The organism is Bradyrhizobium sp. BR 10289, from assembly GCF_019455385.1.
Lineage (GTDB): Bacteria > Pseudomonadota > Alphaproteobacteria > Rhizobiales > Xanthobacteraceae > Bradyrhizobium.
This window is the reverse complement of the sequence record NZ_JACOFR010000001.1, coordinates 114,213-169,889: the sequence shown is the minus strand read 5'-3', so window position 1 is coordinate 169,889 and position 55,677 is coordinate 114,213. Positions and strand designations below refer to the sequence as shown.

The 55,677-nt window shown below is 64.3% G+C and carries 55 protein-coding genes (2 of these 55 running past the window's edge); 16 read left to right on the top strand and 39 right to left on the bottom strand.

The window, feature by feature from the left end:
* Both HYH08_RS00795 and HYH08_RS00790 read right to left on the bottom strand, forming a co-directional pair.
* Positions 1-461: the beginning of a multidrug effflux MFS transporter gene (locus HYH08_RS00795; protein ID WP_220007839.1), read on the bottom strand. The gene continues 757 nt to the left of window position 1, outside the view; the window shows 461 of its 1,218 coding nt (coding positions 1-461); the start codon lies at positions 459-461; the stop codon falls past the left edge of the window.
* Positions 462-711: 250 nt separating this feature from the next.
* Positions 712-1,485 carry an alpha/beta fold hydrolase gene (locus tag HYH08_RS00790; RefSeq protein ID WP_220007838.1) on the bottom strand — a complete coding sequence of 258 codons (774 nt, stop codon included), beginning with the start codon at positions 1,483-1,485 and terminating at the stop codon, positions 712-714.
* 149 nt (positions 1,486-1,634) lie between these two features.
* Here HYH08_RS00790 and HYH08_RS00785 point away from each other — a divergent pair, with 149 nt between their 5' ends.
* From HYH08_RS00785 to HYH08_RS00765, 5 genes are all read left to right on the top strand, one after another.
* Positions 1,635-2,285 (top strand): GntR family transcriptional regulator, encoded by a 651-nt coding sequence (locus HYH08_RS00785; RefSeq protein ID WP_220007837.1) that lies wholly within the window; start codon positions 1,635-1,637, stop codon positions 2,283-2,285.
* Positions 2,282-3,811, top strand: a complete 1,530-nt coding sequence (locus tag HYH08_RS00780; protein WP_220007836.1) for an aldehyde dehydrogenase — start codon at positions 2,282-2,284, stop codon at positions 3,809-3,811. The genes HYH08_RS00785 and HYH08_RS00780 overlap by 4 nt, the downstream gene beginning before the upstream one ends.
* A gap of 177 nt (positions 3,812-3,988) precedes the next feature.
* Complete coding sequence (locus HYH08_RS00775; RefSeq protein WP_220007835.1) at positions 3,989-5,356, top strand: MFS transporter; 1,368 nt, start codon at positions 3,989-3,991, stop codon at positions 5,354-5,356.
* Between the two features lie 131 nt (positions 5,357-5,487).
* Positions 5,488-6,984, top strand: a complete 1,497-nt coding sequence (locus tag HYH08_RS00770; RefSeq protein WP_220007834.1) for an amidase — start codon at positions 5,488-5,490, stop codon at positions 6,982-6,984.
* Positions 6,985-7,179: 195 nt separating this feature from the next.
* Positions 7,180-8,031: a hypothetical protein gene (locus HYH08_RS00765; protein ID WP_220007833.1), complete on the top strand. Its 852-nt coding sequence runs from the start codon at positions 7,180-7,182 to the stop codon at positions 8,029-8,031.
* A gap of 45 nt (positions 8,032-8,076) precedes the next feature.
* Here HYH08_RS00765 and HYH08_RS00760 read toward each other — a convergent pair whose 3' ends face one another.
* A complete protein-coding gene (locus HYH08_RS00760; RefSeq protein WP_220007832.1) occupies positions 8,077-8,679 on the bottom strand; it encodes a TetR/AcrR family transcriptional regulator in 603 nt (200 codons plus the stop codon).
* A gap of 200 nt (positions 8,680-8,879) precedes the next feature.
* Between HYH08_RS00760 and HYH08_RS00755 the strand changes: the two genes are divergently transcribed.
* A complete protein-coding gene (locus HYH08_RS00755; RefSeq protein WP_220007831.1) occupies positions 8,880-10,124 on the top strand; it encodes an efflux RND transporter periplasmic adaptor subunit in 1,245 nt (414 codons plus the stop codon).
* Between the two features lie 153 nt (positions 10,125-10,277).
* Positions 10,278-13,478, top strand: a complete 3,201-nt coding sequence (locus HYH08_RS00750) for an efflux RND transporter permease subunit (RefSeq protein WP_220007830.1) — start codon at positions 10,278-10,280, stop codon at positions 13,476-13,478.
* Here the strand turns inward: HYH08_RS00750 and HYH08_RS00745 are convergent.
* The 15 genes from HYH08_RS00745 to HYH08_RS00675 all read right to left on the bottom strand — a co-directional run bounded on the left by HYH08_RS00745 (position 13,475) and on the right by HYH08_RS00675 (position 28,515).
* On the bottom strand, positions 13,475-14,203 hold the full coding sequence (locus HYH08_RS00745) for a sulfite exporter TauE/SafE family protein (protein ID WP_220007829.1): 729 nt from the start codon (positions 14,201-14,203) through the stop codon (positions 13,475-13,477). The genes HYH08_RS00750 and HYH08_RS00745 overlap by 4 nt on opposite strands.
* A 15-nt stretch (positions 14,204-14,218) precedes the next feature.
* The gene (locus HYH08_RS00740; RefSeq protein ID WP_349631388.1) at positions 14,219-14,404 is read right to left on the bottom strand and encodes a hypothetical protein; all 186 of its coding nucleotides are present in this window, start codon (positions 14,402-14,404) and stop codon (positions 14,219-14,221) included.
* Positions 14,397-14,654, bottom strand: a complete 258-nt coding sequence (locus tag HYH08_RS00735) for a hypothetical protein (protein ID WP_220007827.1) — start codon at positions 14,652-14,654, stop codon at positions 14,397-14,399. Before HYH08_RS00735 ends, HYH08_RS00740 begins: the two co-directional genes overlap by 8 nt.
* A gap of 230 nt (positions 14,655-14,884) precedes the next feature.
* Positions 14,885-16,003 carry a helix-turn-helix transcriptional regulator gene (locus HYH08_RS00730; protein WP_220007826.1) on the bottom strand — a complete coding sequence of 373 codons (1,119 nt, stop codon included), beginning with the start codon at positions 16,001-16,003 and terminating at the stop codon, positions 14,885-14,887.
* A gap of 111 nt (positions 16,004-16,114) precedes the next feature.
* Entirely contained in the window at positions 16,115-17,233 is a 1,119-nt protein-coding gene (locus HYH08_RS00725) for a helix-turn-helix transcriptional regulator (RefSeq protein WP_220007825.1), read from the bottom strand.
* Between the two features lie 146 nt (positions 17,234-17,379).
* Positions 17,380-20,259 (bottom strand): autotransporter outer membrane beta-barrel domain-containing protein, encoded by a 2,880-nt coding sequence (locus HYH08_RS00720; protein WP_220007824.1) that lies wholly within the window; start codon positions 20,257-20,259, stop codon positions 17,380-17,382.
* A gap of 201 nt (positions 20,260-20,460) precedes the next feature.
* Positions 20,461-20,709 carry a DUF6894 family protein gene (locus HYH08_RS00715; protein WP_220007823.1) on the bottom strand — a complete coding sequence of 83 codons (249 nt, stop codon included), beginning with the start codon at positions 20,707-20,709 and terminating at the stop codon, positions 20,461-20,463.
* 89 nt (positions 20,710-20,798) lie between these two features.
* Complete coding sequence (locus tag HYH08_RS00710) at positions 20,799-21,773, bottom strand: helix-turn-helix transcriptional regulator (protein ID WP_220007822.1); 975 nt, start codon at positions 21,771-21,773, stop codon at positions 20,799-20,801.
* Positions 21,774-21,995: 222 nt separating this feature from the next.
* Entirely contained in the window at positions 21,996-23,156 is a 1,161-nt protein-coding gene (locus HYH08_RS00705) for a helix-turn-helix transcriptional regulator (RefSeq protein WP_220007821.1), read from the bottom strand.
* A 418-nt stretch (positions 23,157-23,574) separates the two neighbouring features.
* A complete protein-coding gene (locus HYH08_RS00700) occupies positions 23,575-24,072 on the bottom strand; it encodes a DUF2147 domain-containing protein (RefSeq protein WP_220007820.1) in 498 nt (165 codons plus the stop codon).
* 105 nt (positions 24,073-24,177) lie between these two features.
* A complete protein-coding gene (locus HYH08_RS00695) occupies positions 24,178-24,624 on the bottom strand; it encodes a MaoC family dehydratase (RefSeq protein WP_220007819.1) in 447 nt (148 codons plus the stop codon).
* A 393-nt stretch (positions 24,625-25,017) separates the two neighbouring features.
* A complete protein-coding gene (locus HYH08_RS00690; protein ID WP_220007818.1) occupies positions 25,018-25,440 on the bottom strand; it encodes a hypothetical protein in 423 nt (140 codons plus the stop codon).
* A gap of 12 nt (positions 25,441-25,452) precedes the next feature.
* A complete protein-coding gene (locus HYH08_RS00685) occupies positions 25,453-25,674 on the bottom strand; it encodes a hypothetical protein (protein WP_220007817.1) in 222 nt (73 codons plus the stop codon).
* A gap of 130 nt (positions 25,675-25,804) precedes the next feature.
* Positions 25,805-26,620 (bottom strand): lytic murein transglycosylase, encoded by an 816-nt coding sequence (locus HYH08_RS00680; RefSeq protein WP_220007816.1) that lies wholly within the window; start codon positions 26,618-26,620, stop codon positions 25,805-25,807.
* A 41-nt stretch (positions 26,621-26,661) separates the two neighbouring features.
* Positions 26,662-28,515 carry a flavin-containing monooxygenase gene (locus HYH08_RS00675; protein ID WP_220007815.1) on the bottom strand — a complete coding sequence of 618 codons (1,854 nt, stop codon included), beginning with the start codon at positions 28,513-28,515 and terminating at the stop codon, positions 26,662-26,664.
* A 177-nt stretch (positions 28,516-28,692) separates the two neighbouring features.
* Between HYH08_RS00675 and HYH08_RS00670 the strand changes: the two genes are divergently transcribed.
* The 3 genes from HYH08_RS00670 to HYH08_RS00660 all read left to right on the top strand — a co-directional run bounded on the left by HYH08_RS00670 (position 28,693) and on the right by HYH08_RS00660 (position 32,767).
* Positions 28,693-30,318, top strand: a complete 1,626-nt coding sequence (locus HYH08_RS00670; RefSeq protein ID WP_220007814.1) for a long-chain fatty acid--CoA ligase — start codon at positions 28,693-28,695, stop codon at positions 30,316-30,318.
* Between the two features lie 99 nt (positions 30,319-30,417).
* On the top strand, positions 30,418-31,527 hold the full coding sequence (locus HYH08_RS00665; RefSeq protein ID WP_220007813.1) for a glycoside hydrolase family 172 protein: 1,110 nt from the start codon (positions 30,418-30,420) through the stop codon (positions 31,525-31,527).
* A 28-nt stretch (positions 31,528-31,555) separates the two neighbouring features.
* Positions 31,556-32,767 carry an acyl-CoA dehydrogenase family protein gene (locus HYH08_RS00660; protein ID WP_220007812.1) on the top strand — a complete coding sequence of 404 codons (1,212 nt, stop codon included), beginning with the start codon at positions 31,556-31,558 and terminating at the stop codon, positions 32,765-32,767.
* A 142-nt stretch (positions 32,768-32,909) separates the two neighbouring features.
* Here the strand turns inward: HYH08_RS00660 and HYH08_RS00655 are convergent, their stop codons facing one another.
* The 8 genes from HYH08_RS00655 to HYH08_RS00620 form a co-directional block, all read right to left on the bottom strand.
* Positions 32,910-33,776, bottom strand: coding sequence for an efflux RND transporter periplasmic adaptor subunit (locus HYH08_RS00655; protein ID WP_220007811.1), 867 nt, complete (start codon positions 33,774-33,776; stop codon positions 32,910-32,912).
* On the bottom strand, positions 33,773-33,979 hold the full coding sequence (locus HYH08_RS00650) for a DUF1656 domain-containing protein (protein ID WP_220007810.1): 207 nt from the start codon (positions 33,977-33,979) through the stop codon (positions 33,773-33,775). Before HYH08_RS00650 ends, HYH08_RS00655 begins: the two co-directional genes overlap by 4 nt.
* Positions 33,976-36,024, bottom strand: a complete 2,049-nt coding sequence (locus HYH08_RS00645) for an FUSC family protein (protein WP_220007809.1) — start codon at positions 36,022-36,024, stop codon at positions 33,976-33,978. Before HYH08_RS00645 ends, HYH08_RS00650 begins: the two co-directional genes overlap by 4 nt.
* Before the next feature lie 2 nt (positions 36,025-36,026).
* Entirely contained in the window at positions 36,027-36,500 is a 474-nt protein-coding gene (locus HYH08_RS00640; protein ID WP_220007807.1) for a MarR family winged helix-turn-helix transcriptional regulator, read from the bottom strand.
* Between the two features lie 140 nt (positions 36,501-36,640).
* On the bottom strand, positions 36,641-38,074 hold the full coding sequence (locus tag HYH08_RS00635; RefSeq protein WP_220007806.1) for an amidohydrolase family protein: 1,434 nt from the start codon (positions 38,072-38,074) through the stop codon (positions 36,641-36,643).
* A gap of 16 nt (positions 38,075-38,090) precedes the next feature.
* Entirely contained in the window at positions 38,091-39,119 is a 1,029-nt protein-coding gene (locus tag HYH08_RS00630; protein WP_220007805.1) for an ABC transporter substrate-binding protein, read from the bottom strand.
* Positions 39,120-39,160: 41 nt separating this feature from the next.
* Complete coding sequence (locus HYH08_RS00625; RefSeq protein WP_220007804.1) at positions 39,161-39,937, bottom strand: ABC transporter permease; 777 nt, start codon at positions 39,935-39,937, stop codon at positions 39,161-39,163.
* A complete protein-coding gene (locus tag HYH08_RS00620) occupies positions 39,937-40,800 on the bottom strand; it encodes an ABC transporter ATP-binding protein (protein WP_220007803.1) in 864 nt (287 codons plus the stop codon). The genes HYH08_RS00625 and HYH08_RS00620 overlap by 1 nt, the downstream gene beginning before the upstream one ends.
* A 192-nt stretch (positions 40,801-40,992) precedes the next feature.
* On the opposite strand from HYH08_RS00620, the gene HYH08_RS00615 reads away from it, so the two are divergent.
* Positions 40,993-41,751, top strand: coding sequence for a GntR family transcriptional regulator (locus HYH08_RS00615; RefSeq protein WP_220007802.1), 759 nt, complete (start codon positions 40,993-40,995; stop codon positions 41,749-41,751).
* Here HYH08_RS00615 and HYH08_RS00610 read toward each other — a convergent pair.
* Complete coding sequence (locus HYH08_RS00610) at positions 41,748-42,164, bottom strand: nuclear transport factor 2-like protein (protein ID WP_220007801.1); 417 nt, start codon at positions 42,162-42,164, stop codon at positions 41,748-41,750. The two genes, HYH08_RS00615 and HYH08_RS00610, sit on opposite strands and share 4 nt — an antisense overlap.
* Positions 42,165-42,337: 173 nt before the next feature.
* Between HYH08_RS00610 and HYH08_RS00605 the strand changes: the two genes are divergently transcribed.
* Positions 42,338-43,579 carry an amidohydrolase family protein gene (locus tag HYH08_RS00605; RefSeq protein WP_220007800.1) on the top strand — a complete coding sequence of 414 codons (1,242 nt, stop codon included), beginning with the start codon at positions 42,338-42,340 and terminating at the stop codon, positions 43,577-43,579.
* Positions 43,580-43,786: 207 nt separating this feature from the next.
* A complete protein-coding gene (locus HYH08_RS00600; protein WP_220007799.1) occupies positions 43,787-44,110 on the top strand; it encodes a hypothetical protein in 324 nt (107 codons plus the stop codon).
* 15 nt (positions 44,111-44,125) lie between these two features.
* On the opposite strand, the gene HYH08_RS00595 is transcribed toward HYH08_RS00600, so the two are convergent.
* The 7 genes from HYH08_RS00595 to HYH08_RS00565 all read right to left on the bottom strand — a co-directional run bounded on the left by HYH08_RS00595 (position 44,126) and on the right by HYH08_RS00565 (position 50,317).
* Complete coding sequence (locus HYH08_RS00595) at positions 44,126-45,043, bottom strand: DUF1932 domain-containing protein (RefSeq protein WP_220007798.1); 918 nt, start codon at positions 45,041-45,043, stop codon at positions 44,126-44,128.
* Complete coding sequence (locus HYH08_RS00590; protein ID WP_220007797.1) at positions 45,043-45,912, bottom strand: substrate-binding domain-containing protein; 870 nt, start codon at positions 45,910-45,912, stop codon at positions 45,043-45,045. The genes HYH08_RS00595 and HYH08_RS00590 overlap by 1 nt, the downstream gene beginning before the upstream one ends.
* 22 nt (positions 45,913-45,934) lie before the next feature.
* Positions 45,935-46,618 carry a 4-carboxy-4-hydroxy-2-oxoadipate aldolase/oxaloacetate decarboxylase gene (locus HYH08_RS00585; RefSeq protein ID WP_220007796.1) on the bottom strand — a complete coding sequence of 228 codons (684 nt, stop codon included), beginning with the start codon at positions 46,616-46,618 and terminating at the stop codon, positions 45,935-45,937.
* Positions 46,615-47,328, bottom strand: coding sequence for a PIG-L deacetylase family protein (locus HYH08_RS00580; protein WP_220007795.1), 714 nt, complete (start codon positions 47,326-47,328; stop codon positions 46,615-46,617). Before HYH08_RS00580 ends, HYH08_RS00585 begins: the two co-directional genes overlap by 4 nt.
* 66 nt (positions 47,329-47,394) lie before the next feature.
* Complete coding sequence (gene dctA, locus HYH08_RS00575; protein WP_220007794.1) at positions 47,395-48,696, bottom strand: C4-dicarboxylate transporter DctA; 1,302 nt, start codon at positions 48,694-48,696, stop codon at positions 47,395-47,397.
* Positions 48,693-49,577 (bottom strand): amidohydrolase family protein, encoded by an 885-nt coding sequence (locus tag HYH08_RS00570; RefSeq protein ID WP_220007793.1) that lies wholly within the window; start codon positions 49,575-49,577, stop codon positions 48,693-48,695. The genes dctA and HYH08_RS00570 overlap by 4 nt, the downstream gene beginning before the upstream one ends.
* 29 nt (positions 49,578-49,606) lie before the next feature.
* A complete protein-coding gene (locus tag HYH08_RS00565) occupies positions 49,607-50,317 on the bottom strand; it encodes a TetR/AcrR family transcriptional regulator (RefSeq protein ID WP_220007792.1) in 711 nt (236 codons plus the stop codon).
* Between the two features lie 113 nt (positions 50,318-50,430).
* On the opposite strand from HYH08_RS00565, the gene HYH08_RS00560 reads away from it, so the two are divergent.
* Both HYH08_RS00560 and HYH08_RS00555 read left to right on the top strand, forming a co-directional pair.
* The gene (locus HYH08_RS00560) at positions 50,431-51,411 is read left to right on the top strand and encodes a tripartite tricarboxylate transporter substrate binding protein (protein WP_220007791.1); all 981 of its coding nucleotides are present in this window, start codon (positions 50,431-50,433) and stop codon (positions 51,409-51,411) included.
* Between the two features lie 10 nt (positions 51,412-51,421).
* Complete coding sequence (locus HYH08_RS00555) at positions 51,422-52,207, top strand: ABC transporter substrate-binding protein (protein ID WP_220007790.1); 786 nt, start codon at positions 51,422-51,424, stop codon at positions 52,205-52,207.
* 14 nt (positions 52,208-52,221) lie between these two features.
* Here the strand turns inward: HYH08_RS00555 and HYH08_RS00550 are convergent, their stop codons facing one another.
* Positions 52,222-53,367: a mechanosensitive ion channel family protein gene (locus HYH08_RS00550; protein ID WP_220007789.1), complete on the bottom strand. Its 1,146-nt coding sequence runs from the start codon at positions 53,365-53,367 to the stop codon at positions 52,222-52,224.
* Positions 53,368-53,491: 124 nt separating this feature from the next.
* Here HYH08_RS00550 and HYH08_RS00545 point away from each other — a divergent pair, with 124 nt between their 5' ends.
* On the top strand, positions 53,492-54,742 hold the full coding sequence (locus HYH08_RS00545; RefSeq protein ID WP_220007788.1) for a DUF763 domain-containing protein: 1,251 nt from the start codon (positions 53,492-53,494) through the stop codon (positions 54,740-54,742).
* Between the two features lie 97 nt (positions 54,743-54,839).
* Here HYH08_RS00545 and HYH08_RS00540 read toward each other — a convergent pair whose 3' ends face one another.
* The 4 genes in view from HYH08_RS00540 to HYH08_RS00525 are tightly spaced (at most 32 nt apart) and all read right to left on the bottom strand, a layout consistent with a single transcriptional unit that may run on beyond the window.
* A complete protein-coding gene (locus HYH08_RS00540; protein ID WP_502787382.1) occupies positions 54,840-55,022 on the bottom strand; it encodes a hypothetical protein in 183 nt (60 codons plus the stop codon).
* A 32-nt stretch (positions 55,023-55,054) separates the two neighbouring features.
* On the bottom strand, positions 55,055-55,318 hold the full coding sequence (locus HYH08_RS00535) for a hypothetical protein (RefSeq protein ID WP_220007787.1): 264 nt from the start codon (positions 55,316-55,318) through the stop codon (positions 55,055-55,057).
* A 15-nt stretch (positions 55,319-55,333) separates the two neighbouring features.
* Positions 55,334-55,561 carry a hypothetical protein gene (locus HYH08_RS00530; protein ID WP_220007786.1) on the bottom strand — a complete coding sequence of 76 codons (228 nt, stop codon included), beginning with the start codon at positions 55,559-55,561 and terminating at the stop codon, positions 55,334-55,336.
* On the bottom strand, positions 55,558-55,677 hold the 3' portion of the coding sequence (locus HYH08_RS00525; protein ID WP_220007785.1) for a hypothetical protein. Its footprint extends 81 nt past the window's final position; only the last 120 of its 201 coding nucleotides appear in the window; its start codon lies beyond the right edge, outside the window — the gene reads right to left on this strand; it ends in the stop codon at positions 55,558-55,560. The genes HYH08_RS00530 and HYH08_RS00525 overlap by 4 nt, the downstream gene beginning before the upstream one ends.

The following is a 55,677-nucleotide window of genomic DNA, read 5'->3' as shown; positions in this document are numbered from 1 at the left end:
GCAAGCACGGGTGCCAATCCCCAGGCCGCTCCCAGCAGGCCGGAGATCGCAGTGAGCTCACGGCCGCGAAAGCAATCGGCCGCGACCGCATAGGCCACGACGAGACAGGTGCAGCCGCCGATCCCTTGCAGGAAGCGCAAGCCCAGCAGCAGCGAGGCGCTGGTGGCGAGCGCGCAGGCGATGCTCATGGCGATCAGCACCGACAGGCCCGCGAGCAGGACGTTGCGGCGGCCGAGCGTGTCGGAGGCGATCCCGACCGGGACCAGCGCGAGACTCATGCCGAGCATGTAGGCGGTGACGGTGTTCTGCATCGAGGCGGAATCGGTTGCGAGGTCCACCACCATCTGCGGCAGGCCCGGCGTATAGGCATCGAGCGGAATCTGGCTGAATGGCACGACGCACAGCAGGATCGGCACGATCCCACTCCTGGCGCGACCGGCGTCCGAAGCTAGTGCAGTCATGGCTTACGCCCCCTCGAAGTCCGCCCCGTCTTTTCGTGCGCGCAATGAGACACGCCGATGCAGGTTGCGGTTATTGACGCGCGGAACGTGCCAGAACTGTGTGTAGAAACTCTTAGGAGGTCCCGCTCAATCCCGGCGGCTCATGCCCCGAAACCAAGTGGCGTGGTGACGCTTGGGTAAAAATTCGAAAACAACCCCATGCACAGTAGGAATCGGATCGGAATTATTGACCTTTTTTCCAAATTGCCGATCAAAGCAAGAAGCCCTCGAGCGCTCCGAGGAACTGCCGCGGCGACTGAAGCTGCGGCACGTGCGCGCAGCCCTTGATGATCTTGAGCTCGGCGTGTGGCAGGCCCGCGGCGAGCTCATGCGACATTGGCGGCGGCGTCGCCTCGTCGTGCTCACCGACCAGCACGAGGACCGGGACTTTCACCGCGGCAAGGTCTGCGCGGAGGTCGAGGGTTGCCAAGGCGTCGCATGCGGCACGAAACACGTCGGGATCGGTCCGCAGAAATGCGGCACGACGATCCTGCATCAGTCCCGGATGCTGCGCCTGAAATTCGGGCGCGAACAGGCGCCGCATGGCGATGTCGGTGATCGCCTCCAGGCCCTTTTCACGGGACACCCTCGCCATGTTGCGAAACGCCTCGCGGCCGGGCTCCGAGAACGCCGCGCCGCTGTCGGCAAGAACAAGTTTGCTGGCGAGACCGGGATGGCGGATCGCCATCTGCAAGGCGACGAAGCCGCCATAGCCATTGCCGAGCACGATCGCTGGCGCCCCGCCTGCGGCATCCTTCACCGCTTCGGCCATGCGATCCGAGATCGCTGCAAGCCCGCCCTCGACCGCGCTTGAGTGGCCGAACCCGGGCAACTCCGGCACGATGGTGCGAAACGATCTCGCGAGTTCAGGCACGATCGCATCGAAACTCGCCCGATCCGACAGCAGCGAGTGAAACAGGAACAGCGGCGGTCCTTCGCCCGCTTGCGCGGCGTTGACGGTCCCGTTGGCAAGAAGCCTGTCCATGTCCTGTCTTTCCTCATCGCGCTGGGATCACGCGCTCGCGTGCCCTGGAAGCCCTGACTGATAAATCAACTGTCAGAGAATTCAAGCATTTGGCTCTTGACGTGAAATATCACGACTGAGATATTAGGCACCAGGGAGATCGAAGTCGTATGCTTTTGCGCGAAAATATCTATGATTTGCTGCGGTCTGATATTTTAACTTGTCGCTTGGCGCCTGGCGATGAAATGCGCGAGCAGGATCTGGCCGAGCGCTATGACGTGAGCCGGCAACCGGTCCGGGATGCCCTTCTGCGGCTCCAGCGCGAGCACCTCGTGACGGTGCAGCCGCGCCAGGGCTACCGCGTCACGCCGATCTCGCTGTCCGATGCCCGCGACCTGCTCCGCTTCCGCCTTGCCCTGGAGCCGGCCTGCGTTGCCGAGGCGATCGAGAGCGCGCCCGACAGCGTGCTGAAATCGCTCGACGAATTCCGCCGCTTCTCCGGCAACCACGAGGACTTCATCGCCTACAATCGCGGCTTCCACACCGCGCTGGCGCATGCCTCCGGCAATCGCCGCATGGCGAGCGCGCTGTGCGACCTGATCGGCCAGGCCGACCGCCTCGTCCGGGTCAGCATCTCCAACCTGAAAGGCCACGATCCGGCGAAGCTCGTTGGCGAGCACGTCGCGCTCATCGACGCCATGCAGCGACGCGAGACGCGAACCGCTGCGCGCATCATCAAGGCCCATATCGGGGCCACCGAGAAACGCGTTTTGCCGGCGCTGAAGCGCAACGCCGTCATCGTGGAAGAGAGGTCGTCATGAATATCCCGTCAAAACCCGCCTCGATCGACGTAGAAATCCACGGCAATTTCATCGATGGGCGTGAAGTCGAAGCCGGCAATGGCACGATGCTCGACGTCCGCAATCCCGCAACCGGCGACGTCATTGCCCGCATTCCCAATTCGACCGCCGAAGACATCGACCGAGCCATGAAAAGCGCGCGCGCCGCGTTTGAAGGCAAGGCCTGGGGCGGCATGGACACCCGCGCCCGGTCCCGGCTGGTCAACAAGCTCGCCGATGCGTTTGAGGCCAATCTCGAGAGCCTGTACCGGCTGGAAACTCTCAATAACGGGCGCCCGATCAACGAGACCCGCGCCCAGCTCTCCCGCCTGCCCGACTTCTTCCGTTACTTTGCCGGCGTGGCGCTGGCGCGCCGCGACTCCGTGATCCCCGTCGAGGGCGCGTATCTCAACTACACGCTGCGCACCCCGATCGGCATCGTCGCCAATTGCACGCCGTTCAATCATCCCCTGATGATCTTGTGCAAATCGCTCGCCGTGGTGCTGGCGACAGGCTGCGTCACCGTGGTCAAGCCGTCGGAATATACGCCGCTGACGACCTTGAAGCTCGCGCAGATCTTCACCGAGGCGGGCCTGCCGCCCGGCGTCTTCAACATCGTGCTTGGCCTCGGCCAGAGCGCCGGCAAGATGCTGGCCGAACATGGAGACATCAACAAGCTGGTGCTGACCGGCGGCACCGAGGCCGGCCGCATCGCCGGCAGCGCGGCTGCAAAAGTGTTCGCGCATCAGACCATGGAGCTCGGCGGCAAGACCCCGGTGATGGTGTTCGACGATTTCGACGTCGACCGCGCCGTCAACTACGCCGCCTTCGGTGCCTTCATCGGCGCCGGCCAGACCTGCGTCTGCGCCTCGCGCCATATCGTGCAGGCCTCGATCTATGACGAGTTCGTCGAGAAGCTGAAAGCCAAGACCCGCAGCATCCGCATCGGCGATCCCTTCGATGCGAGCACTCAGCTCGGCCCCGTGATCTCCGCCCGGCAGCGCGACCGTGTTCTCACCTACACCGGCTACGGCCACGATGACGGCGCGCGTCTCGTCACCGGCGGTGTCGCCGCGAAAGTGCCGGGCCATGACAACGGCTATTTCGTGGAGCCGACCGTGTTTGCCGACGTCACATCTGACATGCGTATCTTCCAGGAGGAAGTGTTCGGGCCCTTCACCTCGGTGACGCCGTTCAAGGACGAGGCCGACGCGCTCAGGCTCGCCAACGACTCGCCGTTCGGCCTTGCCGCCGCGATCCGCACCCGCGACGTCGCGCGCGCGCATCGTGTCGCCGCCTCCGTCAAGGCCGGCATCGTCTGGATCAACGATCACCACCGGCTCGACCCGGCCTCGCCCTGGGGCGGCGTCGATGATTCCGGCATCGGCCGCGAATGCGGCACCGAGAGCTTTGACGACCATTTCAACACCAAGAGCGTGATGGTCGCGACCCACGAGCAGCCGTTCGACTGGTACCGCGACACGGCCAACCAGCGGCGATTGAACTAGAGCATGATCCGGAAAAGTGTGAAGCGGTTTTCCGAAAAGATCATGCTCAAACCAAAGAGCTAAAGCGCGATGACGATTCAACCAAATCTCATCGCGCTTTAGCAGAGACCAGCAGCGGCCGACCGCCCGGAGAAGGCGGGCCACTTCAACGGGAATAACAGTCAAGGGAGAGCGTCAATGTCGACATCGGTGAACGCGGGCAGTCGTCTGGATCGGCTGCCGATCGGGCCATTCCATCGCCGCATCATGCTGCTGATCGGCATCGGCATGTTCTTCGACGGTTTCGACATCTATATCGCCGGCACCGTGCTCAGCGTGACGCTGAAGACGGGATTTTCGACGCTGGCCCAGAACGCCGCCTTCATCTCCGCAACTTTCGTCGGCATGATGCTGGGATCGTTCGGCACCGGCTTCCTCGGCGACCGCTATGGCCGCCGCTTCACCTATCAGTTCAATCTGCTGCTGTTCGGCATCGCTTCGCTCGCCGCGGCGTTCTCGCCGAACATGGCCTTCCTCATTGCCTGCCGGTTCGTCATGGGCGTCGGGCTCGGTGCCGAAAACGTCGTCGGTTATTCCACGATGACGGAATTCGTGCCCGCCCGCACCCGCGGCAAATGGCTCGGCTTCACCGCCGTGTGCGTCGTGACGGGCCTGCCCGTCGCGCTGCTGGTGGCATCCGTGCTGGTGCCGCAATTCGGCTGGCGCTCGATGTTCGTGCTCGGCGGCGTCGGCGCGCTGGTCGTCTGGTACATGCGCAAGTCGCTGCCGGAATCGCCGCGCTGGCTGGAAGCTGTGGGGCGCACCGCGGAAGCAGAAACCCTGATGCAGGCGATCGAGAAGGAAGCGGCGCAAGGCCAGTCCTTGCCGCCTCCTGCGCCCACAATGCCGGCTCCGGTCGCGCCCGATCTCGGCACGCTGTTCACCGCGCCCTTGCTGTCGCGGATGATCGTCGGCGCGGTTTGCCTGATCACGATCAACACCCTCCTCTACGGCTTCGTGACCTGGCTGCCCGTGTTCTTCGTCAAACAGGGCCTCTCGATCGCGACGTCATTCGGCTATTCGCTGCTCATGGCGCTCGGCGCGCCCATCGGCTCGGCCATCGGTGCGCTGACTGCGGACCGCTGGGGCCGCAAGCCGACCATCATCGGCGCGTCGCTGATCGCGGTGGCGCTCGGCATCGTCTATCCCCTGATCTCGGATCCGATCCTGCTGCCGGCGGTCGGCTTTGCGCTGACCGTGCCGATCTACGTGCTGGTGGCGCTGCTGTTCGGCATCTACATCCCCGAGCTGTTTCCGACCGAGGTGCGCCTGCGCGCCTCCGGCATCGTCAACACGCTGGGGCGCGGTGCCACGATCGTCACGCCGTTCCTGGTGGTCTCGCTGTTCGAGTCGCGCGGCGTCGCCGGCGTGATGGCCCTGATGATCGGCCTCCTGGTGGTGCAGATCATCACGGTCTGGGCGCTCGGGATCGAGCCGCGGCATCGCAGCCTGGAGGAGCTGAAGGCCGAGGAAACGGCAGCGCCGGTGCTGAAGGAAGCGTCCTGACTCAATCCAGCGGCGAAAGCTCCGTAGCCCGGATGGAGCGATAGCTTCATCCGGGCCGTACATCCGCGTCGGGACCTGTCCCGGATTGCGCTGCGCTTCATCCGGGCTACAAGGTGTCGGCCGGAATACAAATGGAGCTCGTGATGACCGCGGATGGTGTTGACCTTGACTACGGCTCAATCGGTGCACTCCTTGACGCCCTCTACGCCCGTAAGATCTCCGCCTCGGAATTGCTTGGCCATACCATCGCGCGCATCGAGGCGCTGGACGGGCCGATCAACGCCATCGTCGTCCGCGATTTCGATCGCGCGCGAGACGCCGCGCGCGCCGCCGATGCCGCGCTCGGCCGCGGCGAGCGGCGGCCGCTGCTCGGCATTCCAGTCACCTTGAAAGAGCCCTTCAACGTCGCGGGCCTGCCGACGACATGGGGCTTTCCGCACTTCAAAGACTTCCATCCCACGGAGGACGCCCTCCTCGTCTCGCGGTTGAAGGCGGCGGGCGCCATCATCATCGGCAAGACCAACATCCCGATCGGCTTACGCGATTTCCAGAGCTACAACGAGATCCACGGCACCACGAACAACCCGTGGGACCTCAGCCGTTCCCCCGGCGGCTCCTCCGGCGGATGCGGCGCGGCGCTGGCCGCCGGCTTCGGTCCGCTTTCGATCGGCTCGGATATCGGCGGCTCGATCCGGGTCCCTTCGCATTTCTGCGGCGTGTTCGGACACAAGCCGAGCCTCGGCCTGGTGCCGCTGCGCGGCTACAGCCTGCCGCCGGCGCCGCCCGTGCCCGGCCAGGGCGATCTCGCCGTCGTCGGACCGATGGCACGCACGGCTTCGGACCTCGCCCTGTCGCTCGACGTGATCGCCGGCCCCGACGAGATGCGCGATGGCGTCGGCTATCGCCTGGCACTGCCCGCCTCGCGCCATGACCAGCTCAAGAATTTCAGGATCCTCGTGATCGACACGCATCCGCTGATGCCGACGGGCGATGCGGTGCGTTCGGCCATCGGACGATTGGCCGCGCGTCTCGAACGAACGGGTGCGCACGTCGCGCGTTCGAGCGCTGCGTTACCTGATCTCGCGGACTCCGCGCGGCTCTACATGAAGCTGTTGAACGGCGCGCGTAGCCCGCGCCTGACCCCGGCCGCGCTCGCAGAAGCGCAAGACGTCGCCGCAGCCCTCGCACCCGACGACCGCACCCTCCAAGCCGAGCGCGCCCGCGGCTGGGTCGCGCTTCATCGTGAATGGCTCGCGTCCGATGCAGCCCGGCTGCAGCTGCAACACAAATGGTATCAGCTCTTCCGCGCGTTCGATGCCGTGATCTACCCGGTCGCCGCCGTGCCGGCCTTTCCGCAGGACCAGTCTGAGCCGTTCGACGCGCGGCAGCTCGACATCGACGGCAAGCTCTATAATTACTCCGATGCCTGCTTCATCTGGGCCGACCCCGCCTCGACCTGTGGACTGCCGGCCACCGCCGTTCCGATCGAGCGCACGCCCGAGGGCCTGCCGGTCGGCGTCCAGATCATCGGGCCGTATCTGGAGGACCGCACGACAATTGCGCTGGCCGGGCTGATCGAACGCGAGTTCGGCGGCTTCGTGCCGCCGCCGGCCCTCACCGCGATCTAGTCCGCAAGATGACGAAGGCGGACCGCGCGGTTTGCAATCAAATTGGGTTGGCAGAGTGCCCCTCGACCAAGCAGCCCGGCGAACTCGACTACCAGCTGCAATTTCAGCAGGAACCCTCTAGCCAAAAGAGAAAAACCGAGGCATGCTCATCAACCTTTGATAGTATTTTATTTCAGCATACCGGGGGGTTGTTCGATGCAAATGCCACCCTTCTCTAAGGAAGTGATTAGCTCACGTACAGTCTCGCTGGCAGCTGTAGCGTTTGGCTTCGCTCTCGCCATAGCCGCCGTCGGCTACTTCCTTTTTTCCGTTGGGAGCACTGAGGTCGACGGAAAAGACGTCACCATACATCTTGGTCCATTTCCAATCTCTTTGAGAGTGATTGTATTCGGCCTTTTCCTTCTTTCATTTGTTGTAATTTGGTTTCTTCTCTACTCGCAATATTCGAGCGAGGCCGACGATCTCTATTCGCGCGTTCGCAAAAAACTCATCGGAAACTGGAAGGTGGTGTATGAGGTCGAACCGGGCCAACAAGTCGCCGGTGGCTTCGAACGTCTCGGTGAGATAGTATGTAGAATTTCTCTGAATCCAGCGCAGAAATTGGAGATCAACTACGACGTCTCAAACAATCCTCTTTTCCCGGAGGGGACTCAAACGATTCGAGCAATTGGCCTAACTCACGACGCAGGAAGCAAGTATTGGCTCACGTACTATTTCAAAAGAAACCAAACCGTCAGTCAAAGACTCTCGGACGTGCTCTTAGATAACGACGGTCACAGACTGACTGAATTGGAAGTTGAAATATTCGCTAACTTGGAGTTCGAAGATACCCTCACGAAGAATCCAATTATGAAATTCGGGGGGCAATGGTTTGATTTGAACGGAAATATGATACGTCTTTTTGCACTCACCGGAGAATTTTCGAAAGATGATTCACAGCAGAAAAAGTATCGGCTCGCCGACGCACATATCGACCGCGACAATTTCGCCGCGCTCATGGGTAACATCACGTTTGAGCGAATAGCCGACGCCGAGCCGGCAGCCTAAGCAACGGGAAAGCCACGTACAGTCCTCTTGCGCGCTCGTCGGGAATCATTCTCTCGCCGACTGCGCCTGAACCGCCTGCACGGCGACATCAGCCACCTGCCGCAGCGCCTCGCGGTCCGCGCCAGAGGACGCCATCACGCCCATGCCGACGGACACCGCCATGACATAGCGCGCGAGGGCGGCGGGATCGGAGGTCGGCTTGAGATCGCCTTCGGCCTTGGCGCGGACAAAACGGTCGCGGAGCTGGTCTTCATTCTCGGCGCGGCGGGCGGCGAGCTCGAAGGGGACGTTTTCGGAGCCGGTGCCACAGGCAATGCCGCCCTGCACCAGCAGGCAGCCGGGCGGATTGGCGGGATCGGTCTGCTTTTCGGCGATGCCCATCAGCATCCGCTCGGCGACGTCGCGCGCGGTGGGCGCGGCGACGATCCCGTCCATCCACGCACCGCGCAGCTTGGTGTAGCGATCGAGCGCGGCCTTCAGCAGGCCTTCCTTGTTGCCGAAGCAGGCGTAGAGGCTCGGGGGATTGATCCCCATGGCCTCGGTGAGCTGGGCGATGGTGGCGCCCTCATAGCCATGGCGCCAAAACACTTCCATTGCCTGATCCAACGCCACATCTGCGTCGAATTCGCGGGGGCGACCCATGCCCATGTGCCTGTTCTCCTTGGAATTGGCGCGGTCCCTCAGCCTAACGCCAGATCCTATCTATTTGTTCTGCTTTATTTTTTCTTCCGCTTGCCAGGTCTTGCGGTAAGCGGCTACAATTTTCTTAGTGAATGGTACATAAGTATCTTGCATTGCGATATCCAGCTCCACATCTGTAGTGAACACTACATATCTGGAGCGCGCAAATGCATCCCTCGCAAACCTCCCCCCGCGCCGGCCGTTTCCGCCGCCTTCTTGGCGGCGTCGCGGTCGTCGGCGCCCTCGCCGTGGCCGGCTCGATCGCGACCGGCCATTATTTTCGTGCCGCCCAAGCGACGGCAACGGCCGCCGCGGCTGAACAGGCCGTTCCCGTCACTGTCGCGCTGATCGAGCCGAAGCAGACCGTGCTGTGGGACGATTTCTCCGGCCGGCTGGAGGCCATCAACCGCGTCGAGCTGCGCCCGCGCGTCGCCGGCGCGATCCTGTCGACCAACTTCACCGAAGGCGCGCTGGTGAAGGCCGGCGACGTGCTGTTCAAGATCGATCCGGCGCCTTACGCGGCCGAGGTCGACAAGGCCGCGGCGCAGCTTGAAGCCGCGAAAGCGCGCGTCGTGTTCACCCAGAGCGAGCTCGAGCGAGGCGCGCAGCTGGTCGGCAACGCCGTGGTCACGCGGCGCGACTACGACCAGCGCGACAATGCCAATCGCGAAGCGATCGCCAATGTGAAGGCCGCTGAAGCGACGCTGCAGACCGCCAAGCTCAATCTCGACTACACCGAGGTGCGCGCGCCCGTGGACGGCCGCGTCGGCAAGTTCGAGATCACCGTCGGCAATCTCGTCGCCGCCGGCACCGCCTCCCCCGTCCTGACCACGCTGGTCTCGGTCAATCCGATCTACGCCTCGTTCGACGCGGATGAAGAGGTGGTGCTGCGGGCGCTGAACTCGATTGCGGATGCCTCCGGCCAGCGCGGCAGGCTCGACCAGATCCCGGTGGAGATGACCACCTCGGGCGGCCTCTCCGCGAAGGGCCACATCCAGCTGATCGACAACCAGGTCAACGGCCAGAGCGGCACCATCCGCGTCCGCGCGGTGTTCCGGAATGACGACGGGCGTCTCATTCCCGGCCAGTTCGCCCGCGTGCGGATGGGCCAGCCGAAGCAGCAGACGCTGGTCATGATCGACGAGCGCGCGATCGGCACCGACCAGGACAAGAAGTTCGTGATGGCGGTCGGCGAAGACAGCCGCGCGGTGTATCGCCCGATCACGCTCGGCGGTTCGGTCGATGGGCTCCGCATCGTCACCGCGGGGCTGAAGCCGGGCGACCGCATCGTCGTCAACGGCCTGCAGCGCGTGCGGCCCGGTGCCCTCCTCAAGACGGAGGTGGCGCAGATGGGCGCGCGTGGGCCGCAGCAGGCATCGAACCACAGCAACCAGGACGTGGTGCAACGCTAAGGATGTCATCCCGGGCGACGCATGACGCGCGCCCGGGATGATCAAAAAACGACCAAGACAACGACCAAGACATCGCATCCCGATTCCGGACATCGCGGACAAAGCCCGCGTCCCGGATGACGGGAGAGCTGTCTCTCTTGCAGGGGCAAGGCCATGAATCTCTCAAAATTCTTCATCGATCGTCCGATTTTCGCCGGCGTGCTGTCGGTCCTGATCTTCCTTGCCGGCCTGATCTCGCTGTTCGCGATGCCGATCTCTGAATATCCCGATGTCGTGCCGCCCTCGGTCGTCGTGCGCGCGACCTATCCCGGCGCCAACCCCAAGGTGATCGCGGAGACGGTGGCAACGCCCATCGAGGAGCAGATCAACGGCGTCGAGAACATGCTGTACATGTCGAGCCAGGCCACCACCGACGGCGCGATGACGCTGACGGTGACGTTCCGCCTCGGCACCGACCCCGACAAGGCGACGCAGCTGGTGCAGAACCGCGTGCAGCAGGCCGAACCGCGCCTGCCGGCCGTGGTGCGCCAGCTCGGCATCATCACCAAGAAGTCCTCGCCCGACCTCACCATGGTCGTGCATCTCTTGTCGCCGAACGGCCGCTATGACATGACGTATTTGCGCAACTACGCGGTGCTCAACGTCAAGGACCGGCTGGCGCGGATCGACGGCGTCGGTGACGTCCAGCTCTATGGCGCCGGCGATTATTCGATGCGGGTCTGGGTCGATCCGCAGAAGGCGGCCGAGCACGGCCTGACCGCGAGCGACATCGTCAAGGCGATCCAGGCGCAGAACGTCGAGGCCGCCGCCGGCGTGGTCGGCTCCTCCCCCAACGTCAAGGGCATCGACCTCCAGCTCTCGGTCAATGCCGAGGGACGCCTCGCCAACGAGGAGCAGTTCGGCGACATCGTGGTCAAGACCGGCACGCGCGGCGAGGTGGTTCGTCTTCGCGACGTCGCGCGCATCGAGCTTGGCGCCTCCGAATACGGCCTGCGCTCGCTGCTCGACAACAAGCAGGCGGTGGCGATCCCGATCTTCCAGGCGCCGGGCTCTAACGCGCTGGAGATTTCCGACCACGTCCGCGCCACCATGGCCGAGATCAAGAAGAACATGCCGGAGGGCGTGTCCTACCAGATCGTCTACGATCCCACCCAGTTCGTGCGCTCCTCGATCGAAGCCGTGATCCACACGCTGCTCGAGGCGATCGCGCTGGTGGTGCTGGTGGTGATCCTGTTCCTGCAGACCTGGCGCGCCTCGATCATCCCGCTGCTGGCGGTGCCGGTGTCGATCGTCGGCACGTTCGCGGTGATGCACGTGTTCGGCTTCTCGATCAACGCGCTCAGCCTGTTCGGCCTCGTGCTCGCGATCGGCATCGTCGTCGACGATGCCATCGTCGTGGTCGAGAACGTCGAACGCAACATCGAGGGCGGGTTATCCCCGCGCGACGCCACCTATCAGGCGATGCGCGAAGTGTCGGGCCCGATCATCGCGATCGCGATGGTGCTGATCGCGGTGTTCGTGCCGCTCGCCTTCATCTCCGGCCTCACCGGCCAGTTCTACAAGCAGTTCGCGTTGACGATCGCAATCTCGACCGTGATCTCCGCGGTCAACTCGCTGACGCTGTCGCCGGCCCTGTCGGCGCTATTGCTGAAGGGCCACAACGAGCCGAAGGACAAGCTGACCATCGTCATGGAGAAGAGTCTCGGCTGGTTCTTCCGCCGCTTCAACCGGGCCTTCACCTACTCCTCGAACAGCTACAGCGGCACCGTCGGCAAGGTGATCTCCGGCAAGGCCGCGGTGATGGGCCTCTATGTCGTGCTGGTTGGCGTTACCGCCCTCCTGTTCCAGCAGGTGCCCAGTGGATTCGTGCCGGGCCAGGACAAGCAATATCTGGTCGGCTTCTCGCGGCTGCCGGACGGTGCAGCGCTCGATCGCACCGAAGAGGTGATCCGCAAGATGAGCGACATCGCGCTGACCCAGCCCGGTGTCGAGAGCTCGGTCGCCTTCCCCGGCCTGTCGATCGCCGGCTTCACCAACTCCTCCAACGCCGGCATCGTGTTCTCGACACTGAAACCGTTCGACGAACGCAAGGATCCCTCGCTCAGCGGCCCCGCAATCGCGGCGGAGCTGAACAAGAAGTACGCGGGCATCCAGGAAGCCTTCATCGCCATGTTCCCGCCGCCGCCGGTCAACGGCCTCGGCACCATCGGCGGCTTCAAGCTGCAGATCGAGGACCGCGCGGGCCTCGGCTATGAGGCGCTGAACGAGGCTACGAAAGCGTTCATGGCGGCGATGCAGAAGGCGCCGGAGATCGCCGGCGTGTTCTCGAGCTTCCAGGTCAACGTGCCGCAGCTGTTCGCCGACATCGACCGCACCAAGGCGCTGCAGCTGGGCGTGCCGGTGACGGAGGTGTTCAATACGCTGCAGATTTACCTCGGCTCCTACTACGTCAACGACTTCAACAAGTTTGGCCGCACCTACTCGGTCTATGTCCAGGCCGACGCGCCGTTCCGCGCCCGCGCCGACGACATCAGGCAGTTGAAAGTGCGCTCATCCTCCGGCGACATGGTGCCGCTCTCGGCACTGCTGAAGATCCGCCAGAGCGCAGGCCCCGAGCGTGCGATCCGCTACAACGGCTTCCTGTCGTCCGACATCAACGCGGCAGCCGCACCCGGCTTCTCCTCGGGCCAGGCACAGGAGGTCGCGACGCGGATCGCGGCCGAGACGCTGCCGCCGGGCTTTGCGTTCGAATGGACCGACCTGACCTATCAGGAGTTCATCGCCGGCAATTCCGGCCTCTGGGTGTTCCCGCTGGCAATCCTGCTGGTGTTCCTGGTGCTGGCCGCGCTGTATGAGAGCCTGACCCTGCCGCTCTCGATCATCATGATCGTGCCGATGGGGCTGCTCGCCGCGATGTTCGGCGTCTGGATCTCCAAGGGCGACAACAACGTCTTCACCCAGATCGGCTTGATCGTGCTCGTCGGCCTCTCCGCCAAGAACGCGATCCTGATCGTCGAATTCGCGCGCGAGCTCGAATTCGCCGGGCGCACGCCGATCCGGGCCGCGATCGAGGCGAGCCGGCTGCGGCTTCGTCCGATCCTGATGACCTCGATGGCCTTCATCATGGGCGTGTTGCCGCTGGTGCTCTCGACCGGCGCCGGCTCGGAGATGCGGCGCGCGATGGGCGTTGCGGTGTTCTCCGGCATGATCGGCGTCACATTGTTCGGCCTGTTCCTGACGCCGGTGTTCTATGTGCTGCTGCGAACCATCACCGGCAACAAGCCGCTGGTGCATCATGGCAGCGGCTCCAGCGTAGTGCCGGTGCAAGGCACAGTCACCAGTCCGGGGCACTAGATCAAAGAAATTCCCGAGATCAGCAGCAGAACGAGCACGGTCTTGCGAAAGACCGTCTCGTTGACCCGGTGAAAGGCGATCACGCCAAGTGCCGAGCCGGCGAACAGCGCCGGCAGGCTGATGGCGAGATCGACGAAGACCTTCGACGACAGGTCCTGGTGGCCGATCAGCAGGCCAATCGCAAAGACCTGCATCGCGGCGATGAAAGGCTGCACCAGGCCGCGCTGCTCGCTCTTGGGCATGCCGCGCATGTCGCACCAGATCGTCGGGATCGCGCCGGGCATCGCCGTGAGGCCGCCGACCAGCCCGCCTCCAAATCCGATCAGCGCAACCCAGTGACGGCCGACGGCCTCGCCGGCCGTCACCAGTGTCGGTCGCAGCAGCATGTAGGCGGCGTAGAGCGCGACGATGATGCCGAAGCCGCGCCGGAGCAGATGCGTATCGGTGCTCTGGAGCAGCGACACCGCGATGGGCACGCCGATCAGGCCGCCGACGATCAGCAGCAGGCTGCCCTCCCAACGAATGCTGCGCCGGAGCGCCCACAAATTGGTCGCCTGCACGCCGATGCTGCACGCCATCATCAGCGGCACCGCCTCCAGCGGCTGAAACACCCGGAGCAGGATGGCGCCCGCAACCGCCGAGAACGCAAAGCCCGAGAGCCCCGAGACGAAGGCGCCGGCGAACACGGCAACGCTGAGCAGAAGGCCGGTTTCGATGTCAGGCACGATGACGGCTCCGGATCAATCGTAATGCGACTGTGGCACCGGGACCTCGGTGCCGCCGGTGCAGAGCACCGGCTGGCTGCCGCTCACCTGCGCCGGCGCGGCCGGCTGCGCGTGAGAGCGCTCCAGCATCGCGAGCCCGGCCAGCTGAAGCGTGACCAGGGCTGCGGTCAGCGCGGCCGCGACGATGTTGGCGTTACGCACGCTCGAACGCGGGCTCGCCGGGGGCGCGCTCGCGCGCATCAAGTCCGTGGGCATGGGCGGAAATGTCCTCTTTGTTGCTGACCGGAATGATTTCATTCAAAGGCAATGCGTCGTGCGGCTGCTCCAGCAAATGGCGATAGCGCTGCAAGGCGCGCTGCGCCTCCATTTTGCGCTGCGCGTGGAATGCGGCGCCGAGCCGCGCGACGATGCTGCGGAACCTGCCTGCCAAATCCGGTGACGGCGTTCGCATGACAATCTCCTTTGAACATGTCGGCGAGATTGACGGGATCGGGTTTCGCTTGCAGTGAGTTGCTTCACACAACGATCGAACGCGTCAAACAACAGATCGTGTGACGTCTCGTAAGAGAGAACGACGAAAGTCGCGTCATTCAATCGAATGACACGCAATAACTTAATAATGATGCTGCTGATTGAACCTGATGGCGTGTCAAGCGACTCGCCGCGCGAGCTGCGAGCGCCTCAGTGCACGAGCGGGTTGGAAAATCCTGCCGCGAGCTTGACGAGATCGGCCTGGCGCGAAACGCCGGTCTTGGCGAAGACGCGATGCAGATGTGTCTTGACCGTCGTCTCGGCGATGCCCAGCGCAATCGCCGTCTCCGGCACGCCACCGACCTCGACGATCGATTGCAGAACCCTGAGCTCCGCAGGCGTGAGCTCGAACGTGCGGTCGATGACGCCGGCACAGGACCGACCGTCGAGTTCCGCCTTCCAGATGAACAGGGCACCCACCGCCGAGGTGCGCTCCACTGCGCCTTCACGCAGCAGCGACGGCAGCGCGATGACGTGCGCGACGTAGTAGGACCCATCCTGCGCTGTCAGCGGGATCTTCCGTCCCGAAGCCGCTGCCAGGGCCACAGCACCTGCGTCCTGGAAGATCTCCCGCAGCGCGACACCCGCAGCGGAGGATCGCGCCATCAGCCGTCCCGCGACCGACCGCAGGACATCGTCGGCGGCCAGGATCGCGTCCGCGGCCGGATTGCTGTGAACGATATGGCAGGCCTTGTCGAGCAGGATGACGCCGGCACTCAGCCGGTCGACGACATCAGCGAGCGCGATCGCGCGCTGCTGCTTGCGCGCGATCGCCTTGTTGATCAGCAGCGCCCGGCTCGCATGCGGAACCAGCGACTGCATCCGCGCGCGCTGTTCCGCATCGAGCATGTTCCTGCCGGGGATTACGGTCAGCAGCATCGGACATGGCGACTTCGACTGCTCCAGCACCACATTGGCGACATCCACGCAGCCCTGCGGGCGCAGCCATTCCTGGTAGAAGCGCCCGCGGCGATATGCGTCGTAGTCGACGAGATCCGGGATGTTGCGCACCTCGCCATAGCGCGGCAGCCGCGCCAGCGGATCGTATTGCGCGTAGGTCTCGGCATAGAGCTGGATGTAGTGCGGATCGACGCCGCAATAGTAATGCGTCGCGCCTGATTTGCTGACCGGGTCCTTCGAGATCAGGCCGCAGGCCTGGCTGCCAATGAAGGCATTGAGCATGACGACGACATCGCTCCACAATTCAGGGCGGAGCCCGGCGTCGTAGATGCTCTCGATCAACTCGGACGGATTTGGAGGACGGGGCATCGGAAGAACCCAGGGATCAAGCGCGGAGGTTGCGAAACGGTCTGCACGCCTTGCGGCACCTGTGAGTCGATCGAAGACCCAAAAGGTTCAACCCCGACGCAAATCGGCCGATCAATTGATCAGCGGATTGGCGAAGCCGGCCGCGAGCTTGACGAGGTCGGCCTGCCGCGAGACGCCGGTCTTGGCGAAGACGCGATGCAGATGCGTCTTCGCGGTCGTCTCGGCGATACCGAGCGCCGCCGCCGTCTCCGGCACGCCGCCGACCTCGACGATCGCCAGGAACACGCGCAGCTCGGCCGGCGTGAGATCGAAGGTCCGCGCGATCAACTCGCCATAGGATGGTCCGCCGAGCGAGACCTTGCGCAGCAGCAGCGCGCCGGCGGCATCAGTCACGCGCTCGCCGCCGTTCCGCAGCACCGACGACAGCGGCAGAAGATGCGCGACATAGTGCTCGCCCGTTGGCGAGAGCAGCGGAAGCGCGCGGTCCCTGGCGGCAAACAGGGCCATTTCACTGCCGGTTGCGAACGCTTCGCGCAGCGTCTGATTGGCTTCTGGGCTGCATGTCACGAGCTGCCCCGCCACGGAGCGAACCACATCGTCAGCCGCCAGCAAGGCGTAGCCTGCGGAATTGGCATGCACCAGGCGGCAGGACGCATCCAGCAGGAAGATGCCGGACGCCAGATTGTCGAGGACATCGGCCAATGCCGTCGCCAGGGTCAATTGCGAATCGATCGCGCGGTTGATCAGCAGCGCGCGGCTGGCGTGCGGCACGATCAGCGAAAGGCGCTGCTTCATCGCGGGATCGACCATGCGACGGCCCGACAGCACCGTCATCATCACCGGACAGCTCGCATTCGACGTGTCGAGCACGACATTGGCCGCATCGCTGCACCCCTGCGGCTTCATCCATTCCTGGTAGAAGCGCCCGCGCCGGTACTCATAGAAATTGACCAGTTCTGGAATGCTCACGATCCGGCCCTGCGGCGGCAGCACGGTCAGCGGGTCGAACCTCGAGTGCGTGTCGGAATAGAGCTGGATATAGTGCGGGTCGGCCCCGCAATAGTAATGCGTGACGCCGAACTTGCTGATGGAATCCTTGGAAAACAGCCCGCAGGCCTGACCGCCGACGAAATCGCGGATGCCGGTGACGGCGTCGTTCCACAGCGAGGGATCGAGGCCGGCGTCATAGATGGACTCGACCAGCTCTGGCAGTTTCCGCGGTCCGGGCATGGCTCAAAATGACACTCGGTGATCAATGCCTGTGACCCTATCACGGAGCGGGCGTGTCCTCATCCTCCGATCGGAGGAGGCGCCGGCCGGGCGAATGGAGCCCGGCCGGCGGGCGTCGCGCTCCAGCCGCCAGGGCTGGTGCCGGCTCAGAACGCGACGCGAACACCGCCTTTCGCCGTGCCGGTGCGGCTCTGGTCGGACATCATCATGCCCTCGACCGCGCCGAACACGGACACGTTGCGGCTCGTGCGGTAGTCGAAGCCGAAACCGGCGACGGCGCCGACCGTGCTGCGGCTGCCGGGCGTCACGAAGGACAGGTTCTGGCCGATCAGCACCGCATTGATATTGGTGTCGCCGATGCGCTGGAGGGCGATCACGCCGCCATGGATGTTGCCCTTGAGATCGCCGCCGCCGAGGCTGGTCACCCGCGAGAGATCGACTTCGCCGCGCTCCTCGACATCCTGCAGCGTGCGTGAGCCGATCGACAATCCCTGCGCCGAACCCGTCTCGCTGTAGCCGTCGAACCGGCCCGCGACGTAGCGCAGCCGCGCCGTCGGCGTCAGCAAGTATCCGTTGCCGACTTCAAGCTTGTATCCGTAGGCCACCTCGGGGCTGACGTACCAGCCGCTGTAGTTCGAGGTCGCCGTCTCCATGCCGCCGACCGCGCCATTGTTCAGCACCAGGCGGCGCGACCTGTTGTCGGCGTTGCCGCCCTGGATGGTGAAGTCGAAGAACTGCGCGGCCCATTCGAAGCGGCTATAAACGCCCGCGAAGGCGTAATTCGTATCCACCGACTGCGAGTTGAGCGCGACCGAGAGACCGCCCTGCCCGCCGCCAAGGAACGCCCCGACTAGCCAGTTCGGCTGCACCTTGCGGTCGATACCGATCGCTCCGCCCCACGCGGTCGAGGTCGCACGAAGCGTCGCCGCCGTCTCGTCCTGGATACGCTGCCCGCCGAAGCTGTTGGCCCACACCGTGATCGGCGCCGGATTAGTCCAGAGACTCCGCGGCGCCTTGGTGAAGGGACCGGCTTGCGCCGTCTCCGGTGCGTAGGCCATCGCCATCATGTTGCTGCCGGCCGGCCCGCTGCCACCGTTCAGGCGCCCCTGCACCAACGAGGAGACGCCGCCGGTGAAATCCATCATCGTGCGATCGGTCTGCGCCAGCGCGGTCGGATCGAGGGTTGCCAGCGTTGCGCCAGAGACAACCGACGGGCCGTTGAAGCTGCCGCCGGAGACATTGGTATTGATGACCCCGTTGAAGTTGATGAAGGTCGGCAGATTGATCGTCGTCAGCGACGACACCTTGCTGTTGATCGGCGACAGGTTGATGTTGACCACGTCGTTGCCGAAGCCGAAATCAACCACGCCATTGATCTTCGAGCCCGGCAAAAGCGTCAGGGTGTCGGCCTTGTTGGAGAGCTGGATTGCAACTCCGCCAGTACCGGTGATAGTGCCGGAGTTCGTGATGTTGGAGCCATCGTTCGACTTGATGCCGCGTCGAGCGATGATGATGCCAGAGTTGTTGACGCTCGCCTCGCTCGCCAGGATGCCGTCACCGTTGACGGTCGAGGCCTGAAGCAGACCGGTATTCGTTACATTGGCGGTGCTGGCGTTGACGGCTGCAAGCCGTCCGATGATCGATCCGGAATTATTCACGCTGGCGACGCTCGCGTTAACGCCGCGGTCACCCGTCACGGTTCCCGAATTGTCCAGGTTCACCCTGCCGCCGCTCAAACCGAATCCGAGCGTCGTTGAAATCAGCCCGGTGTTGATTGCATTGACTGTCCCCGCAAAGATCACGGTGGATCCGCTGGATATCGTGCCACTATTGATCACGTTCGCCGTCTGGTTGGCGCTGACGGCATTGACCGTGCCGGTGATGGTGCCGCTATTGCGGACGGTTGCGTCGCCGACATCCGCGGTGATGGCGACGCCCGAGCTGCCGTTACCGGCAATCGTTCCGGCATTGTCGACCAGCGCGGACCTGTTGCCAAACACCGCGAAGTCGTGGGCGCTGATGTTGCCGCCGGCGAGGTTCGTCAGCCTCACGGTGTCACCCTGGATCGCGACCGCGCCGCCGGAGATGGTCCCGGAATTGGTGACATCGGCAAGGTTGCTCGCGGAGATGACCGTGGCTAATGACGTCGTCGTACGAATCAGGCCGGCATTGTTGATCGTGATGTTGCCCTTCCCCGTCGCCGGGTCGGCATTCGTCGCGATTGTGTCGGCTCCCGCGGAGATGGTGCCGGAAGCCACATTGGTCAGAATGACGTCGCCGGCCCGCGACACGACCGCGTTGCCGGTCGACTGAAGCACGCCTGCATTGCTTACAGTGACCGCCTGGTCCGCGATCACGGCATTACCGCCACTGACCGCACCCGAAGCGGAGTTCGACAACACGATGTCCCTGGCAGAAATGCCGAATTCGTGTCCGGAAATCGTGCCGGAATTGTCCACCGTCGCAAGACGGCCGGAGACGATCGCGCCGCCCGATGCTCGGGTCTGCGTGATCAGGCCGGTGCCGAGATTGGTGATGGTGGCATTACCGCTGGTGTCAACGGCCCTGTCCTCGCCTCTGATCGTACCGGCGTTGCTCAGAATGATGGTCGATGGCGTAATCGCGTTGAATCCGGTGATCGTCGCACCAACCAGGTTGGTGATCGTCATGCCACCACCGGTTATACCCGCCGCATTCGTTCCACTGATCGTCCCTGCGTTGGTGAACACGCTGTTGACGCCGACCTTGAAGCCGAAGTCGTCTCCACGGACGGTCACGCCCGCGCGAATGTCGTACGAGTTATTGTTGTCGTTGCGGGTCCCGTAGCCCGTGCCGTTGCCCTGCTGGGTGTCAGTATCGCTCGCGCAAACGACCGTCGTGTTGCTGGTTGGCGCCGGCGGGGTGCAAGCCGCCATGGCAGGCGCGCAGATGAATACCGGGATGACCAGCCCGGCCGACAGCAGGAGCCGCACCGATCGCCGCGCCAAACACCATTGCGCAACACCGTCCACATCCGTCACAATCATTCTCAATCCCTCGGCAAAGGCGCGTTGTCAGCGGCTTCCTCCGATCGGAGGACCCCCGCTGTGGCGAATTTGGATTCGCCGAGCGCCAACCTAGAAAGGGACGCCGGTTTCGACTTGGACCGAGGCGACCGGGGTTCGACCAGAACGAACTAAGGGCGTTTGGCTCGTGACTGGTGCACTCTTGCTACACCACCGAAAGGATTACGCGTGGTCCCAGCCGACCTTCTCCGCGTTCTCCGCCCAGACCGCGGCGCGATAGACCTCGCGTCCGCCGGCATCCCGGACACGGATCCAGGCGTCGCGATCGCGCAGATCGTCACGCCAGACGAACAGATGCCGCGCCATCTCATCGGCAACGACGAACGTCGCCTTGTCCTGCTCGAACACCATGCCGCCCGGGTCGATCTTCACGACATTGTCGACCAGCAGGTCAAAGAAGAAACGGCGCATTCCAAACTCCAACTCGCCGCACCAGGTGCGCCTTGCTGTACGCCACACCCCAGGCGCAATCGATTTCGCGGCAATTCAGCTGCGTACGGTCACAACGCGCCGCCGCTCCTGACGTCGGTCGGTGTCGCGCCATAGGCCCGCCGGAAGCAGCGGTTGAAATAAGAGAGATCGCCGAAGCCGACGTCGTAGGCGATCGAGCTCACCGGCCGCTCGGCGAAATCGGGTTCGCGCAACATGCGATGGGCACGCTTGAGGCGCTGCTCGGTCAGGAAGGACGAGAAGGTCTTGCCATCGGCCTCGAACAGGCGCTGGAGATAGCGCGGAGTCACGCCGAGTTCCTGGGCAACGGTCGTGACCGAAATATCCTGCTGCCAGCAATTGTTGACGATGAGGAACTTCGCTTTCTGGAGCCGCGCCGCCTTGATGCCGCGCCGGCCGATCGCTTCCCGAGGGTGATCGGTGGCGCCGAGAACCAGCGCAAGCAGATCATGCAGATGAGCGACGCCGAGCTGCCGCATCGCGGGCGCTTCCAGCGCCTTCTCGTGGATCAGCGCGATCGCGTAATCGGCGAGTAGACGAAGCCCGGTGGCGCTCTCAGGGATAACGCGCATCACCGCATCGTCGACATCGACGATCATCGGGGCGAGCACGCGCCTCGGCACGCGCAGCGAGAAACCGCTGCCCAGCGACAGGCGCTCGAAAATCGTGACGTCCTCCGCGCTCGTCAGGACGGCCTGCCCCGCCTGAAGCTTCAGATCGTGCCCTCGCGCGGATATCCCGAGCACGCCAGACCGGTTCAGGATCAACGCGAGACTGTCGTCGCCATCCGAAACCAGCTGCTTGGTCCGAATGACCCGCGCTCCGCACAACCCGCCGATCAGCAACTGGGCTTCCGGCAGGACGTGCGAGGTGAAGCTGGCCGCAGCCGGCCGTCCGTCCCTGGCCTCGACCTCCGCCTTCAGCACGCCGCGGCAGTAGAACTCGCGCAGGAGCGGCACGCGCTCATCTTCGGGAATGAGGTCCGTTGAAACGTTGAAAATCGAAAACTCAGCCTTGCCGCTCACTGCAATTTCTCCAACCAACGCGCAAGCCTCCGCCGCGCAACCACCGCGTCCAATGCGCATCGCACATCGTCGCCATGGCGTACGCGGCCTTTCGTATGTCGAGTGGGGCGCGATATACGAAAGTCTCAAACGCGGCGCGTCGTACGATTGGAGGACCGTCAGATCTTGCTCATCACGATGGATTGAGATCGCGTAGCCCTGCGATTCACGATGTGAAATGGATCACACGGGATCATTGCCGCGGCCGGTCCGCTGAACGAACGGCACAGCAAATCCCGCAGCGATCTTGACGAGATCGGCCTGCCTGCCGGCGCCGGTCTTTTCGAACAGCCGGCCGAGATGCGTCTTCACCGTGGTCTCGGCGATGCCGAGCTTGGCCGCAATGTCGGGAACTCCACCGATTTCCACGATCGCCATCATCACGCGCAGTTCGGACGGCGTCAGCCTGAAAGCCGCGGCGATTGCATCGGGTACGAGCGATGACACCATCGACGCCTTCTGAACGAAGAGCACGGTGGCTGCGACGTCCCGTGGCGGTAGATCGCGCTCCTGCTTCAGGGCAGACGCGTGAAGCAGATAGTGCTCGCCGTCCATCGACGTCACGGGCTCGACCCGACGGCGCGATGCGGACTCCGTTTCTCCGCGCGAAGCGATGTCGAGCAGGCCGCGGAATATCTTGTCGGTCTGGGTGTTGCGGGCGACGATCCGGTCGCCGACCATCGCAAGCAGATTTGCGTCGGCGAACAGCCGGCGGCCTGCCGCGTTGGCATGTACGACCCGCCCGTCCGCGTCGAGCAGGCAGATGGCCGTGCCCAGCATGTCCAGGACATCGGCGAGATCATCCACACTGTGCGAGCGCGCCCCGATCTGGCGGCCCATGACCCGGGAACGTTGAAGGTGCGGCGCGAGCAGCCGCATGCGCTCGCGCATGGCCTCGTCGACGGTTCCGCGCGAACGGTGACGCAGCACCTGCAGGATCGTGGTGCGCGCATCCGATCGCTCGAGCGCGACGGCCGCAAGGTCGATGGCGCCCTGCGGCTCGACCCATTCACGATAGAAGCTGGTAGCCACGAAGTCCGCGTGCGGCATGATGTCGGTCACCCCGACCGTCTGATCCGCGGCGAGATGCAGATGACGGTCGAGCAACGGATCAAGTTCCACATACCGGTCGCGATAAAGCTGGCGGAAGCGCGGCTCGGTACCGACATGCTGGTGGATCTCGATCACGTGGCCGGCTGCATCCCGCGACAGAATGGTCGCGGCACAGCCGCCGACGAAATTCGAGACCTGTTCCAGCGCCGCGCTGCGCAGGGCGGGATTGGCCGCCGCATCGTAGATCGCCCCGACCAGCGCGGAGAAGCGGTTTGCGTGCAGGATCGTCATCGGACAAACGATGCGGTCGGCGTTTTGCCCTGATGACGAACGAGGCAGACGCATCCGGAATTGGTGAGGGAAACAGGATGGCGGAGCGCCATCCCCGGCGCGGAAAAGACGCTGCAGCAAGATTCTGGAATATCGAACATCGTCCTTCGGTACCGGCAACCGCCGGGTGCGGCTTGGACGTTTTCGCCAAAGACTAGGATAAATGCGAACAGCGCGCGGGCAGTGTGTGGTGAGTCACGCGCAAGCTTTGTTGCCACTAATTCCCGCTGGGGCGATGAGCAGCTTGCGTCACGTCAGCTCTCGTAGGCTGCACAAAGCCGCGCAGGCGGCGTGCCCACGATCTCGCGTCAATTTGAGAGGTGGTGGACACGCTTGCGCTTTGTCCAACCCTGGGAGGGGCGGGCTTGCCGCTTGCAATTTACTTCCGGTTCTCCTCGCAGAATTTCAGCGCGGCGAGCGCCTCGCCGGCGCGCGGGATCTGCATCTCGATGCTGTCGTCGTCATCGTCCTCGAAATCGAGCGTGAGGCGCCTGGCCTTCGAGAGCCGGTCCATGATCGACTGGTCGTATTCGAAGATGCCGCGCACGGTGGTCTTGTCCATCACCTCCCACTTCGCCTTCTTCATGATGTCGGCATCGTCGGTGCCGATGTCGGCGCGCAGGATCTCGCCGACATGCTCCCACTCCCAGCCGTCATAGATCATCACGATCACGATCGCCTTGTCGGAATAGGTGATGACGATGACGTAGTCGCGGTTCTCGTCATCCTTGTCCTTGTAGCCGCGACTCGCGTTGCAGTGCGTGTCCTGTGCGCGCTTCTCGATGGTCCAATCGCCGACCCTGGATTGCTGCGCGAGCGCAGGCGCGGCACTCAGGACGCTCGCAAGCAACGCAGCCGCAAAGACTAATCGCTTCATGTCAGCCTCCAGCGTTTTCCCCGGACCAAGCTGACCACCTCTCCCTGCAAGCCGCAAGGGTCTCCGCCGGCGCAATCGGGCCGATGCCGGAGGGCGCGCGCCGCCCTAGCCGCGCCGCGGCACGATCGCGATCGGGGTGAAGGTGTAAACCTCCTCGCCGTTCTGGTTGAACATGGTCCATTTCACCAGCGCGATGCCTTGCGGCTTCGATTTTGACGGCGTCAGGCTCATGACCTCGCCGACGAGGTGCAGGCGGTCATTGGGGCGCACCGGAATGGTCCAGCGCAGGCCGTCGACACCGGCGCCGATCAGCGGATGCGGGCCGAAGGGACGGGTCTGGATCGCAAGATTCATGGCGATCGCGGCGGTGTGCCATCCCGACGCGGCGAGCCCCTTGAACAGGGTCTCCTTGGCCGCCTCGTGGTCGAGATGCATCGGCTGCGGATCATACTCGGCGGCGAAGCGCTTGATGTCGGCCTCGGTGACCACGACCTCGGGCGATTTGAATCCCATTCCAACGGTGAGATCGTCGAACCACTCGACCAGTGCCATGATTTTGCCTCGCAATGTGATGCGCCGCCGGCCCGCGGTCCGCGGCTGAATGAAACGACTGGGAGCCGGACATAGCGGCTTCGCACCGCACAAACCAGCCCCCTGGTTCCTCGCGAAACCTCTTTGCCGATGCGACGAAACACGCCTGAAACAGATGGCCGCTTAGGTGGTTGTCAAAACAAATACAGGGACGGCCACCATGCAATTCCTCCTGGAACTGATCTACGAATATTCCTGCTGCCAAAACCTCATCGCCCAGCTGCCGCGGGAGGATGCGTCATGATCGAGCTGATCTCCGCCCTGCTCGCCCTTTGCAGCATCGGCGTCTTTGCCGCGCATGCGCTGGACGCCTATCGCACCACGCACAGCTGAGTGCCGGATAAGGCCGGTGGCCTAGAACGGCCGCCGGTAAAAGTGCTCCGAATGCGTAGCCGGCGGAAACCGATTGGCGAGCGCCAGCGCGCCCTTCTCGTCTGTCTCCAGCGCGATCTTCTGCGCCAGCATCACATCGCCCGGCACCAGGAAGCCTGACGGGACAAAGCACCATCCCATCGTCGCAAGCCCGGCCTCGTCGATCTCGTGGACATTGGCGGCCGTGCCGTAGTGGATGCGATAGGTTTTGCCCGTATCGCAGCCGACGACATCGAAATAGCGGTGCTGCTCGAACTGCGCGCGTTGCGTCGGCGAGAGCCATTCGGCGAGCAGCCGGCGACCGCGCGCATCCGGCGTATTCTCGCCGAAGAAGCGCCGGTAGAGTTCGCGCAGCGCATGCAGACGGGCACGCGCAGGCGCGCGGAACCACAATGCCGCGAACATGGGCAGCTCAGATCAGCCGCCGACCAGGCGTGGATAGAACAGTGTTTCCTGCGCGGACGGGTCGAACGATTTGATACGGGTGACTTCGCCGGGCCCGGTGCGGAAGGCGGCGGTGAAGCCGGCTCCGGTCAGCTCCCGAAAACGCTGTTCGGCCCGCGCCAGCGCTTCGGCATTGCCAGGATCAAACTCGTGGCGGGTATCGCCCGTCTGGTCCATCACGATCTGGGTTGCCATTGTTGAGTCTCCTCATGCCCAGCCCTGAATCGATCAAAGCAAACCTCATGCCGTCGGTTCCTGAGTGCAACAACTTTCTCGCGGTCGTGCATCACGCCTTGCTGAGCAATGGCGTGTTCGGGGACCCGGGTCAGCGCGAGGCCGCCGCCCCACCCTCGTCGATCTGCCGGCCCATCAGCGCGATCGCTTTCTGGTACACGCCGGCCGCGTTCCAGGCTTCTATCGCCGCAAAGTTCGGTTCGCCCGGCTGGTAACCGGCTCCCGCCTTCCAGCCATGGGCCTTCAGGAAATTCGCGGTCGAGTTCAGCGCGTTGGCGGCAACCTCGAGATTGCCGGTGCCATAGGCCAGGATGTTCTTGGGCATGAACTGGGTCTGGCCGACCTCGCCATGCATGGAGCCGCGGGTCGCCCCCGACAGCGTGCCGCGGTCGATCAGCTTCAAGGCGGCATAGAGCTGGTCAGTGAAGAACTCGGGCCGGCGGCAATCATAGGCAAGGGTTGCGATCGATGAGAGCATGTTCTGGTTGCCGCGCTGGCTGCCGAAACCGGTCTCCATGCCCCAGATCGCAATCAGCGGCCCGGGCGGCACGCCATAGCGCTGCTGGATCGAGGCGAACAAGGCTGCTTGCGAATTCTTGAGCTGCCGCCCCTTGGCGACGATGGTGGTGGCGCCGCGCTTGGCGAGGAACTGGTCGAGCGTCAGCTGGAAGCTGCGCTGGCCGCGGTCGGCTGCGATGGTGGCGCTGGCGTAATTGGCCTGCATCAGGGCCGAGATCGCGGTCTGGCCGATGCCCTTTCCTTGCGCTTCCGCGGAAAACTCGCGCTTCCAGGCTTCGAAGCCGCCGGGCCCGTTGCCGCAGGTGGCGGCATGGGTGGCGGGCGCCAAGCTAACGAGCAGCGCCATCGCGCCAAAAGCCGCGCCAACTGCAGTCCTGCCCCTGATCATGTCCGACGTCCTCTCTGTCTGCGGCGATCCGATGCGGGACCTTACCCGGACGAAGGCGCCGACTCCATGGCAGGATCATACGTCAATTCGAGCCCCTCCAGCTTGCCCTCGTTGCGCCATCTGCCGAGCAGCCGCAGGAATGCCACCGGACCGCGCCAATATTGGCTGTTTCGCGCCGCGATCGGATCGAACACGCCTTCATTGTTGTAATAGCCGGGCGTGCATTCGGCGAGATAGGTCTGGCGGCCGAGCGCGGCCTTGACGACCTCCTCGACCCAGGCGTTCTCCGCAGCCGGCGTCGGCTCCAGCGTTCTGGCGCCGCGCTGGCGCACCTGATTGATGACATAGGCGATGTGCTGCGACTGCTCGTCGATGATGTGCGGAAAGTTGGCGCTTTGACCGGCCTGCACCGTGACGATCAGGAAGCAGTTGGGAAAGCCACGGCTGTAGAATCCGTGCAGGGTCTTGACGCCGTCGCGCCAGCGGTCCGACAGGCTCATGCCATTGCGGCCGTAGACCTCAAATCCCATGCGGCGGGCGAAGTCGGTGCCGACCTCGAAACCGCTGGCGTAGATCAGGCAGTCGAGCTCATAGGCCTTGCCGTCGACGATGACGGCGTTCTCCGTGATGCGCTCGACGCCCTTCCCTTTGGTGTCGACCAGATGCACGTTGGAGCGATTGAACGTGTCGAGATATTCATCGTGGAAGCACGGCCGCTTGCAGAACGCCTTGTACCAGGGCTTTAGCGCAGCAGCGGCGGTCCCGTCCTTCACCACGGCGTCGACGCGGGCGCGGATCTCCTCCATCTTGCGATAGTCGGCCTGCTCGATGAGCTTCAGCGCCTCTTCCATTGAGGTCACCGGCTCGGGCTGACGGCGCGGCGCCAGCAGGATCTCGCCGAGCAGGCCGGTCCAGCCGTCCTGCACCAGATCCTGCTCGAACGGCTCGCCCGATATCACCGCGGTGAAATTGTCCATGCGCTCGCGCTGCCAGCCGGGCTTGAGGCTCTGCACCCAGCCTGGATCGGTCGGCCGGTCGTCGCGCACGCCGATCGCCGAGGGTGTGCGCTGGAAGACATAGAGCTCCTTTGCCGAGCGGCCGAGATGCGGCACGCATTGCACGGCGGTGGCGCCGGTGCCGATGATGCCGACGCGCTTGTCCGCCAGACCGGTGAGCCCGCCCTCGGCGGTGCCGCCGGTGTAGCCGTAATCCCAGCGGCTGGTGTGGAAGCTGTGGCCGTTGAATGTTTCGATACAGGGAATGCCCGGCAGCTTCGGGCGGCTCAGCGGGCCGCCGGCGAGGATGACGAAGCGCGCGCGGATGCGATCGCCGCGATCGGTCTCGACCAGCCAGCGCGCATCCTGCTCCTGCCACTCCATCCGCGAGATGACGGTCTGAAACAGCGCGCGCTCGTAGAGGCCGAAGTGACGGCCGATGCGGCGGGAGTGTTCGTAGATCTCGGGAGCCCGCGCATATTTGCGCACAGGCATATAGCCTGTCTCTTCCAGCAGCGGCAAATAGATGTAGCTCTCGGTATCGCAGGCAGCGCCGGGATAGCGATTCCAGTACCAGGTGCCGCCGAAGTCGGCGGCCTTTTCCACGATACGAAAATCTTCGATGCCGGCCTCGCGCAGACGCGCGCCACAGAGCAGCCCACCGAAGCCGCCGCCGACGATGAGCACTTCGGTCTCTTCGCTGACGGCCGCGCGCGCAAATCCGGGAACGGCCCAGGGATCGTCGAGATAGCGGCTGAAATCGCCCGACACCTCGACATATTGCGCCTTGCCCTCGGCGCGCAGACGGCGGTCGCGCTCGTCGCGATAGCGCGCGCGGAGTGCGGCAATGTCGACGGTAGGCGAGCCGGCTGCACCGGTCTTGTGTCTTTCCGCTGACATCGTGTCCTCCCGCGCCGAATGCTGCTTCACCGGCAGCTCGCATCAGTTAGCCCTGAAAAAGTGACGCGCGCAATCGCGCCTTTTCTTTTTTGCGTGAACGTCGCGTGACGTTCCGCTAACCTCGCGCGCAAATCACAAGCGCGCGCTGCGCAACGACGTGGCGATCTGGAGGGAACGATGCAGGGATTGATGATGGACATGCCGCTTCTGATCAGCGGCCTGATCCAGTATGCCGCCGACTATCACGGCGAGGCCGAGATCGTCGCGCGCGAGATCGAAGGCGACATCCACCGCTACACCTATGCGGACGCCCATCCCCGCATCAAGCGCATGGCGCTGGCCCTGAAGCGGCTCGGCATGACGCAAGGCGACCGCGTCGGCACGCTGGCCTGGAATACCCACCGCCATTTCGAGATGTTCTATGCCGCGCCCGGCATGGGCTATGTGCTGCACACGGTCAATCCGCGACTGTTTCCCGAGCAGCTCGTCTACATCATCAACCACGCCGAAGACCGCCTGCTCTTCATCGACCGCGCCACGCTGCCGATCGTCGAGGCGATCGCGCCGCAATTGAAGACGGTCGAGGCTTACGTCGTGATGTCCTCGCGCGAGCGGATGCCGGAGACGAAGCTTGCGAACGTGCATTGCTACGAGGAGCTTCTTGAGAAAGAAACCGAAACCGGCTTCGCCTGGCCGGAGTTCGACGAAAAATCGGCTTCCACGATCTGCTACACCTCGGGCACGACGGGCAATCCGAAGGGCGTGATCTACTCGCACCGCGCCGCGATCCTGCAGACCATGACCTGCTGCAGTTTCGACTTCCTGCCGGGCCATGTCGAAGGCGTGCGCGAAGTCATGATGCCGATGGCGCCGCTGTTTCACGGCAACGGCTGGAACATGCCGTTCACCGCGCCCTATACCGGCTCGAAACTGGTGTTGCCGGGCCGCAACTACGAGCCCGACAAGCTCTACGAGCTGCTCGAAGGCGAGAAGGTGACGCTGGCTGCGGGCGTGCCGAGCTTCTGGCTGATCCTGCTCGACTGGCTCGGACGCACCGGCAACAGATTCACGGCGTTGCGCGCAACGCTGTCGTCGGGCTCTGCACCGCCGCGCGCGATGGTCGAAAAGCTCAAGCGCGAGTACAATGTCGACTACATCCAGGCCTGGGGCATGACCGAAGCCCTGGGCTGCTCAATGCCGGGCTTGCGTCCGGGTTCGGAGCATCTCGGCGACAAGGAGAGGTTCGACCGGCGCCAGGTCTCCGGCCGCGCCTGTTTCGGAACGGCGTTGCGCATCGTCGACGATGCCGGCAATGAGCTGCCGCGCGACGGCAAGACCGTCGGCCATTTGCGTGCCCGGGGTCCCTGGGTCGCATCCGGCTACATGAAACTCGAGGAAGGCCTCGACCGCGACGGCTGGCTGATCACCGGCGACATGGCCGTGATCGACAGCCAGGGCCACGTCACGCTGACCGACCGCTCCAAGGACGTGATCAAGTCCGGCGGCGAGTGGATCTCCTCGATCCAGCTCGAGGACATCGCGCTGTCGCATCCCGACGTGCTGCAGGCTGCGGTCGTCGCAATCAGCCACGAGAAATGGCAGGAGCGTCCCCTGCTCCTCGTCGTCCGCAAGAAAGGCGCGACCGTCGACGGCAAGAGCCTACTCGACCATATGCGACCGAGGATCGCGAGCTGGTGGATGCCGGATGCTGTCGAATTCCTCGACGAGTTTCCGATGACCGGCACCGGCAAGGTGCTGAAGTCGGCGCTGCGCGAGAAGTTCAGGGAGTATCGCGTCGCATAAGCTACGCAGGATCGCGCGGCCTTTTCGCTGCGCGTCTTCATCTTTTGGTCAATTCGGCGGCGATATACCGGGACATCGCTCACCCTTATCGAGGACACCATGTCGTTTTCCGGATTGGGCCTGCATCTCGGCAATCTGTCGCGCCTGTCGAAGGCGCAGACGCGCTCGATCAGCCCCGAGAATTTCACCGGCGACAAGGGCAAGGGCGGCATGTCCGTCGACGGCCCCGCCGCACGGCAGGCCCGAGATCTCGGCCAGGGCTGGAAGGTCTCGCCTTATGTGCAGATCGAGCCCGGCACGACCTTCACACTCGCCGACATCGAGGGCCAGGGCGCGATCCAGCAGATCTGGATGACGCTGGCGCGCGGCCGGCTGCGCCATTCGATCCTGCGCATCTACTGGGACGACCAGGAACAGCCGAGCGTGGAATGCCCGGCGGGCGATTTCTTCGCCTGCGGCTGGGAGGAGTTTGCGCAAGTCTCCTCGCTCGCGGTCTGCGTCAATCCCGGCCGCGCCTTCAACTGCTATTGGGAAATGCCGTTCCGCAGGCGCGCGCGCTTCACGCTGGAGAACCGCAGCGACGAGCAGCTGACCGTCTACTATCAGATCAACTACACCCTGACCGACGTGCCGGAAGATTGCGCTTACTTCCACGCGCAGTTCCGGCGGACCAACCCGCTGCCTTTCAAGGAGGTCTACACCATCCTCGATGGCGTCAAGGGCGCGGGCCATTATGTCGGCACCTACATGGCCTGGGGCGTCCACAATAACGGCTGGTGGGGTGAAGGCGAGATCAAGTTCTTTCTCGACGGCGACGGCGCGTTCCCGACCATCTGCGGCACCGGCACCGAGGATTATTTCTGCGGGTCGTATAATTTCGATCCCCATGTCGCCCATGCCGGCCAGGCGCAGTCCCGCTACGTCGAGTTCACCACGCCCTATGCCGGCCTGCCGCAGGTGATCCGCCCCGACGGCGTCTACAAGTCGCAGCAGCGCTTCGGCCTGTATCGCTGGCACATCCCCGACCCCGTCCGCTTCCAGAGTGATCTGCGCGTGACGATCCAGGCACTGGGCTGGCTGCCCGGCGCCAAGGATGGAAAATATCTTCCATTGCAGGACGACATCGCCTCCGTCGCGTTCTGGTACCAGACGCTGCCGACGGCGCCCTTCCCCGAGCTGCCCGGGCCGGACTATCTCGAAATCGCGTAAGCCACGCCGCCGATCAAGGAGACCTGAGATGCTCTACCCGATGTCGCCGAAAGTCGCCGAGCTCAAGCGCAAGCTCGATAGCTTCATGGACCGGCACATCTATCCGAACGAGGAACGCTTCTATCGCGAGGCGGAAGAGCTCGGGCCATGGAAGGTCTATCCCGTCGTCGAGGAATTGAAGCCGCTGGCACGCGCGGAAGGTCTGTGGAATCTGTTCCTGCCGGAGTCCAGCCACGGTGCCGGCCTGACCAATCTCGAATATGCCCCGCTCTGCGAGGTCATGGGCCGTTCGCACCTCGCGCCCGAGGTGTTCAACTGCTCGGCGCCCGACACCGGCAACATGGAGGTGCTGGAACGCTACGGCAGCGAGAAGGACAAGGAGCGCTGGCTGAAGCCGCTGCTCGCGGGCGAGATCCGTTCATGCTTTGCGATGACCGAGCCGGCAGTGGCATCGTCCGATGCGACCAACATCGAAAGCTCGATCGTCCGCGACGGTGACCATTACGTCATCAACGGCCGCAAATGGTACACGACCAATGCGACTGACCCGCGCTGCAAGATCTGCATCTTCATGGGCAAGACCGATCCTGACAATGCCGACCGCCACAAGCAGCAATCCATGATCCTGGTGCCGATGGATACGCCGGGCATCGAGGTGAAGCGGCCCCTGCCGGTTTTCGGCTTCTACGGCGTGCCCGATCGCGCGTCCGAAGTCGTCTTCACCAATGTGCGGGTCCCGAAGGAGAACATGTTGCTCGGCGAAGGCCGCGGCTTCGAGATCGCGCAGGGCCGCCTCGGCCCCGGCCGCATCCATCATTGCATGCGGCTGATTGGCCTGTCCGAACGCACGCTGGAAAAGATGTGCCGCCGCGTCCGTAGCCGCGTCGCCTTCGGCAAGCCGGTCTCCGAGCAGACGGTGACGCAGGAGCGCATCGCGGAAGCCCGCATCATGATCGAGCAGGCCCGGCTGCTAACGCTGAACGCGGCCTATGCGATGGACACGGTCGGCAACAAGGTGGCGAAAGCGGAGATCGCGATGATCAAGGTCGCCGTGCCCAACATGGCCTGCCAGATCATCGACTGGGCGATCCAGGCCCATGGCGGCGGCGGCACGTCGAACGATTTCGGTTTGACGCAGGCCTATGCGACGGCACGTCTGCTGCGGCTGGCGGATGGCCCGGACGAGGTGCACCGAAACCAGATCGCGCGGTTCGAGCTGAAGAAATATTCGAATGCTTAAGAGCACTGCGTTTGCTGAAAACGCGGTATCGTAGGGTGGGCGAAGCGAAGCGTGCCCACGCACCTGTTGCCGTATTGTAGAGATCGTGGGCACGGCGCAAGTGCGCCTTTGCCCACCCTACGATTTCTCCCCTTACGACAGCCTAATTCAGCACCTCGACCGTCGCTGACCGCCCGGCAACCAGCGACAGCGCATCAGGCACCGGGTCCAGCGCAATGCGCACCGGGACGCGCTGGGCCAGCCGCACCCAACTGAAGGTGGGATTGACGTTGGCCAGCAGGCTCGCACCTTCCGCGCGGTCGCGGTCCTCGATGCCGGCGGCGATGCTTTCGACACGGCCGGAGAGCGTGACCTTCTCGCCCATCAGGCGGACCTGCACCTTGTCGCCGATGCGGATACGCGCGAGCTTTGTTTCCTCGAAATAGCCTTCGACATGTAGCGTGTCGGTGTCGACCAGCGCCATCACGCCCTTGCCGGCCGTGACATAGGCGCCGGGGCGCAGATCCATGTTGGTAATCACGCCGTTGACGGAGGCATGGACCTCGCTGCGGTCGAGGTTGAGCTGGGCGACGGCACGATCTGCGACGGCAGCATCGAACGACGCCTTGGCCTGGAGCTGGGTCGCCAGCACCTGCTCCTGCTTCTGCTGCGACACTGCATCGGTGGTCAACGCGCTGTAGCGCTTCAGATCGGCATTGGCCTGGTCGAGCGTGGCCTGATGGCCCGCGACCGACGCATCGGCCTGCCGCAGCGCCAGCGCAAAGCGCTCGCGATCGATCCGGAACAGCACATCGCCGCGGCGGACCTTCTGGTTGTCCTTGACCAGCACCTCGGTGACGAAGCCGGAGACGTCGGGCGCAACCTGCACCACGTCGGCGCGGACGCGGCCATCGCGGGTCCATGGCGATTCCATGTAATAGACCCAGAGCTCACGGCCGACGCCAAGCGCCGCGATCACGGCGAGCACGGTCAGCGCGAGGCGGCCGAGCCAGGCGAAATTCCCCTTCATGAGAGATGCTCCGAGAGATAGACGACACCGCCGAGCAGGCAGATGAAAATGGCGAAATCGAACAGCGCGCGGTGCCAGACCAGCCGGTAGAGGTCGAAGCGCTGCATCAAGCGCCGCAGAATCGCGCTGAGAACGTAGGCGATAATGATCCAGAGCAGCAGCGAAGGCACGAGCACGCCATAGATGTCGATCACATATCTCATGCCGCAACACTTTCGGCGCGCGGCCGGTAGGCCGGCGCACCCGGGAACAGGCCGCGGCGGATGCCGACGAGACCGATCAGGGCGTCTTCGCGCGCGCTGTCATTGGGATCTTTCACCGCCTGCGCCAGGGCCCGGTCGACGCTTGCCAGCAACTCGGCCGGCATTCCGCCCCCGGCATAGCCGCGGCAGGCGATGGCGAGCTGGTCGAGCATGTCGTCGATGACGGCAATGGTGGACGCCGCAAGGCCATAGCGGGCGCGGCGCAGGTCGATGATGTTGATGCCGATGCGGAGCTGGACGAGGCTGTCGGTGTCGCGGCGATTGCTCTCCGAGAGGACGGCGATCCGCTGCACCAGCAGCCCGAGCCGGTGCAGCATCAGGCCTGCGAACTCCGCGCGGTCGCGCTTGCCGCGGCGTTCGGCGGCGACCGCGATCGTGATCCAGCTCGACAGCACCAGGCGATTGGCGATCCACTCGGCGCCGACGCCGCGCGCGATCCGTGTCACGATCTCGGCGATGACGACGCCGACGAAGAAGGCGACGGCGGAATTGGCGTAGGAGGCGAAATCCGCGCTGTAGGTCGACTGGATCGCGAGCAGGGTCGCGGTATTGGCCGCGAGCGCCAGGCCGGTGCCCGCCGTGGTGGGGCGGCCGATCAGGAAGCCATAGAGCAGGAAGGGCGGCGCCAGCGCTACGATCAGGACCTCGAGATGGGAGATCGCGGGCACCACCGCGAACAGATAGATGGCGACGATCACGATGGCGACCAGCGACCACAGGCCGAAGCTGCGGATGAAGCGCGCCGGCTCGTCCTGCGCGGCAAAGAACGAGCAGGCAACGGCCGCCATCATCGGCGCCGAGGCGCCGTCCGGCCAGCCGGTGCCGATCCAGAACGCGCAGCAGATCAGGATGGCGGTGGCAGCTCCTGCCGCCGACCACAGCGCAAGGCCGCGGTCGCGATGGCGCACGGGCGCGGCGCCCGCCTCGGAATGAAACGCCAGATCGACGGTGGAGATATTGCGGTTCTCCGCGATTGCTTCAGTCAGCGCGCGGCAGTCGCGCGAGAGGTCGACCAGCTCGCGCAGCCGCGACAGCAGGCTGGTGGTGATGATCCGCTCCCAGTCAGCGCGGTCATCGAGCACCGCCTGCTGCTCCGTGATCATGGCCCGGATGCGCTCGGCCGGCTGCCGCGCGCTGACGTCACTCACGATCCACTGCGCGAGATCCTCCAGCAGCCGCCTCAGTTCGGGCCGCCGGCGCAAGGCCTCCTCCCCCAGCGCCGCCAGCCGGTCCTCCAGCGATGCGATTACCGGGAGCAGCATCAACATGCGCAGCCGGATTTCACCGAGGCCGGTCACCGCATTGCGGTCGGTCAGCCGGTCATAGGCGAGATGGGTGGAGAGCGTGTCGATCTCGACGATGTCGGTCGCAAGCTTGAGACGCCGGGGACGGCGGGATTCGCTGCTGCCCTCGCGCAGCAGCACCGCCTGGCTGAGGCGCTGCGCATCGGCCAACCAGAGATCGACGCGGCTTGCGACCGCGGGCGCGACGCTGCGGGGAAAGACGATGGTCGAGACGAGGCTGGCGCAGATGATACCGAGCGAAATCTCCTCGACCCGCGAGACCGCGGTGTCGAAGATGGCGCCGGGTTCGGACACCGCGGGAAAGCCGATCAGCGCCACCGTGTATCCCGCCAGCATGAAGACGTAGCTGCGCGGCGTGCCGTCGAGCAGCGAGAGATAAAGGCAGAGCCCGACCCAGAGCGCGATGGCGAGGCACAGGAGTTCCGGCGCATCGATCAGGTTCGGCACCAGCGCCACCGTCATGGACGCGCCGACGAACGTGCCGATCACGCGGAAGAAAGCCTTCGAGCTGGTCGCGCCGGCGAGCGGCTGCGAGGTGATGTAGACGGTCGCCATCGCCCAATAAGGCCGCGGCAAATCCATCGCGAGCGCGATGACGAGCGCCAGTATCGACGCGGCAAACGTCTTCAATGCGAAAACGAGGTCCGCATGGCGGACCAGGAACGGCTCATTCCTGTGCATCGCTAGTTCGTCTCGGAACCGGTCTTGCCGGCTTGCAGGCGGCTGCCCCGCTGCTCTATGCGCTGAAGAGTCTCGAAGGTGATCGCAAGTTCCTCGGGCGGGATATCCTTCAAGAGGCTGGCCCGGACGCGCCGCAGCACCCTGTTGGTCTCCTCGACCTTGGCCTCGCCCGCCCGCGTGAGATGGAGTGTCTTGGCACGCCGGTCTGTCGGGTCCTCCCGGCGCTCGACCAAGCCCTCTTCCTGAAGCAGGTCGATCAGCCGGACCAGCGAGGGTCCCTCGATGCCGAGCTCGTCGGCGAGCACGCCCTGCCGCACGTTCTCGCCCTGGCGCGACAGCACCAGCAGCGGGATCGCGGTTGCATAGGACAGGCCGTGCTCAGACAGCGCCTGATCCGACTCCCGCCGCCAGATGCGGGCAAGACGCGCGATCAGCCGGCCGATTTCGCCGTGGATATGAGCTTGCGAGGGCGACATGCCAATTAGATAGGATACGAATTATTAGGTCGCAATCATCACGCCGATCACGAATTGGCGATTAGCTATCGATACAAATACAATTCAGGGGAGGTTCCACCTGAGCGCTCCCCATTCACGGCCGAACTAAGGTGCCCGCCCTACTCGCAGGCGAGCTGCCGCTCGAACCATTCGGAGAGCCGCTCCGACAGCGGCGGCCAGATACGCTGGAAGCCTTCGAGCTTGCCAACATTGGCGCGGTACATCTCCCGCAATTCCTGATCTATCGCGGGCAGATCAACGCCGGCACATGCCCCGTTCCGCACGATCGTCTTGCCGGCGACGACGACCTCTTTCACCAGCGATGCGTTCCCCCGCGCGAACAGCAGCGCCATGGGATCGACCGTCATGATCCGGTCGCGGTCGAGCCGGTCGAGATCGATCACGACGTAATCGGCGGGATTGCCCGCGACGAGCTCACCATTGCCTGGCGCGCCGGTGGCGCGACGGCCATTGCGGATGGCGAGCGCGAACATCTCGGCCGGCGTCCACGTCGCCTTGAAGCCGACGCCGCCATGGACCATGTGCACCAGTCGCATTTCGCGCAAAATGTCGTCGTCCTCGTCCAGCGCCAGCCCGTCGACGCCCACAGTGACGGAGCAGCCGCATCGATGCGCGGCGGCGATCGGGGCAAGGCCCGAGCGCAGATGCATGTTCGAGCTGAAATTGGTGACGATGCGTGCGCCGGAGGCCGCGATCATCTCCAGCTCGTCCGGGCGAGCGTGGATGCAGTGCGCCAGCGTCAGGCGTTCCGAGAGAAAGCCGACGTCGCGCAGCCACCGCACCATGTCGGGAAAGTTCTGATCGGCCCAGGCGCGCTGGTACACGGTCTCCAACAGATGCATGTGGATGCGGCGGCCGGTCCGCGCCGAGTTTTCCGCGACCGCCTCCAGCAGCGGCTTCGAACACCATTGCACGCCAGCGGGTCCGAGCTGCACATCCACCATCGGGCCGGCGATAGCTTCCCAAATCACGTCGGTCAGCTCGATGTAGGCCTTGGGCGACATCGGCGCGCGGACGAACAGGTCTTCGATCGTCTTGCGGTCGTCGCCAGCAAGACCCGAAAGCATCGGCTCTGCATCGCCATAGACGATCGGATTCTGGTCGCGCACGGCGAGCGCAAAGGCGATGCGGATACCGACATCGGACGCGGCCCGCGCAATGGCTTTGACCTCATCCAGCAAGGGCATCATCCCGCTCGGGCGGGTGTAATGCACCATCATGGCAGCGCAGCCTGCCCTGGCGGAACGGGCCAGCGCGGACGCGGCTGTCAGATAGGGATCGACTGGCGTGCCGAGCGCCGTCCGCAGGATCCAGTTCTCCAAGGGCATGCCGACCGCGCCGAAGGACGATGCTGTGGCGCGGGCGTGGTCATGGGCATTGACGAAGGCCGGAATGACAAAGGAACGCGGGCCGGCCTCCGCTCCTTCCGATATCTCGGTGATGATACCGTCGTCGTGCCGCAGCACGACATTGTCGCTGACGCCGAGATCATGACCACGGAACAGGCTGGTTGCCGCAATCTCCGTGACCATGACCGTCCCTCCAAGATCAGTTGGCAGTATACACCAACTCCCGCTCCGCGCGCGGCGGCAGGAATTCGCGCGAGAACACCTCTGCGGGCGTCGGTGCGCGGGCCAGCTGATAGCCCTCGACCACGATGCCGATGGCGCGGGTCATGCGGTCATCCTTGATGTCGCCGATGCCGATCTCCTTCATCTCCGGCGAGACGATCAGCTTCTCGAAGGAATATTGCAGCCGACGCTTCTCGACATCGGCATTGATGAGGTTGTCGTAGTTCAGCGCCGCCTTCATGCCGGCGTTCTGGTCCTTGGCGACCGCAATGGCGCCCTTGTTGATGGCGCGAACGAGACCGGCCACCGCCTTCGGGTTCGACGCGATCAGCTTCTTCGAGACCATCACGCCGTTGGAATAGAGGTCGAGGCCATACTCACCGAACGAGAACCATTTGAAATCCTTGTCCGGGTCTTGGCGGTTGAGCACGAGGTTGAAATAGCTGGTGATGTTGAAGACGAGCGCGGCGTCGATGTCGCCCTTGATCAGCATCGGCTCCTGCAGGTTCGGCGCCATGTTGGAGATCTTGATCTTCTCGCCGTCGAGGCCGTTCTTGCGGGTGAACACCGGCAACAGCCGCGTCGTCGGCGTGCCTTGCGCGCCGCCGAGCGTGTGGCCCTCGAAATCCTTGATGGTGTTGATGCCAGAGGTCTTCTTGGCGACGATCGCGAAGGGCGGCTGGTTCCACATCATGTAGACCATCACGGGCGCCTCCTGCGGCTTGGTCGAGGCGTTCTGGATGATGGCGTTGACGTCGCCGAAGCCGGCGTCGTACGCGCCGGACATCACGCGCGTGACGGTGGCGCCGGAGCCCTCACCCTGGTCGATCACGACGTTGAGTCCTTCCTCTTTGAAGAAGCCGTTGTCCTTGGCGTAGAAGAACGCGGCATCGCTGCCTTGGGTCTTCCAGCCCAGCGTGAACTTGATCGTGGTTTCCTCGGCCGCAGTGGCGGCGCCCGCGGACAGGGCCAATCCGAGCAGCGCGGCAGTTACTATTCTCAACATCGAGACCTCCTCCAGCTTCGTTGCATGACGGTTCAGAAAAATCAGGTTGCAATCACGTCGTTCTTGCGCGTGGCCCAGCCGGTGACGCGGCCCTCGATCAGCGAGAACACCACGTAGAGTGCGACGCCGAGGCCGGCGAGCACGAACAGGCCGGCGAACACCAGCGGCACGTTGAAATTGGAGGACGCGGTCATCATGACATTACCGATGCCGCGGTTGGAGGCGACCGTCTCCGACAGCACCGCACCGACGAAAGCGTAGGATATCGCGACCTTCAGCGAGGCGAAGAAGAACGGCATGGTCCGGGGAAGCCCGACATTCCACAGGATGTCGAACTTGCTGGCGCCGAGCGCCTTCAGGACGTCCTCGAGCTCGGGCTCGGTGGTCGCAAGGCCCGTTGCGATGTTGACGACGATCGGGAAGAAGCAGATCGACAGTGCGGTCAGCACCGCCGGCACCGTGCCGGAGCCGAACCACAGCACGAAGATCGGGACAACCGCGACTTTTGGAATTGAGGAGAAGCCGATCAGCAGCGGATAGCAGGTGTCGTAGGCAGTCCTGGAGACCCCGATGATGGCGCCGAGGGCAACGCCGAGCGCGACACCGAGGGCGAAGCCGAACATGGTAGTCGCCAGTGTCTGCACGATATGCGGCCACAGCACCGGAAAGCGCTGGACCAGCGTGACGAACACCTGCGAGGGCCGCGGCAGCACGAGGTCGGACATGCCCGTCATCAGGCAGAACAATTCCCAGGCGACGAAGAACAGCACGATCAGCCCCGCCGACCACGCCTTCTGCCTGACATCGATCCCGAACATCAGCCTGTCCCCTGCGCAGCTGCGCTGCGCGCATCCTCGATGAAGGCGCGCAGCTTCTGGTTCAATGCGACGAAATCCGGCTCGAAAGTCATGGCGACGGTCCGCGGCCGGGCGAAATCGACACGGCTGTCATCGAGGACGCGGCCGGGACGCGCGCTCATCACGCAGATGCGGCTCGCAAGGAAGCCGGCCTCACGCAGATCGTGCGTCACCAGCAGCACGGTCGGCCTGTGCGTCATCCAGAGATCCTGGAGGATCGCCCACAGCTCCTCGCGGGTGAACTGGTCGAGCGCGCCGAAGGGCTCATCGAGCAGCAGCATGCGCGGCTCGTGGATCAGCGCGCGGCAGAGATTGGCGCGCTGGAGCATGCCGCCCGAGAGCTGCCAGGGATAGCGGCTGCCAAAGCCCTTGAGCCCGACCTGCTCCAGCAGTGCGTTGGCCTTGTCGCGAAACTCGGTCTTGCGCAGCTTGCGGAAGTTGGAGCGATACGGCTCGACGATCTTCAGCGGCAGCATGATGTTCCGCTCGATCGTCATCCACGGCAGCATGGTCGGGTTCTGAAACGCCATGCCGACCCGCAGCGCCCGCGCCGCGACTTCGCGGCCGCCGACGATCACGACACCGCTGGTCGGCTGCACCAGACCGGAGACGAGACGAAGGATGGTCGATTTGCCGCATCCGGATGGACCGACCAGTGCGACAAACTCGCCGTCGGCGATCTTGAGCGTCGTCTTCGCCAGCGCGGGCACGGCGCGATCGCCCCGTCCAAAGGTCACGGAGGCCTCGGACAGCTCGATGGCGGTGACGGCGGCCGCTTCGGGAACGGGCTGGCCGTCGAACTGGGCGTTGGGTTGCATGCGCATCACAGCCAAAGTGCATGCAAGCTGGATGCCAGCAGTCGCCTGCCGCAAAATCAGAGGTTTGGGCTAACTGCCCCGCTGATTTGCCGGCTTCGAATTAGGCAATCCCGCCATCAAATTGCATGCAATTGGGGCGCGGGATTGCCCCGGCCTGTGCTAAAGAAGGCGCACGACCCTCCCCTCAAGGATTCGCCGATGGCGGCGCGCGCCACCAGCAAGACGTCTGAATCATCCGACAAGGTCAGCGTGATCTGCCGTGCGCTCCGGCGTGCGATCATCGAGCAGGCGCTGGAGCCCGGCGCAAAGCTGCCGGAGGATTCGCTCGGCGAGCGCTTCGGCGTCAGCCGCACCATCGCCCGCCACGCGCTGGGACAGCTCGCTGCCGAAGGCCTGGTCGAGCTCCGGCGCAACCGCATCGCGGTGGTGGCGACGCCGAGCTGGCAGGAGGCGCGCAACGCCTTCGACGTCCGCATCGAACTCGAACGGCTCGTGGTCCGCCAGCTCGCGGGCAAGCTCACCAAGGCCCAGATCGCCGAGCTGAACGCCCATGTCGATGCCGAGGACGGCGCGCGCGGCGGCACGGATGCGGTCTCGATCCGGCTTGCCACCGAATTCCACATCCTCCTCGCGCAAATGACGAACAGCCCGATCCTGGTGCGTTATGTCAGCGAGGTCGCCTATCGCTGCTGCCTGACGCTCTCGCTCTACAGCCGGCCGCATTCCACCGAATGCGCCATCAACGAGCACCGCGCCATCATCGCCGCGCTGGCCAAGGGCGACGAGGCCAAGGTGATGGACTTGATGCACCATCACCTCGATTCCGTGGCCAATCGCGCGCTGGTGGCCCCTGCTCCGCAACGCGGCCGCGACCTGCTCGATATCCTCGCGCCTTACGCGGACGAGGCGACGAACGATCGCGTCGTCAAGCTTCCGAAGGTTGCGCGAAGAGGTTAGACTTCGATCCCGCGCTGGGCCAGAATGCGCTCGGCGCTGTCGTTCCAGACGTCCATCTTCACAATCTGGCCGCCCTTCACGACGAAGCGATCGACATAGCGGTTGCCCTCGAACGGCGTACCGTCCATCCATTCGCCATAGAGCGTGCCGACGCTGTAGACGACGGTCTCCTCCGCGCCCGGGCAGACGTCGAACCGGTCCATCTTCTTCTTGACCCAGCGATAGCGCTTGGCGTTGAAGCCGGTCGGCCCGCGCGGATGGTCGAACTCGCGCCCGCCAGTGAACGTGATCACCGTGCCCGGCTTCATGTAGGCGGAAGCGGCGTCGGGATCTGGTATCATGGAGGCCGTGAGATAGGCTTCCACGATTTCGGCGTCGGTCATCGGGCGTTCGGCTATTGCGGGGGCGGACATGTCAGCTTCCCTTGTTATCTTCCTTGGCGGCTTCTGCGGGCTCCGGATATTCTACAATTCGTACCTCAAACTGCATGCACCTTTTTTGAACAATGTGACGGCAGAACTGCACACAATCTGGAGCTGCCGCCTCCCGAAGCTTCCGCTAGGCTACCACAATTGAATCCGACGCCATGACCAGCCACTCCGCCTTCGACCTGATCTTTCGCCACGCCCTGTTGCGTTCATCCGCCGCCCCCGTCGATATCGGCGTCAAGGGCGGCCGCATCGCCGCGATCGAACCAAAACTCGCCTGCGAGGGCGTCGAGATCGACGTCGGCGGGCACCTCGCTTTGCCCGGCTTCGTCGACACCCACATCCATCTCGACAAAGCCTGCCTGCTCGGCCGCTGCGAGCACAATCACGGCAGCGTCTCGGAGGCGATCCGCGCCGTCGCCGGGATGAAGAAGGATTTTACCGTCGAGGACATTTACGCGCGGGGCCGGAAAGTGCTCGAGCGCGCGATTGTGAACGGCACGACGCGGATGCGCACGCATGTCGAGATCGACCCGCGCATCGGCCTGCGCGGCTTCGAGGCGGTCAAGGCGCTCAAACGCGACTATGCCTGGGCGATCGATCTCTCGCTCTGCGTGTTCCCTCAGGAAGGCCTGACCAACGATCCCGGCAGCGAGGAGTTGCTGGTGCAGGCGCTGCGCGATGGCGGCGAAGTCATCGGCGGCTGTCCCTACACGGACACCGACCCGAACGCCCATCTCGAACGCATCTTCGATCTCGCCGAGGCGTTCGACGTCGACGTCGACCTCCATCTCGACTTCGATCTCGATCCATCCTGGTGGCATCTCGACGAGGTCTGCCGGCAGACCGAGCGGCGCAACTATGGCGGACGGGTCGCGATCGGCCACGCCACAAAACTGTCGGCTTTGCCGCCGGAGCGGCTGAAGGCCGCCGTCGCGCAGCTGGCGACATCAGGCGTCGCGGTCACCGTGCTGCCCGCGACCGATCTCTACCTCATGGGCCGCGACGCCACCCACAATGCCCCGCGCGGGCTGACCCTCGCCCACAAGCTCGCCGGCGACGGCGTGTTGTGCTCGGTCGCCACCAACAACGTGCTCAATCCCTTCACGCCGTTCGGCGATGCCTCGCTGCTGCGCATGGCGAACTTCTACGCCAACGTCGCGCATGCCTCCGTCGGCGATTTCGACACCTGCCTCGATCTCGTCACCGACCTGCCGGCGCGGCTGATGAACCTCACAGACTACGGCATCGAAGTCGGTCATCCCGCCGATCTCGTCGTGCTCGACACGCAGGACAGCCGTTTTGCGATCGCCGAGCTGCCGGACATCCTGACGGGCTTCAAGAGCGGCCGGCAGACCTTTGCGCGGCAGCGCCCGACGCTGTTCCGCCCCGGCCTCTGAACGGCTCTCGGCGCATAGCTGCATTGACGTGCGGCTGATTCCCACAGCTTTTCCGTCCAATGTTACCGCTCGCGGTTCTAGGATTCCGAATCCGGTACTCTCCCGGATAGTCGATCCTCTCCGATTCCCGATAGGTGAACCCATTGCAAATCCCGAGGTGCCGGCAAGGTGGGCCCTGCACCGATGTCTGGATTAAAACGGGGACGCATGGACCAGTTCAGCGCATTCAGCAGCATCGATTATCAATCCCTCCGGGCCAGCACGCCCGCCGAAACCGCCGTCAAGCGGCTGAACGGCATCGGCGAAGTCTTGTCCGGCCTCGACGTCTCGGCGATCCACACCCAGGACGACATGGCCCGCGCGCTGTGGACGCTCGACACCGCCGACAAGTGCATCCGCATGATCCTCGCCGAGTTCCGCACCGAGCGCACGACGGATGTCGTGCGGGAGGCCAACAGCCTGATCGATCTGATCGAGGCTGCCCGCGACGAGGTCTCGGGCTATCGCGACAGCGGCAGGGTGTTGAGCTGAGCGGCGCCTTCGGCGTCAGCGCTTGATCCTTGCCAGAATGCGATCCGCCTCGATGCGCCAATCGGCGCTGCGGGCGAACTCCCTGGTTCCCTTCGGCCCAAACAGGCCTTCATCGGCCAGATCCGCCACCCAGGCCTGACGCTCGGCCGTGCCCTGCGCCGACCACGGCGTCAGCCCGGCTTCACGCACGGTCTCGGCGACTTCCCGCACTTCTTCCGCGCGGCGGCGGCCGTGCTCGATCACGCGCTGGAAGAAATAGGCGCCCTGCTTCTCCCAGTTGATGGCAGGAAAGGTTTCCGTGAGCGAGGCCAGCACCGCATCCTCGACGCCATAGGCGCGCGCGGTGGTGAAACTTTCGATGACCATGGCCTCGAGGCCCTTGATCATGATGCTGCGGCACATCTTCACAGCCGAGGACACGCCGAGCTTGTCGCTCGCAACCTTCGCGGCAAAGCCGATCGCGTTCAGCAGCGGCTCCAATTCCCTGGCACCGGGACCGCCGAGCAGCAATGGCACCTTGATGCGATAGGGCGGCACCGACGTCATCACCGCGCCCTCGACATAGCGCCCGGCGGCGCCGTCGATCAGCGCCGCCGCGCGCTGCTTGGCGCCGGGCGAGGCCGAATTGAAATCGAGAAACCAGGTGCCCTGGTTGATCGCGGTCGCGCAGGCCTTGGCCACGGGCACCGCCTGGCTTGCCGTGACGGCCGAGATGATGAAATCGGACTTTGCGGTCAGCTCGGCGTGAGATGCCGCGAGCGTCACGCCCTGTTGCGCCGCATGTTCCTTCAGCGCAGCGCCCTGCTCGCCCCCGAGCTTGATGTCATAGGCGGCCACCTTGATGTCCTGCTTACGCAAATCCTCGGCGAGGATTCGGCCCACCTCGCCATAGCCAACCAGCCCGATCTGCCAGCGCCTGGGATCACCTGCCATCAGTTCAGTCCTCGCGTCGTTTCATCGAACAGCTCCTCGACCGCATAGCGGCGCGGGATCAGCGCCTGCTGGAATGCGTAGTCGACGATCAGCTCGAGCGGCTTTCTGTTGGCCTCGATCCCGAACGGAACAAGGTCGGGCGTTGCCGGAGCGCCCATCCGGTCCTTGTTCCGCTTGAGCAGATCATAGACGCCGACAACGACATCAGGGCGCGATTTCGCAAGGCTCTCGGTCACGACCACGAGATGATTGACCGGCACGATTCCGCGGCGCGCGTACCACCTTGCGGCCTCGGCTGCGGGATCGGGGAACAGCGGCTTCAGCTTGGGATTGTCAGAGGTCTCGCCAAGGACGGCATCGACCTCACCGTCGAGCAGCATTTGCAGGACCTTCTTGTCCTTCGGTGCGCGCTCGGTGGTGTCGACATATTCGGCGACATGCGGATCCTCGAAGGTGACCCATTTGATCCTGTCGAGATTGACGCCGTGGTCGTTGGCCAGAATGCCCCTGATCCAGGCGCCGGTCGTCGTCGTGAAGGAGCGGATGCCGACGCGCTTGCCTTCGAGATCGGACGGCCCGAGCGTTCCGCGCGCGGGATTGTACAACGCATGGGAATGCTGGAAGCGGCCGAGCATGGTCGCGGGCAGCAACACCAGCGGCTTGCCGTGCGCTTTCGCCATCAGATAGGTGACGATCGCCATCTCGCAGACGTCGAAGGCCTGCTCGCGCACCATCGGCTTGAATGCCGTGTTGGTCGGCGTGTAATCGATGAAGTCGAGATCGAACAGGTCGGAGCGCAGCTCGCCGCTCTTCACTGCCTTGACGTGGGGGTGACTGCCGAGCACGGCCTTCAGCTTGAGACGATCCATCCGCCCGCTCCGCTTGTCTTCTTCAGATGTCCTCGGAGGTGTCGACATAGACGAGACCCGCCTTCGCCAGCGCCTCACGCATGCCGTACATGTCGAGGCCGAGCTCGCCCGAGGCGAGACGCTTGCGCTTGCCGCCTTCGTCGGCATTGCGCTTCCTGGCCTTCTCGGCGACCTCGGCGGCGTAGCGCTTCGGCACCACGACGACGCCGTCGTCATCGGCGACGATGATATCGCCGGGATCGACATTGACTCCGGCGCAGACCACGGGGACGTTGACCGAGCCGAGCGTCGCCTTGACCGTGCCCTTGGCCGAGATCGCGCGCGACCACACCGGAAAGTTCATCTCGTGCAGCGCTTTGACGTCGCGGCAGCCGGCATCGATGATCAATCCCTGCACACCGCGCGCCTGCAGCGAGGTCGCGAGCAGTTCGCCGAACATGCCGTCAGTGTTGTCGGTGGTGCAGCCGACGACGAGGATGTCGCCCTTCCTGCACTGCTCGATCGCGACATGGATCATCCAGTTGTCGCCGGGCTGCGCCAGCACGGTGACCGCGGGGCCGGCAATCGACGCGCCGGCCCAGACCGGGCGCAGATAAGGCTTCATCAGCCCGATGCGGCCATAGGCCTCGTGCACGGTCGAGACGCCGTACTCCGCCATCCCGGCGGGGTCCGCTCGCTCAATGTTGCGAACGACGACCGGCTTCATGCCAGTTCCTCAGCAACCGTCGGGAACAGGCGCTGATAGGCCTCGCCGTAGGTCATGGGCACGCCGGTGTTGCGGCTGCCCTGGATGCCGCGGTTGAGCGCGACGCGTTCGTAATAGCCCCAGAGATGTTTTTGCGCTGCCAGGATCTGGAACGCTTCGTATTTCTGTTGCCAGACCTCGTCGATCTTGAGCAGCAGGTCCGGCTTGTAATTGCACTGTTCGGGCTGGTGCGGCTCGAACAGGAACACCGGCGGCGCCGAATATTTGTACTGCGCGCCGGGCTTGTGGCCCATCGCCTGCGCGACCACGCGGGTCTCCTGCGCGAAATGCGCGGCATTCGGATGGTCGAAATTATAGGGGTCTTCCAGCGCATGCGTCAGCACGAAGCTTGGATTAAGCTCGCGGTAGATGTCGACCATGCGGTCGAAATGCGCCTCCGTGAGCTTTAACGGATAGTCGCCGCAATCGAAGAACTCGATCTCGGCGCCGAGCAGCCTGGCCGCACGCTCCGCCTCGTCCTTGCGACCGGCCTTGACCGATTCCAGCGTCGCGCCCTTCTCCTTCCAGGCGAACTGGCTTTCGCCGCGCTCGCCGAAGGACATGCAGACGATCTTCATGCGATAGCCCTTCTTCGCATGCAGCGCGATGGCGCCGCCGGCGCGCCAGACGAAGTCGCCCGGATGGGCCGTGACCACGAGACCTGTTTTCATGGGAGAGCTCCCCTCCTTCGTTCGTCAATATCATAGGCTGCCTGCGTCATGCCGGCAGCCAATTCGTCAGGCGGCAACGGCGGCAGGTTCCTCGCCGTCGAGCATGCGCCTCAGGCGCCCGCTATCGAGCGCGCCTTCCCATTTCGCAATCGCGATGGTCGCAACCGCGTTGCCGATCAGATTGGTTGGCGTCAGCCCCTGCGACATCAGTCGATGGATGCCCAGCACCAGCGCCACGCTCGTCACCGGAATGGTGCCTGTCGCCGACAGCGTCGCCGCCAGCACGACAAAGGCAGCCCCGGCGATGCCCGCCGCGCCCTTGGATGTCACCAGCAGGATCAGCAGCAGCTCGACCTGCTCGGCAAGCCCGAACGGCGTGTTGGTTGCCTGCGCCAAGAACACCGAGGCAGCGGCAAGATAGAGACAGGTGCCGTCGAGATTGAAGGAATAGCCGGTCGGGATCACGAGCCCAACCACGCTCTTCTCGCAGCCGGCCTTCTCCAGCTTGGTCAGCATCCGCGGCAGCACGGTCTCCGATGATGTCGTGGCGATGCAAATCAACAGCTCTTCCCAGATGTAGCGGATCAGCTTGAGCAGCGAGAAGCCGCAGAACCGCGCGACCGGACCGAGCGCCACGACGATGAAAATGACGCAGGTGAGATAGAAGCCGCCCAGCAGCTTGCCGAGCGAGGCCAGCGAGCCCACGCCGAACTTGCCGACCGTAAAGGCAATCGCCCCGAACGCGCCGATCGGCGCTGCCCACATCACGAAGGCGACGACCGCAAACACCATCTTGGCGGCGATGTCGATCAGGTTGACTAGCGGCATAGCGCGCTCGCCGAGCTGCACCAGCGCGAAACCGCACAGAACGGAGATGAACAGCACCTGGAGGATATTGCCCTCGGCAAAGGCGCCAATGAATGTCGCGGGAACGATGTTGAGCAGAAACGGCACGAAGCCGATCACGGCGGTCTGCTTGACGTAGGGCTCGACGGCGCTGGCATTGATGCTGGCGGGATCGATGTTCATCCCGACGCCGGGCCTGAGCACATTCACCGCGATGAGGCCGATGATCAGCGCGATCGTCGTCATGACCTCGAAATAGACGATGGCCTTGACCGCGACGCGCCCGACCCGCGCCATGTCGGCCATGTGGGCAATGCCGTGGACGACCGTGCAGAAGATGATCGGCGCGATCAGCATCCGGATCGCCTTGATGAAGGCGTCGCCAAGCGGCTGCATCCTGGCGCCCGCCTCGGGGCTGACGATCCCAAGCGCGATGCCGGCCGCCATGGCGATGAGCACCTGGATCCAGAGCTCCTTCCACCAGGCCCGTCCGCGCGGCTTGTCGATCGCCATTGCCGTCATCTGTCAAACTCGAACAGACGCGCGGGATTGTCGACCAGGATCTTCTGCTGCAGCTCCGGCTCGGGCGCGAACAGCGGGATCAAATCGACCAGATCGCCGTCGTTCGGCATCACCTTGACGTTCGGATGCGGCCAGTCGGTGCCCCAGATGATGCGATCGGGCGCAGTCTCGACGATCTTTCGCGCGAACGGCACGGCGTCGGTGAAGGGCGGACCGGCCGAGGACACCCGCTCGGAGCCGCAGATCTTGACCCAGCACTTCTCGTCGCGCTGCATCAGCTCGATCAGGATCTTGAACGGCAGCTGGTCGAGCCCTTCGGACGCCTTCACGCGCCCCATATGGTCGATCGTGTAGCTCAGCGGCAGCCGTGTCAGCATGTCGGCATATTCGGGCAGGTCGATCGCATCGAAGTGCAGATCGATGTGCCAGCCGAGCGGCGCGACTGCCGCGACGATGCGGTCGAACACGCGCTTGTCGGGAACGCCGCCGAGATGGCGGACGAAATTGAACCGGCAGCCGCGGAAGCCGCCCTCGTGCAGTACGCGAAGCTCGCGCTCGGTGATCGTATCGTCGATATTGGCGACCGCGCGATAGGCCCCATTGCTCTGCGCAATCGCATCGAGCGCCACCGTGTTGTCGGTGCCGTGGACGCTGGCATTGACGATGACGGCCCGCTCGACGCCGAGCTTGGAATGCAGCGCCTTGAAGTCTTCCAGCGGCGCATCCGGCGGCGTGTAGGAGCGGTCAGACGCGTAAGGGTACTTCGAGCCCGGTCCGAAGATGTGGCAATGCGCATCGCACGACAGTTTTGGCAGCTTGAATTTTGGCGTGCGCGTGTTCGGATCGGGCGGCGGAATGGTGGGCGTGTACAACATCGTCATCACTTCAACCGCCGAACGAGAGTGCTTCTTCAGGCCTTGCTGGGGACGGCCGGTCGCCGCCGCACCGGTGCGGCTTGATCGAGCGCCGGCGCCTGGAACGCGGCGACGGTCGCCTGCACCAGTTGCTCGATGGCGCTGGCGGCATCACTGCCGTCGGCCTCGCCGCGCGACAGTCGCGAGACGCGGTCCGGCGTCACCAGCGAATAATACAGTGCGCCGAGCAGGAAATGGCTGCGCCACACGATATCTGTGCGCGGAATGTGCGGCAGGCTCTCATGGATCGCATCGATGAAGGCGTGGCTGGTGTCGTCAAAGGTCTGCGCGATGATTCTTCGCGCGACATCGTTACCCTCCGCCGACATCACCGCGCGCAGCCGCGTGAAACGCGCCCCGCCGCCGGCGAGATCGCTGCCCGAGGTGAAGGCCGGCACCACATAGGCGCGCACGATCGCTTCCAGCCGGTCCCGCAGATCACGCACGCGCTTCGCCGCGGCAAGCAGCTCGGAGCGGCGCAAGTTCATCGGACCGCAATGCCGCCGGTAGATCTCCAGCAGCAGGCCGTCCTTGGTCTTGAAATGATAGGTGACGCTGCCGGGATTGGCCCCGGCGGCCTGCGCGATGTCGCGGACCGAGACGGCGTTGAAGCCGTTGGTGGCGAACAGCTCCTCGGCCGCGGCGAGGATCGCCTCGCGCATGTTGGGCTTGCGGGCCGTTTCCTTGCTGGCGGGCTTGCGTACCATGGGATTTGTACTATCGTACAAAAGATCAGGTCTCGTCAACAAAAACGATGGGCAGCGTCGAAGATGGCTTCGAGACCGCCTGACGTAACGCAAACGCCCGAGGAGTGCTGGGAATGCTGGGTTTGAACAAGACGATCGGCCGCTTGATGCTGGGTGCCAGCCTGCTGCTGGCGGGTGGCGCCGTGCAGGCCGCCGATACCTATCCGAGCAAGCCAGTCCACATCCTCGTGCCCTATGCGGCCGGCGGCGCGGTCGATGTGCTCGCGCGTACGCTCGCTCAGGCGCTGGCGAAGAATTGGGGCCAGCAGCCGGTGATCGACAACCGTCCCGGCGCCGGCGGCATCGTCGCCTCGCAGGCCCTGACGCAGGCTGCACCCGACGGCTACACGCTGATCCTGGTCGCGAGCGGCCATCCGCTGAACCAATTCATCTATCCGAGCGTGCCCTACGATACGTTCAAGGATTTCACTGCGATTACGGAAGTTGCCTCCTCGCCGCTCGCGATCGTGGTGGCCAAGGACAGCCCCTACAAGACACTCGGCGATCTTCTCGCCGCCGCGAAGAAAGATCCGGACAAGCTGTCTTACGGCATGTCCGGCAACGGCACCTCCGCGCATCTCGCCGGCGAACTTCTCAAATACATGTCCGGCACAAGGATCGTCGCAATCCCCTACAAGGGCGGCGCGCCGGCGCTGACCGCGGTGATCGCCGGCGAAATCCCGCTCAGCATCAATCCGCTGGCGGAAGCGATCGGCCAGCTCGAAGGCGGCCCGGTGCGTGCGCTCGCGGTGACCTCAGCCGAGCGCTCCAAGGCGCTGCAGGATGTGCCGACGGTCGCCGAGGCCGGCGTGTCAGGTTACGACGTCTCGGTCTGGTGGGGCGTGCTCGGGCCAGCAAAGATGCCGCCGGAGATCGTCGCCAAGCTCGAGACCGATCTGAAGGCCGCGCTGCAGGATCCGAACGTGCTGTCCACGCTCGGCAAGATCGGCGCTGCCCCGGTCGGCTCTTCGCCCAAGGAGTTTGACGCCTACATGCACGCCGAGGCGACCAAATGGGAGCCGGTGCTGAAGGCCGCTGACATCAAGGCACAATGAGGCTCTTCCGATGAGAACCTCTCTTGCACGGGCCGCGCTGCTCGCGGCAGCAATCATCAGCCCCGTCAGCGCGCCCGCGCGCGCCGACGGCGAGGCAAAACTGCTGGCGCCGAGCGGCACCTTGCGCGTCGGCATCTATCCGGGCAGCCCGACTTCGATGGTAACGGATGCGGCCGGCAAGCCGCACGGCCTCGCCTACGATCTCGGCGGCGAGCTGGCAAAGCAGCTCGGCGTTCCCATTGACTATGTCAAATTCCAGCGCGTCGCCGACATCGTCGCCGCGATCCATGACGGCCAGGTCGATTTCACCGTGACCAATGCCACGCCGGCGCGCGCCAATGACGTCAGCTTCACCCAGCCGGTGCTCTCGATCGAGCTCGGCTTTCTCGTGCCTATGAATTCGCCAATCGGCAAGGTCGAGGACATCGACAAACCCGGCGTCAAGATCGGCGTCACCAAGGGCTCGACCTCCGAGCGGACGCTGCCGGCGAAGTTCAAGAACGCGACCATCGTTCCCGCCGAAAACGTCAAGGTCGCCATCGCCATGTTCGGGAGCAGTGAGATCGACCTTTACGCCACCAACAAGCCGACGCTGTTCGAGATGTCCGACCAGATGCCGGGCTCGAAAATCCTCGACGGCAATTGGGGCCTGGAGCACCTGGCCATCGCCATTCCCAAGGGACGCGACGCCGCACTCCCCCTGCTCAACAGCTTCGCGGCGGAAGAGCAGTCCTCCGGCGCGCTGGAGACGATCCAGCAACAGGCGGGGCTGCGCGGCGCGGCCAAGGCGCACTAGAAGCATCGTACCGGTCAGTTGTGGGCGCTCGCCCGCATCTTCTCCGGCGCAGCAGATCGTTGCAGAAATTCGGTGTCGTCGCCGCCGCCCTGCGGGATCAGGATCGCGCGCTCGCGCGGCAGGGCTTCCGGCATCTCGTCGCGGATGAAGGCAATCAGCCTCTCCCGCATCTCGCAGCGCAGGTCCCAGGATTGCGGCGCATTGCGTGCGCTGACCAGCGCACGGAGCTCGATGGTGCGGGAATCGGCGTCGATCACCTGGAGATTGACCACCGCGCCGTCCCAGAGCTTGGACTCCTTCACGGCGCCCTCGAGCCAGCGGCGGATACGCGGCACGTCGGCGCGGTAATCGACATGCAGCGCGATGACGCCGATCAGGGATGCGGTGTCGCGCGTCCAGTTCTGGAACGGCTTTTCGATGAAATAAGACAGTGGCACCACCATCCGCCGCCAGTCCCACAGCCGGATCACGACATAGGTCGCGGCGATGTCCTCGACCCAGCCCCATTCGTTTTCGATGATGACGGCATCCTCGATCCGGATCGGCTGGGTGATCGCGATCTGCAAGCCCGCGATCAGATTGCTGAGCAGCGGGCGGGCGGCAAGACCGACGATCAGACCGGCGGCACCGGCGGAGGCGAACAGGCTGACGCCATATTGCCGGACCGAGTCGAACGTCATCAGCGCGGTCGAGACCGTGATGATGACGATGATGATGTCGGTGACGCGCTTGAACACGCGGACTTGCGTCACGTGCTTGCGCGCGACGAAATTCTCGGTGACATCACGAAAATTCTGCAGGTAGCGCGCCGCGCTCATATCGACGATCCGGATCGAGATCCAGCCGATCAGCGCGATGAAGGCGACGATGAACAACCGGGTCAACGGCGTGCGGAACGCGTCGTCCAGTGGTGCAAACGGCAACACCAGGGCCACGGCTGCAAGACACAGCGCCAGCTGCGCCGGACCAGATGTCCGCTCGACGAACACGCCGATGAGAGGCAGGCGCGTTGCGAAGGTGCGATTCAGCAGCCAAGCCGCGAGTCGGTGGAACGAGAGCGCAAGCATCATGGCCCCGGCGACGAGGCCGAGACCGATAATCCATGATGGTATCCACCCGAACATCTTGTCGATGTCGGCCATGACAGCCTGCCAATTCATCCATGTCCCCCGGATTGCGTTCGCTTGCCGCCAACGCGCCGCTCTCGACTTGGCTCCCCCGCTCAGTGCAATGCAGCATTCCGCAGGTGCAACCGTGGGCGAACTGCGCTATTTTAGGGCATCCATGACTCGTCGTACCGGCAGCGCCGATCTTCCTCTCCACACCGGGCGGGTTCCGCCCTGGCTCGCGAGCCGTATGGCTTCGCTGGGCGCGATCGTCACGCAGGCGATCGTGCTTCATTACGGGCGCGATGCCTTCCTGCAGCGGCTGTCGCATCCGTTCTGGTTCCAGTCGTTCGGCGCCGTGATGGGGATGGACTGGCACTCCTCGGGGATCACGACATCCGTGATCGGCGCGCTCAAGCGCGGGCTTGGCCCGCTCCAGGACGAGCTCGGCATCTATGTCTGCGGCGGCCGCGGCCAGCATTCCCGCAAGACCCCTGACGAGCTGTTGCAGCTCGGCGACCGCGTCGGCTTCGACGGCGTCAGCCTCACGCGTGCCAGCCGGCTGGTGGCGAAGGTCGACAGCGCCGCGGTCCAGGACGGCTTCGATCTCTATCTGCACGGCTTCTTCGTCACCGCCGACGGCAAATGGACCGTGGTGCAGCAGGGCATGAACGGCGACAAGCGGCAGGCCCGCCGCTATCACTGGCATTCCGAGGCGCTGAAGAGCTTCGTCGATACGCCACACAGCGCGATCGACGGGCCGCAGCAAGGCGAGATCGTCAATCTCACCGACCATCGCGCCGATGTCTCGCGCAGCGCGCAGCTGGACCTTTTGAGCCATCTCGGTCCCGACCGCATTCTCTCCGAATTCGAGCGGCTTTCGGGCATAGCGTCCGAGCCGGCGCAGGCCATGCTGCCGCATCTGATCATGCCCGCGCATCATGATGTCAGGCCAAAGGACGTGTTTGCACGCCGCCTGCACGGCACCCTCGCGGCCGCAGCCGAGCGCGGGCCCGTTGATTTCCCGGAACTGCTGCTGACGCCCGGCGTCGGTGCGCGCACTGTGCGCTCGCTGGCGATGGTCGCCGAGGTCGTGCACGGCGCGCCCTATCGCTTCAAGGATCCGGCGCGCTTCTCGCTCGCCCATGGCGGCAAGGACCGGCATCCCTACCCGGTTCCGATCAAAATCTATGACGAGACCGTCCGCGTGCTCAAGGGCGCGATCCAGAACGCAAAGCTCGGGCGCGAGGAAGAGATGCAGGCAATCAAGCGCCTCGACGACCAAGCCCGGCGGCTGGAGCGCACTGCGCGGGGGCCATCGGTCGAGGCCTACATCGCCGGCGAGCGTGCCGCGTCACCTGATCTCGACGGCCGCTCCGTGTTCGGCTGGGAACGCGATCTCTTCGCAACAAAAAAGCGGACCGGCTGAGCACCGGTCCGCAAGTTTCAGCGGGAGGACCGCTCGCTAGGTTTTACTGGCGTCCGGCTCATCATCGAGCCGGTTGGCCGAATGATCCTGGTACTGCTCAGTCTGGATGGACTTGCCGTCCATGCCGCGAATGTCCGAATGCCTGCTTCTTGTCGCGGTTGGACAGCACCATGTTGTCGCCAACCAGGTCCTTCGGCACGTCGGTCATTGCGCCGGTGCCATCGCCCTTGCCATGCATGCCGGATCTGAAGTGCGTCTTGCTGCCGTGTCCGCCTGGCATTGATCTCTCCTCTTGCAGTGATCTTCCGAAGGTTAGTGCTTCTGTTGCGCTGGCGTCGGTTTGGGCGGTTTGTGGCCGCTCTGGCCAGAATCGTTGTGCTTGTTGTGATCGCTTTCCTGGTTGAGGCCGCCGCGGCTCACCGGAAACTCGCTGTGACGCGCCTCCGGGTTGGCACGATGGGCGCGCGTGTCTTGCGGGTTATGACCGACGGCCTGCTCGAGCTCTCGGGCATCCGGAACATCCGGCTTCCGCTCGAGAATGCGCACCTGCTGTTCGTGAGTCTTCTTGCCCTGCATTGGGGGCCTCCAATCTTACCGGCCTCTTCGGCTCGACCCGCTGCGCGCGACATCCTTGTCGATACCGCCACCGATGTTCACGTCGTTCTCGACGTCACCTTCGATCGTGTTCTCGCCCACAACGTCTTCGAAGTCGTCTGGCGAAACGCCTGCCATGTTCGCTCCCTTCGATCCGCCGATCAGGGGATTGTCGCGGAGATCCTTGTTGGTCGGTGCATATAATTTTGCGTGCTTGCTGCTCATGATTTTCCACCCTTCTCTGCGGGGTCGTGCCTGTGATGGGAATCGTGTTCCCCACCGCCGCCGGAGACGCGGCTGTGCTTGCGTTGCGGGTCGTCCGCAGGCGGCTTTTTGACCTC

What these genes read in the sequence shown, in the direction of transcription:
- HYH08_RS00790 (WP_220007838.1), bottom strand. Translation starts at nt 1,485, where the DNA reads ATGGACAGGCTTCTTGCCAACGGGACCGTCAACGCCGCGCAAGCGGGC.
- HYH08_RS00785 (WP_220007837.1), top strand. Translation starts at nt 1,635, where the DNA reads ATGCTTTTGCGCGAAAATATCTATGATTTGCTGCGGTCTGATATTTTA.
- HYH08_RS00780 (WP_220007836.1), top strand. Translation starts at nt 2,282, where the DNA reads ATGAATATCCCGTCAAAACCCGCCTCGATCGACGTAGAAATCCACGGC.
- HYH08_RS00775 (WP_220007835.1), top strand. Translation starts at nt 3,989, where the DNA reads ATGTCGACATCGGTGAACGCGGGCAGTCGTCTGGATCGGCTGCCGATC.
- HYH08_RS00770 (WP_220007834.1), top strand. Translation starts at nt 5,488, where the DNA reads ATGGAGCTCGTGATGACCGCGGATGGTGTTGACCTTGACTACGGCTCA.
- HYH08_RS00765 (WP_220007833.1), top strand. Translation starts at nt 7,180, where the DNA reads ATGCAAATGCCACCCTTCTCTAAGGAAGTGATTAGCTCACGTACAGTC.
- HYH08_RS00760 (WP_220007832.1), bottom strand. Translation starts at nt 8,679, where the DNA reads ATGGGCATGGGTCGCCCCCGCGAATTCGACGCAGATGTGGCGTTGGAT.
- HYH08_RS00755 (WP_220007831.1), top strand. Translation starts at nt 8,880, where the DNA reads ATGCATCCCTCGCAAACCTCCCCCCGCGCCGGCCGTTTCCGCCGCCTT.
- HYH08_RS00750 (WP_220007830.1), top strand. Translation starts at nt 10,278, where the DNA reads ATGAATCTCTCAAAATTCTTCATCGATCGTCCGATTTTCGCCGGCGTG.
- HYH08_RS00735 (WP_220007827.1), bottom strand. Translation starts at nt 14,654, where the DNA reads ATGCGAACGCCGTCACCGGATTTGGCAGGCAGGTTCCGCAGCATCGTC.
- HYH08_RS00730 (WP_220007826.1), bottom strand. Translation starts at nt 16,003, where the DNA reads ATGCCCCGTCCTCCAAATCCGTCCGAGTTGATCGAGAGCATCTACGAC.
- HYH08_RS00725 (WP_220007825.1), bottom strand. Translation starts at nt 17,233, where the DNA reads ATGCCCGGACCGCGGAAACTGCCAGAGCTGGTCGAGTCCATCTATGAC.
- HYH08_RS00720 (WP_220007824.1), bottom strand. Translation starts at nt 20,259, where the DNA reads ATGATTGTGACGGATGTGGACGGTGTTGCGCAATGGTGTTTGGCGCGG.
- HYH08_RS00715 (WP_220007823.1), bottom strand. Translation starts at nt 20,709, where the DNA reads ATGCGCCGTTTCTTCTTTGACCTGCTGGTCGACAATGTCGTGAAGATC.
- HYH08_RS00705 (WP_220007821.1), bottom strand. Translation starts at nt 23,156, where the DNA reads ATGACGATCCTGCACGCAAACCGCTTCTCCGCGCTGGTCGGGGCGATC.
- HYH08_RS00700 (WP_220007820.1), bottom strand. Translation starts at nt 24,072, where the DNA reads ATGAAGCGATTAGTCTTTGCGGCTGCGTTGCTTGCGAGCGTCCTGAGT.
- HYH08_RS00695 (WP_220007819.1), bottom strand. Translation starts at nt 24,624, where the DNA reads ATGGCACTGGTCGAGTGGTTCGACGATCTCACCGTTGGAATGGGATTC.
- HYH08_RS00690 (WP_220007818.1), bottom strand. Translation starts at nt 25,440, where the DNA reads ATGTTCGCGGCATTGTGGTTCCGCGCGCCTGCGCGTGCCCGTCTGCAT.
- HYH08_RS00685 (WP_220007817.1), bottom strand. Translation starts at nt 25,674, where the DNA reads ATGGCAACCCAGATCGTGATGGACCAGACGGGCGATACCCGCCACGAG.
- HYH08_RS00680 (WP_220007816.1), bottom strand. Translation starts at nt 26,620, where the DNA reads ATGATCAGGGGCAGGACTGCAGTTGGCGCGGCTTTTGGCGCGATGGCG.
- HYH08_RS00675 (WP_220007815.1), bottom strand. Translation starts at nt 28,515, where the DNA reads ATGTCAGCGGAAAGACACAAGACCGGTGCAGCCGGCTCGCCTACCGTC.
- HYH08_RS00670 (WP_220007814.1), top strand. Translation starts at nt 28,693, where the DNA reads ATGCAGGGATTGATGATGGACATGCCGCTTCTGATCAGCGGCCTGATC.
- HYH08_RS00665 (WP_220007813.1), top strand. Translation starts at nt 30,418, where the DNA reads ATGTCGTTTTCCGGATTGGGCCTGCATCTCGGCAATCTGTCGCGCCTG.
- HYH08_RS00660 (WP_220007812.1), top strand. Translation starts at nt 31,556, where the DNA reads ATGCTCTACCCGATGTCGCCGAAAGTCGCCGAGCTCAAGCGCAAGCTC.
- HYH08_RS00655 (WP_220007811.1), bottom strand. Translation starts at nt 33,776, where the DNA reads ATGAAGGGGAATTTCGCCTGGCTCGGCCGCCTCGCGCTGACCGTGCTC.
- HYH08_RS00650 (WP_220007810.1), bottom strand. Translation starts at nt 33,979, where the DNA reads ATGAGATATGTGATCGACATCTATGGCGTGCTCGTGCCTTCGCTGCTG.
- HYH08_RS00645 (WP_220007809.1), bottom strand. Translation starts at nt 36,024, where the DNA reads ATGCACAGGAATGAGCCGTTCCTGGTCCGCCATGCGGACCTCGTTTTC.
- HYH08_RS00640 (WP_220007807.1), bottom strand. Translation starts at nt 36,500, where the DNA reads ATGTCGCCCTCGCAAGCTCATATCCACGGCGAAATCGGCCGGCTGATC.
- HYH08_RS00635 (WP_220007806.1), bottom strand. Translation starts at nt 38,074, where the DNA reads ATGGTCACGGAGATTGCGGCAACCAGCCTGTTCCGTGGTCATGATCTC.
- HYH08_RS00630 (WP_220007805.1), bottom strand. Translation starts at nt 39,119, where the DNA reads ATGTTGAGAATAGTAACTGCCGCGCTGCTCGGATTGGCCCTGTCCGCG.
- HYH08_RS00625 (WP_220007804.1), bottom strand. Translation starts at nt 39,937, where the DNA reads ATGTTCGGGATCGATGTCAGGCAGAAGGCGTGGTCGGCGGGGCTGATC.
- HYH08_RS00620 (WP_220007803.1), bottom strand. Translation starts at nt 40,800, where the DNA reads ATGCGCATGCAACCCAACGCCCAGTTCGACGGCCAGCCCGTTCCCGAA.
- HYH08_RS00615 (WP_220007802.1), top strand. Translation starts at nt 40,993, where the DNA reads ATGGCGGCGCGCGCCACCAGCAAGACGTCTGAATCATCCGACAAGGTC.
- HYH08_RS00610 (WP_220007801.1), bottom strand. Translation starts at nt 42,164, where the DNA reads ATGTCCGCCCCCGCAATAGCCGAACGCCCGATGACCGACGCCGAAATC.
- HYH08_RS00605 (WP_220007800.1), top strand. Translation starts at nt 42,338, where the DNA reads ATGACCAGCCACTCCGCCTTCGACCTGATCTTTCGCCACGCCCTGTTG.
- HYH08_RS00600 (WP_220007799.1), top strand. Translation starts at nt 43,787, where the DNA reads ATGGACCAGTTCAGCGCATTCAGCAGCATCGATTATCAATCCCTCCGG.
- HYH08_RS00595 (WP_220007798.1), bottom strand. Translation starts at nt 45,043, where the DNA reads ATGGCAGGTGATCCCAGGCGCTGGCAGATCGGGCTGGTTGGCTATGGC.
- HYH08_RS00590 (WP_220007797.1), bottom strand. Translation starts at nt 45,912, where the DNA reads ATGGATCGTCTCAAGCTGAAGGCCGTGCTCGGCAGTCACCCCCACGTC.
- HYH08_RS00585 (WP_220007796.1), bottom strand. Translation starts at nt 46,618, where the DNA reads ATGAAGCCGGTCGTCGTTCGCAACATTGAGCGAGCGGACCCCGCCGGG.
- HYH08_RS00580 (WP_220007795.1), bottom strand. Translation starts at nt 47,328, where the DNA reads ATGAAAACAGGTCTCGTGGTCACGGCCCATCCGGGCGACTTCGTCTGG.
- dctA (WP_220007794.1), bottom strand. Translation starts at nt 48,696, where the DNA reads ATGACGGCAATGGCGATCGACAAGCCGCGCGGACGGGCCTGGTGGAAG.
- HYH08_RS00570 (WP_220007793.1), bottom strand. Translation starts at nt 49,577, where the DNA reads ATGACGATGTTGTACACGCCCACCATTCCGCCGCCCGATCCGAACACG.
- HYH08_RS00565 (WP_220007792.1), bottom strand. Translation starts at nt 50,317, where the DNA reads ATGGTACGCAAGCCCGCCAGCAAGGAAACGGCCCGCAAGCCCAACATG.
- HYH08_RS00560 (WP_220007791.1), top strand. Translation starts at nt 50,431, where the DNA reads ATGCTGGGTTTGAACAAGACGATCGGCCGCTTGATGCTGGGTGCCAGC.
- HYH08_RS00555 (WP_220007790.1), top strand. Translation starts at nt 51,422, where the DNA reads ATGAGAACCTCTCTTGCACGGGCCGCGCTGCTCGCGGCAGCAATCATC.
- HYH08_RS00550 (WP_220007789.1), bottom strand. Translation starts at nt 53,367, where the DNA reads ATGAATTGGCAGGCTGTCATGGCCGACATCGACAAGATGTTCGGGTGG.
- HYH08_RS00545 (WP_220007788.1), top strand. Translation starts at nt 53,492, where the DNA reads ATGACTCGTCGTACCGGCAGCGCCGATCTTCCTCTCCACACCGGGCGG.
- HYH08_RS00540 (WP_502787382.1), bottom strand. Translation starts at nt 55,022, where the DNA reads ATGCCAGGCGGACACGGCAGCAAGACGCACTTCAGATCCGGCATGCAT.
- HYH08_RS00535 (WP_220007787.1), bottom strand. Translation starts at nt 55,318, where the DNA reads ATGCAGGGCAAGAAGACTCACGAACAGCAGGTGCGCATTCTCGAGCGG.
- HYH08_RS00530 (WP_220007786.1), bottom strand. Translation starts at nt 55,561, where the DNA reads ATGAGCAGCAAGCACGCAAAATTATATGCACCGACCAACAAGGATCTC.